The 56765-nt window shown below is 63.1% G+C and carries 50 protein-coding genes and 1 riboswitch (2 of these 51 only partly in view); of the genes, 19 read left to right on the top strand and 31 right to left on the bottom strand.

Annotation, left to right across the window (positions count from 1 at the left end; genetic code table 11):
* Positions 1–255: the start of a fumarylacetoacetate hydrolase family protein gene (locus tag FHX14_RS25475; protein ID WP_184379512.1), read on the bottom strand. The gene continues 906 nt to the left of window position 1, outside the view; 255 of the gene's 1161 nt are visible here — the first part of the coding sequence; it begins with the start codon at positions 253–255; the stop codon falls past the left edge of the window.
* Between the two features lie 368 nt (positions 256–623).
* Between FHX14_RS25475 and FHX14_RS25480 the strand changes: the two genes are divergently transcribed.
* From FHX14_RS25480 to FHX14_RS25490, 3 genes are read left to right on the top strand one after another with little or no spacing between them, the layout of a single operon-like run.
* Positions 624–1634 carry a Gfo/Idh/MocA family oxidoreductase gene (locus tag FHX14_RS25480; protein WP_184379514.1) on the top strand — a complete coding sequence of 337 codons (1011 nt, stop codon included), beginning with the start codon at positions 624–626 and terminating at the stop codon, positions 1632–1634.
* Positions 1635–1644: 10 nt separating this feature from the next.
* Positions 1645–2739: a Gfo/Idh/MocA family oxidoreductase gene (locus FHX14_RS25485; protein WP_184379516.1), complete on the top strand. Its 1095-nt coding sequence runs from the start codon at positions 1645–1647 to the stop codon at positions 2737–2739.
* Positions 2740–2755: 16 nt separating this feature from the next.
* A complete protein-coding gene (locus FHX14_RS25490) occupies positions 2756–3151 on the top strand; it encodes a VOC family protein (RefSeq protein WP_184379518.1) in 396 nt (131 codons plus the stop codon).
* A 110-nt stretch (positions 3152–3261) separates the two neighbouring features.
* Here FHX14_RS25490 and atzF read toward each other — a convergent pair whose 3' ends face one another.
* The 8 genes from atzF to FHX14_RS25530 form a co-directional block, all read right to left on the bottom strand.
* Entirely contained in the window at positions 3262–5067 is a 1806-nt protein-coding gene (atzF, locus tag FHX14_RS25495; protein ID WP_184379520.1) for an allophanate hydrolase, read from the bottom strand.
* Position 5068: 1 nt separating this feature from the next.
* Complete coding sequence (uca, locus tag FHX14_RS25500) at positions 5069–8608, bottom strand: urea carboxylase (RefSeq protein ID WP_184379521.1); 3540 nt, start codon at positions 8606–8608, stop codon at positions 5069–5071.
* Between the two features lie 3 nt (positions 8609–8611).
* Positions 8612–9262, bottom strand: a complete 651-nt coding sequence (locus FHX14_RS25505; protein ID WP_012560124.1) for an urea amidolyase associated protein UAAP2 — start codon at positions 9260–9262, stop codon at positions 8612–8614.
* A gap of 12 nt (positions 9263–9274) precedes the next feature.
* The gene (locus tag FHX14_RS25510; RefSeq protein ID WP_184379523.1) at positions 9275–10096 is read right to left on the bottom strand and encodes an urea amidolyase associated protein UAAP1; all 822 of its coding nucleotides are present in this window, start codon (positions 10094–10096) and stop codon (positions 9275–9277) included.
* Positions 10093–10923, bottom strand: a complete 831-nt coding sequence (locus tag FHX14_RS25515; RefSeq protein ID WP_012560126.1) for an ABC transporter ATP-binding protein — start codon at positions 10921–10923, stop codon at positions 10093–10095. Before FHX14_RS25515 ends, FHX14_RS25510 begins: the two co-directional genes overlap by 4 nt.
* Entirely contained in the window at positions 10920–11738 is an 819-nt protein-coding gene (locus FHX14_RS25520; protein WP_184379525.1) for an ABC transporter permease subunit, read from the bottom strand. Before FHX14_RS25520 ends, FHX14_RS25515 begins: the two co-directional genes overlap by 4 nt.
* Before the next feature lie 66 nt (positions 11739–11804).
* A complete protein-coding gene (locus FHX14_RS25525) occupies positions 11805–12878 on the bottom strand; it encodes a putative urea ABC transporter substrate-binding protein (protein ID WP_184379526.1) in 1074 nt (357 codons plus the stop codon).
* Positions 12879–12951: 73 nt separating this feature from the next.
* A riboswitch (guanidine-I (ykkC/yxkD leader) is annotated at positions 12952–13060 on the bottom strand.
* Positions 13061–13269: 209 nt separating this feature from the next.
* Positions 13270–14190, bottom strand: coding sequence for a helix-turn-helix domain-containing protein (locus FHX14_RS25530; RefSeq protein ID WP_184379528.1), 921 nt, complete (start codon positions 14188–14190; stop codon positions 13270–13272).
* An 84-nt stretch (positions 14191–14274) separates the two neighbouring features.
* Here FHX14_RS25530 and FHX14_RS25535 point away from each other — a divergent pair, with 84 nt between their 5' ends.
* The 5 genes from FHX14_RS25535 to FHX14_RS25555 all read left to right on the top strand — a co-directional run bounded on the left by FHX14_RS25535 (position 14275) and on the right by FHX14_RS25555 (position 20462).
* On the top strand, positions 14275–15549 hold the full coding sequence (locus FHX14_RS25535; RefSeq protein WP_184379529.1) for an extracellular solute-binding protein: 1275 nt from the start codon (positions 14275–14277) through the stop codon (positions 15547–15549).
* A gap of 82 nt (positions 15550–15631) precedes the next feature.
* Entirely contained in the window at positions 15632–16492 is an 861-nt protein-coding gene (locus FHX14_RS25540; protein ID WP_012560130.1) for a sugar ABC transporter permease, read from the top strand.
* Positions 16489–17325 carry a carbohydrate ABC transporter permease gene (locus FHX14_RS25545; RefSeq protein WP_003595713.1) on the top strand — a complete coding sequence of 279 codons (837 nt, stop codon included), beginning with the start codon at positions 16489–16491 and terminating at the stop codon, positions 17323–17325. The genes FHX14_RS25540 and FHX14_RS25545 overlap by 4 nt, the downstream gene beginning before the upstream one ends.
* A gap of 12 nt (positions 17326–17337) precedes the next feature.
* A complete protein-coding gene (ugpC, locus tag FHX14_RS25550) occupies positions 17338–18420 on the top strand; it encodes a sn-glycerol-3-phosphate ABC transporter ATP-binding protein UgpC (RefSeq protein WP_184379531.1) in 1083 nt (360 codons plus the stop codon).
* A gap of 38 nt (positions 18421–18458) precedes the next feature.
* Positions 18459–20462 carry an aldo/keto reductase gene (locus FHX14_RS25555; RefSeq protein WP_184379533.1) on the top strand — a complete coding sequence of 668 codons (2004 nt, stop codon included), beginning with the start codon at positions 18459–18461 and terminating at the stop codon, positions 20460–20462.
* Positions 20463–20560: 98 nt separating this feature from the next.
* Here FHX14_RS25555 and FHX14_RS25560 read toward each other — a convergent pair whose 3' ends face one another.
* Complete coding sequence (locus FHX14_RS25560; protein WP_184379535.1) at positions 20561–21427, bottom strand: methyltransferase domain-containing protein; 867 nt, start codon at positions 21425–21427, stop codon at positions 20561–20563.
* 25 nt (positions 21428–21452) lie between these two features.
* Positions 21453–22112, bottom strand: coding sequence for a TetR/AcrR family transcriptional regulator (locus tag FHX14_RS25565; protein ID WP_184379537.1), 660 nt, complete (start codon positions 22110–22112; stop codon positions 21453–21455).
* A 125-nt stretch (positions 22113–22237) separates the two neighbouring features.
* On the opposite strand from FHX14_RS25565, the gene FHX14_RS25570 reads away from it, so the two are divergent.
* Positions 22238–23131, top strand: coding sequence for an NAD(P)/FAD-dependent oxidoreductase (locus tag FHX14_RS25570; RefSeq protein WP_184379539.1), 894 nt, complete (start codon positions 22238–22240; stop codon positions 23129–23131).
* Between the two features lie 183 nt (positions 23132–23314).
* On the opposite strand, the gene cydX is transcribed toward FHX14_RS25570, so the two are convergent.
* The 7 genes from cydX to FHX14_RS25605 all read right to left on the bottom strand — a co-directional run bounded on the left by cydX (position 23315) and on the right by FHX14_RS25605 (position 31148).
* Entirely contained in the window at positions 23315–23437 is a 123-nt protein-coding gene (gene cydX, locus FHX14_RS25575; RefSeq protein ID WP_184379541.1) for a cytochrome bd-I oxidase subunit CydX, read from the bottom strand.
* Positions 23438–23450: 13 nt separating this feature from the next.
* A complete protein-coding gene (gene cydB, locus FHX14_RS25580) occupies positions 23451–24605 on the bottom strand; it encodes a cytochrome d ubiquinol oxidase subunit II (protein ID WP_184379543.1) in 1155 nt (384 codons plus the stop codon).
* Between the two features lie 6 nt (positions 24606–24611).
* Complete coding sequence (locus FHX14_RS25585) at positions 24612–26192, bottom strand: cytochrome ubiquinol oxidase subunit I (RefSeq protein ID WP_184379545.1); 1581 nt, start codon at positions 26190–26192, stop codon at positions 24612–24614.
* Positions 26193–26268: 76 nt separating this feature from the next.
* Positions 26269–27957 carry an ATP-binding cassette domain-containing protein gene (locus FHX14_RS25590; protein WP_184379547.1) on the bottom strand — a complete coding sequence of 563 codons (1689 nt, stop codon included), beginning with the start codon at positions 27955–27957 and terminating at the stop codon, positions 26269–26271.
* Positions 27954–29678: a thiol reductant ABC exporter subunit CydD gene (gene cydD, locus FHX14_RS25595; RefSeq protein ID WP_184379549.1), complete on the bottom strand. Its 1725-nt coding sequence runs from the start codon at positions 29676–29678 to the stop codon at positions 27954–27956. The genes FHX14_RS25590 and cydD overlap by 4 nt, the downstream gene beginning before the upstream one ends.
* Positions 29679–29682: 4 nt before the next feature.
* Complete coding sequence (locus FHX14_RS25600) at positions 29683–30261, bottom strand: GbsR/MarR family transcriptional regulator (protein ID WP_184379551.1); 579 nt, start codon at positions 30259–30261, stop codon at positions 29683–29685.
* 287 nt (positions 30262–30548) lie between these two features.
* A complete protein-coding gene (locus FHX14_RS25605; protein ID WP_184379553.1) occupies positions 30549–31148 on the bottom strand; it encodes a HupE/UreJ family protein in 600 nt (199 codons plus the stop codon).
* Between the two features lie 269 nt (positions 31149–31417).
* Between FHX14_RS25605 and FHX14_RS25610 the strand changes: the two genes are divergently transcribed.
* Positions 31418–32449: a hydroxyacid dehydrogenase gene (locus FHX14_RS25610; protein ID WP_184379555.1), complete on the top strand. Its 1032-nt coding sequence runs from the start codon at positions 31418–31420 to the stop codon at positions 32447–32449.
* Between the two features lie 20 nt (positions 32450–32469).
* On the opposite strand, the gene FHX14_RS25615 is transcribed toward FHX14_RS25610, so the two are convergent.
* Both FHX14_RS25615 and FHX14_RS25620 read right to left on the bottom strand, forming a co-directional pair.
* Positions 32470–33477 (bottom strand): Tim44 domain-containing protein, encoded by a 1008-nt coding sequence (locus FHX14_RS25615; protein ID WP_003595698.1) that lies wholly within the window; start codon positions 33475–33477, stop codon positions 32470–32472.
* A gap of 82 nt (positions 33478–33559) precedes the next feature.
* A complete protein-coding gene (locus tag FHX14_RS25620; RefSeq protein ID WP_003595696.1) occupies positions 33560–34018 on the bottom strand; it encodes a YbaK/EbsC family protein in 459 nt (152 codons plus the stop codon).
* Positions 34019–34365: 347 nt separating this feature from the next.
* Here FHX14_RS25620 and FHX14_RS25625 point away from each other — a divergent pair, with 347 nt between their 5' ends.
* The 7 genes from FHX14_RS25625 to FHX14_RS25655 are packed head-to-tail and all read left to right on the top strand — an operon-like array spanning position 34366 to position 41549.
* Complete coding sequence (locus FHX14_RS25625; RefSeq protein ID WP_184379557.1) at positions 34366–35712, top strand: extracellular solute-binding protein; 1347 nt, start codon at positions 34366–34368, stop codon at positions 35710–35712.
* A gap of 59 nt (positions 35713–35771) precedes the next feature.
* Positions 35772–37073, top strand: a complete 1302-nt coding sequence (locus FHX14_RS25630; RefSeq protein WP_184379559.1) for an ABC transporter permease subunit — start codon at positions 35772–35774, stop codon at positions 37071–37073.
* Between the two features lie 2 nt (positions 37074–37075).
* Positions 37076–37918: a carbohydrate ABC transporter permease gene (locus FHX14_RS25635; RefSeq protein ID WP_003595691.1), complete on the top strand. Its 843-nt coding sequence runs from the start codon at positions 37076–37078 to the stop codon at positions 37916–37918.
* Positions 37918–38973, top strand: a complete 1056-nt coding sequence (locus FHX14_RS25640) for an ABC transporter ATP-binding protein (protein WP_184379561.1) — start codon at positions 37918–37920, stop codon at positions 38971–38973. The genes FHX14_RS25635 and FHX14_RS25640 overlap by 1 nt, the downstream gene beginning before the upstream one ends.
* Complete coding sequence (locus FHX14_RS25645; protein WP_183694877.1) at positions 38973–39752, top strand: glycerophosphodiester phosphodiesterase; 780 nt, start codon at positions 38973–38975, stop codon at positions 39750–39752. Before FHX14_RS25640 ends, FHX14_RS25645 begins: the two co-directional genes overlap by 1 nt.
* Positions 39736–40740 (top strand): LacI family DNA-binding transcriptional regulator, encoded by a 1005-nt coding sequence (locus FHX14_RS25650; protein ID WP_184379563.1) that lies wholly within the window; start codon positions 39736–39738, stop codon positions 40738–40740. Before FHX14_RS25645 ends, FHX14_RS25650 begins: the two co-directional genes overlap by 17 nt.
* Positions 40740–41549: an inositol monophosphatase family protein gene (locus FHX14_RS25655; RefSeq protein WP_184379565.1), complete on the top strand. Its 810-nt coding sequence runs from the start codon at positions 40740–40742 to the stop codon at positions 41547–41549. Before FHX14_RS25650 ends, FHX14_RS25655 begins: the two co-directional genes overlap by 1 nt.
* Before the next feature lie 27 nt (positions 41550–41576).
* On the opposite strand, the gene FHX14_RS25660 is transcribed toward FHX14_RS25655, so the two are convergent.
* From FHX14_RS25660 to FHX14_RS25710, 11 genes are all read right to left on the bottom strand, one after another.
* A complete protein-coding gene (locus FHX14_RS25660) occupies positions 41577–43232 on the bottom strand; it encodes a GGDEF domain-containing protein (RefSeq protein ID WP_184379567.1) in 1656 nt (551 codons plus the stop codon).
* Positions 43233–43407: 175 nt separating this feature from the next.
* Positions 43408–44271: a glycerophosphodiester phosphodiesterase family protein gene (locus FHX14_RS25665; RefSeq protein WP_184379569.1), complete on the bottom strand. Its 864-nt coding sequence runs from the start codon at positions 44269–44271 to the stop codon at positions 43408–43410.
* Positions 44272–44342: 71 nt separating this feature from the next.
* Positions 44343–45437, bottom strand: coding sequence for an aminotransferase class V-fold PLP-dependent enzyme (locus FHX14_RS25670; RefSeq protein WP_184379571.1), 1095 nt, complete (start codon positions 45435–45437; stop codon positions 44343–44345).
* Positions 45438–45448: 11 nt separating this feature from the next.
* Positions 45449–46228, bottom strand: a complete 780-nt coding sequence (locus FHX14_RS25675; protein ID WP_184379573.1) for a dipeptide/oligopeptide/nickel ABC transporter ATP-binding protein — start codon at positions 46226–46228, stop codon at positions 45449–45451.
* The gene (locus FHX14_RS25680; protein WP_184379575.1) at positions 46225–47019 is read right to left on the bottom strand and encodes an ABC transporter ATP-binding protein; all 795 of its coding nucleotides are present in this window, start codon (positions 47017–47019) and stop codon (positions 46225–46227) included. Before FHX14_RS25680 ends, FHX14_RS25675 begins: the two co-directional genes overlap by 4 nt.
* Positions 47016–47849 (bottom strand): ABC transporter permease, encoded by an 834-nt coding sequence (locus FHX14_RS25685; RefSeq protein WP_184379577.1) that lies wholly within the window; start codon positions 47847–47849, stop codon positions 47016–47018. Before FHX14_RS25685 ends, FHX14_RS25680 begins: the two co-directional genes overlap by 4 nt.
* Positions 47846–48835: an ABC transporter permease gene (locus FHX14_RS25690; RefSeq protein ID WP_184379579.1), complete on the bottom strand. Its 990-nt coding sequence runs from the start codon at positions 48833–48835 to the stop codon at positions 47846–47848. The genes FHX14_RS25685 and FHX14_RS25690 overlap by 4 nt, the downstream gene beginning before the upstream one ends.
* Before the next feature lie 40 nt (positions 48836–48875).
* Positions 48876–50486, bottom strand: a complete 1611-nt coding sequence (locus FHX14_RS25695; RefSeq protein ID WP_184379581.1) for an ABC transporter substrate-binding protein — start codon at positions 50484–50486, stop codon at positions 48876–48878.
* A 124-nt stretch (positions 50487–50610) separates the two neighbouring features.
* Positions 50611–52008, bottom strand: coding sequence for an LLM class flavin-dependent oxidoreductase (locus tag FHX14_RS25700; RefSeq protein ID WP_184379583.1), 1398 nt, complete (start codon positions 52006–52008; stop codon positions 50611–50613).
* 18 nt (positions 52009–52026) lie between these two features.
* Positions 52027–53085, bottom strand: coding sequence for an ABC transporter permease (locus FHX14_RS25705; protein WP_003595660.1), 1059 nt, complete (start codon positions 53083–53085; stop codon positions 52027–52029).
* Positions 53082–54566: a sugar ABC transporter ATP-binding protein gene (locus tag FHX14_RS25710; RefSeq protein ID WP_003595659.1), complete on the bottom strand. Its 1485-nt coding sequence runs from the start codon at positions 54564–54566 to the stop codon at positions 53082–53084. The genes FHX14_RS25705 and FHX14_RS25710 overlap by 4 nt, the downstream gene beginning before the upstream one ends.
* A 229-nt stretch (positions 54567–54795) precedes the next feature.
* Between FHX14_RS25710 and FHX14_RS25715 the strand changes: the two genes are divergently transcribed.
* Both FHX14_RS25715 and FHX14_RS25720 read left to right on the top strand, forming a co-directional pair.
* Positions 54796–55842, top strand: coding sequence for a substrate-binding domain-containing protein (locus tag FHX14_RS25715; RefSeq protein WP_003595657.1), 1047 nt, complete (start codon positions 54796–54798; stop codon positions 55840–55842).
* A 78-nt stretch (positions 55843–55920) separates the two neighbouring features.
* Positions 55921–56765 carry the 5' portion of an acyl-CoA dehydrogenase family protein gene (locus tag FHX14_RS25720; protein ID WP_003595656.1) on the top strand. 364 nt of this gene lie beyond the right edge of the window, so the window shows 845 of its 1209 coding nt (coding positions 1–845); it begins with the start codon at positions 55921–55923; its stop codon lies beyond the right edge, outside the window.

Raw genomic sequence — 56765 nt, forward strand, 5'->3', positions numbered from 1 at the left:
TTCATCAGGCGTTCCGGTGCTGTTGGCAGCGATCTCCTCCAGGGAGCCGATCGCCTTACCATCTGCGGCGCGGGCGAAGCCTGCAGCATCGTCTTTTTCGAGCAGGGCGCTCAGCGTCGGCGCCTCGCGCGAGGTGATGTCGAACAGCGAGCCCTCCCGCAGCGTCACGACACTCGGCCCGGCAACCTCGGGGGACCAGACGCGGCCGACAAAAAGACCATCCGAAGCGGCGGCATCGAGAAGAGGATGAGACATGGTGATCTTCCGTCACAGCGAGCGGGGAGCGCTCTTTGAAATTTTTGGGGTCATTGCCGCCCTCCAGCCCGACGGCGGCCGAAATCGATCACATCCATGGAGATCGGGCAAGATAGGCTGAGGAAAAAGACTTTCGTCCGAAAGGATCGAACGGGCCCGATCTGGGGAAATCCCACTCGCAAAAGCTCGCAAAATAACTATTTAGATACAAATTAATCGTTATATTTCATATATTTAATTCGTGGGATAGGCATTTTAATCGTTGATCTTGCCTTGACAGGCGCCGGCTTTCGTTATCTGTTTTGCCCGACATGGAGGATGCCGGCCGCAGCCGGTGCTCAGAAAAGTCCCAGGAGGATATTGCAGCGATGTTGAGATTTGCCGTCGTCGGAATCGACCATGGGCATACGTTCGATCACGTGAAGGGATTGCTTGCCTCGGGCGGCGAGTTCGTCGGCTATTGCCCGCAGACTTCAGTGCCGGCATTGCGCGAGGCATTCGAGAAGACCTATCACGATGCGCCACAGATCGACCGAGAAAAGTTGTTCGACGATCCGTCGATCGATGTCATCTGCATTGCCGCGATCCCGCGCGACCGCGCCGGGCTTGCCGTCCGGGCGATGAAAGCGGGCAAGGATGTGATGACCGACAAGCCCGGCGTGACGACCTTCGCCCAATTGGAAGAGATCAGGCGGACCGTCGCCGAGACCGGCAAGATCTTCTCGATCTGCTTTTCCGAGCGTCATTGCGTGCGCTCCGCCGTCAAGGCCGGCAAACTCGTCGCCGAAGGCGCGATCGGCAAGGTGATCCAGACGCTCGGCGTCGGCCCTCATCGGTTGCAGCTGCCGACCCGGCCGGACTGGTTCTTCGATCCCGAAGCCTTCGGCGGCATCATCGTCGATATCGCCTCGCATCAGGTCGACCAGTTCCTGTTCTATACCGGTTCGACCACAGGCGAAGTCATCGCAAGTTCGATCGGCAATTTCGGCATGCCCGACAAGCCTGATTTCCAGGATTTCGGCGAGGTGCTGCTGCGCTCCGACAGGGCGGCGGGTTATGTTCGCGTCGACTGGTTTACGCCGGAGGCGTTGCCGACTTGGGGCGACGGCCGCCTCACCATCCTCGGCACCGAAGGTTATATCGAACTTCGCAAATATATCGATGTTGCCGGCCGGCCGGGCAAGGATCACCTGTTCCTGGTCAACGGCAAGGAAATGACCCACATCGATTGCAGCGATGAAAAGCTCGACTATTTCGATGCTTTCACCGCCGATGTCGGCAACCGAACGCAGACGGCGATGACGCAGGATCACGTTTTCGAAGTCTGCCGCCTTTCGCTCGAAGCCCAGACGAAAGCCGCGCGGATCGGCGCTCGCTGAGGAGGATATCATGACCAGGAAATTGCGCGTCGGTGTCATCGGCGCAGGCATTGCCGCGCGGCATCTGGCCGGCTTCGGCTGGAACAAGGATCTCTTCGAGGTTCCCGTGCTCTGCTCGCTCGATGAGGAGCGCGGCAGGGCGCTGTGCGAGGAATACGGTATTGGCGAATATACCCAGGATACGGATGGGCTGTTTGCTCGCGACGATCTCGACATCATCGACATTTCTACGCCGCCGAGTTCGCATTTCGAACTCTGCCGCAAGGGCATCGAATCCGGCAAACATGTGATCTGCGAGAAGCCGCTGTTCGGCTCGATCGCCGAGGTCGACGAGATGGGCCGCATCCTCGCCCGTTTCGCCGGCAGGAAGCTGATGCCGATCTTCCAGTATCGCTACGGCTCCGGCCTGCAGAAGCTGAAGCTGCTGATTGAAAACGGCCTTGCCGGCAAGCCGTTCCTGACGACGATCGAGACCCATTGGTGGCGCGGGCCGGATTATTACGCCGTGCCGTGGCGCGGCAAATGGGCGACCGAACTCGGCGGTGGCCTTCTCGGCCACGCGATCCATGCCCATGACATGCTGAATTATGTGCATGGCCCCTGCGCCGAGGTGTTTTCCTATGGCGCGACGCTGGTCAACCCGATCCAGGTCGAGGATACGGCGGCCCTTTCAGTAAAGATGCAGAACGGCTCGCTGGCGACGCTGTCGATGACACTCGGCTCGCGCAAGGAGATCTCGCGGCTGCGCTTCTGCTTCAGCGATCTCGTCGCCGAAAGCATCCTCGAACCCTATACGATGGGCCGCGATCCCTGGGTCTTCACGGCGGGAACCGAGGAGCATCAGGCGAAAATCGACGCGGCGCTCGCCGCCTATGTGCCCGGCGAGGACGGTTACACCCGTCAGTTCGAACTTTTCCATAAGGCGGTTGTCGACGACAAGGAGCCGCCGGTGACGCTGCAGGATGCCCGCAATTCGCTGGAACTGGTGACGGCCGCTTATTTCTCGCAGCGCACCGGCCAGCCGACGCCGATGCCGATCGCCGCCGATCATCCGCTCTACCGATCGTGGCTTCCGGACGAAGAACGGCGCCCGGCCACAGGCTGAGCGGGGAGGGCGCTCTATGCTGAAATCCTTCGAGCATGTCGGCATGACGGTCAGCGACATGGACCGCACGGTCGATTTCTACTGCGGCCTGCTCGGCTTGCGCCTGCATCTGCGCAAAGTCATGGCCGACGGCGGAGAGATCGCCTTTCTCGATGCCGGCGGCGGCATGCTCGAAATCGTCGCACCGGCGGGCGGTGCGGCAAGGGCGGTGGATGTGCCTGATGGTACAGCCGGCCTGCGCCATCTGACCTTCCTGTTCGACAGTGTCGATGAGACCTTCGCCCGACTGGAAAAGGCCGGCGTCCAGATCAAGGAGCGGCCGCGCCTGGCTATCAATGCCGAGGTGCTGCACAAGGTCGCCTTCCTGCGTGATCCCGACGGCATTCAGATCGAGCTCGCCGAAAAAAAGTAGGCCGTCAGCGCTGACCCGGCCTGCCGATCGCCCTGGTTCGTGCGATCAGCCCTGTCAGGAGAAGCGCGACAAGCCGGTTGAACATCGTCGTCATTCTTCGCTCCCGTCGCTCAGCTCGCCAATTTGGCGCGGATATAGGTACGCCAGCCGCCGAGCGCGGTGATATCCTCAGCGTCCTTCACCGCATGTGCTTCGCAAAGAAAACCGGAAATGCTCTTGCCGTCGCTGAGCGCCACTTTTCCGATTCCGAGCGGCGCCGGGATCTTTTGGACGAAGCACCCGAAAGCATCGGCGGGCAGCGCCCAGACCTCAACCTCCAGACCGCGACCCGTGTGGCCGGGTTCGCGAACGAGGCCTGGCTTCGGCGGCACCGTATCCGGCAGCACGAAGAGACGGTATTCGCCAGTTGTGTTGCAGGTCCTGATCAGCCGCCCGCCGGCGCCGGTCAGCTCATGATTGAGCGGCATGCCGGTCAGATGCGCACCGACGACGACGATCTCAACGAGGCCGTCATCGACAGCCGCAACGCGGCTGGCTTCGGGGATGGCCGCCTGCCTGTCGATGCCCACGCCAGAGCTTGCTGCGCGATGCAGCGCATCGGCCAGCGGCGCCAGCGCATCGTCGGTGAAAGCAGGCGCAATCACGGTAACGCCGCCCGGCAAGCCATCTTTTCCGAAGCCAGCCGGAACGGCGATCGCCGCGCAATCGAGCAGGTTGACGAAATTGGTATAACGGCCGAGACGACCGTTCAGCACCACAGGATTGGCGAGCATGTCAGAGACCGTGTAAGTGGTCGGTGCGGTCGGCAGCAGAAGCACGTCGGCCTTTTCCCATTCGGCTTCGGTCTTGCGGCGCAACTCTTCCAGGCGGTAGCGGCCGTTGAAGGCCTCGACCGCGGTCTTGCCCCTGGCACCCTCGATAATCCCCCGCACCGTCGGGTCGAAATCGGCCGCGTTCGTGGCGAGGAAGGTCTGGACCGCCGCCAGACGTTCGGCAACCCACGGCCCGTCATAAAGGAGAGCGGCGGCCTCGCGGAACGGCGCGTAATCGAAAGGCACGATGGTCGCGCCGAGCGCTTTTGCCCGCTCGATGGCCTGATCGTAAAGCGCCTCCACTTCCTTATCGCCAAAGAATTCCCGCTCGGCGCCGGCCAAAACGCCGATGCGCAAGCCCGATACCGGCAAGTTCATCGGCTTGGCGCGGCGCGAGAAGGGATCGGCGGCGTCGAAACCCTCCGCAACCTTGCGGATGGCAACGCCGTCACCGACGGTCGTGGCAAAGATCGTAATGCAGTCGACACTCTTGCAGGCCGGAACGACGCCGGTGTTCGGCAGAAGACCTGGAGTCGGCTTGATGCCGACCAGATTGTTGAAGGCGGCCGGCACGCGGCCGGAGCCCGCCGTATCCGTACCGAGCGCGAAGGCGGCTAGGCCGGATGCTACCGTGACGGCCGATCCGGAACTCGAACCGCCGGAGATATAAGCCGCATCGAAAACCGAACGCGGCGCGCCATAGGGCGAGCGCGTGCCGTTGAGGCCGGTGGCGAACTGGTCGAGATTGGTCTTGCCGATGATGATGGCACCGGCTGCTTTCAGCCGCGCAACGACGGTCGAATCCGCCTCCGGCCGATACGTGTAGGCCGGGCAGGCGGCGGTCGTCGGCAAGCCGGCGGCATCGATATTGTCTTTCACGGCGAAGGGCACGCCCCAGAGCGGCAGACTGTTTGCCTCAGGCGCGCGTGCCATCAGCGCCCGGGCGGCAGCGCGCAGCTCCTCGTCCGGCACCGGGGTGATGAAGATCGCCGGATCTTTCGACGCGGCGCGGCGGGCGATCACCTCTTCTATGGCATCGAGCGGCGTCAGGCCGGATTGATAGGCGGCGCGAAGGCTTGAGAGATCGAGAATGGTCGGCAGCATGTCAGCATTCCTCCAGGACGACGATGATGTCGCCGGCTTTGACGTTTCTTCCCGGCCCGGCCCGCAGCTCACGGACGTGGCCTGCCGCATGGGCGGTGACGTTGATTTCCATTTTCATCGATTCGATGATGGCAAGTGTATCGCCGGCCGCAACCGCGGCGCCCGGCTCGACCAGCAGTTTCCAGATATTGCCGGGCACGGCGCTGGCAACACCGAAGCAGCCGTCGGGAATATCCCCGTCCGGACTTTCGCCCGCTCCTTCGTCGGTGACGAAGCTGTCGAGCCCGGCCTCCTTCCAGCGCTGGCGTTCGGCATCGAATGCAGCCTGCTGCATCGTCTTGAAGCGACCGATCGATTCCGAGTTCGCCTGCAATTCCTTCTCATAAGCCGCATAGGAGAATTCCGTCTCCTCGATCCTGATGGGGTAGCCGCCATGCGGGAAGGCGGCGCGCGCCTCCGTCAATTCCCCGTTGCTCACCGGGAAAAAGCGGATCTGGTCGAAGAAGTTGAGCAGCCATGGCTTGCCCCTGGCAAAGGCCGGCGTCTCCCGCCAAGTGTTCCACACCTGGATGGTTCGGCCGAAGAGCTGGTAACCGCCCGGTCCCTCCATGCCGTAAATGCACATATAGGCGCCGCCGATCCCGACGGCATTTTCCGGCGTCCAGGTGCGGGCCGGATTGTATTTGGTCGTGACGAGCCGATGGCGCGGATCGGTCGGTGTTGCAACCGGTGCCCCGAGGTAGACGTCGCCGAGACCGAGCACGAGGTAACTTGCATCGAAGACGATGTCGCGCACCGCCTGCTCGTCGGGAAGACCGTTGATGCGGCGGATGAACTCGATATTCGACGGGCACCACGGCGCGTTCGGGCGCACGAGCTCCTGATACTTCCGCATCGCAAGTTCCGCATCCGGATCGTTCCAGGAGAGCGGCAGATGCACGATGCGGCTCGGCACCGTGACATCCTGCGCCGCCGGCAGCGTCGCTTCGATTTCGAAGAGCAACCCCAGTAGCCGCTTTCGTGTCAGCTGCGTGCCGTCGTAATGGATCTGCAGAGAACGGATGCCGGGGGTCAGATCAACGACGCCGGGAAGACGCGCCTCGACGACCGCCTGCATCAATAGATGCACCCGCAGCCGGAGCGCGATATCGAGCGTCATCGGCCCATATTCGACAAGCAGATTGTCGTCCCCCTGGCGGCGGTAGACGACAGAAACCGGGCCATCCTCGCTGGTACCAACGATCGGCGAACCCGTCTCTTCCACGCCCCGACGCACACCCGGGCCGGCGATCGGGTCTTGCGGGCGCGCCACCGCGTGAAAACTGATGCGGTCGCCGGGCTTGAACTGACCCATCTTCCACTGCTCATCGCGGGCGATCACCGCGGGGCAGACGAAGCCGCCGAGGCTCGGACCGTCAGGGCCGAGAATGATCGGCATATCGCCGGTGAAATCGATCGCTCCGATCGCATAGGCATTGTCGTGGAGGTTGGAGGGGTGCAGCCCCGCCTCGCCGCCATCGCGGCGCGCCCAAACCGGCGCCGGACCGATAAGGCGCACACCGGTGCGGGCGCTGTTGAAATGCACCTCGTAAGCCGTCGAGAACAGCGTCTCGATATCGCTATCCTCGAAAAAGTCGGGCGCACCGTGCGGGCCATAGACGACGCCGACATCCCATTCACGCGTCAAGGCGGCAGGCTCCGTCGCCGGTCTCACCAGTTCGGCTGGCGCCTGCCGGGCAAAACGCAGCACATGCCCTGTCTTCAGCGTACCGGTGGCATTGCCGCCGAACTGGCCGAGGCCGAACGTCGCCCGCGAACCGAGCACGACGGGTGCAGCAAAACCGCCGGCGACGGCGAGATAGGCGCGCTGCCCCGGTCCTTCGATCGTACCGATCGACAGAACCTGGCCGGCCCGGATCATGACCGGCTCGTCATGCGGCAGCCTTATGCCATCGCATGTCATTGGCATGCAGGCACCGGCCAGCGCGATCGTCTGGTCGGCATAAAACCGCACCGTCGGGCCGGAAACCGTCAATTCGAGCGCAGCCGTCACATCGCTATTGCCGACCAGCCGGTTGGCATGGCGGAACGAGCGCTCGTCCATCGGACCGCTCGGCGGTACGCCGACATGCCAGAGGCCAAGCCGGCCCGGCAGTTCCTGAATGCTCGATTGCGCGCCCGGCGCCAATACTTCGACGACATCAGGAACGAAGGCGAAATCGCGCAGCGCCATCGTTGCCACCTTGGCGCCGGCAAGCAGTTCGGAAGCGGCAATGGCCTTGAGATAATCGAGATTGGTCTCGATGCCCGATATCGATGTCGCAGCAAGTGCTGCCTTCAGTTTCTCGATCGCCGCCGGCCGGTCTTCCGCCGCCACGATCAGCTTGGCAAGCATCGGGTCGTAAAAGGGGGTCACCTCGGTTCCCGTCTCGATCCCGCCGTCGACGCGGGCATTGTCGGGGAAGATGACTTCGGTCAGCAAGCCGGCGCTCGGGCGGAAATCGGCATGCGGCATTTCGGCATAGATCCGCATTTCGATCGCCGCGCCCTTCGGCGTCAGGTCCCTAGCGCCGGAGAGCACGTCCTCGCCTGCCGCCTGCCGGATCATCCATTCGACGAGATCGATGCCGAAGACGGCTTCCGTGACAGGATGCTCGACCTGCAGGCGGGTGTTGACCTCGAGGAAATAGAATTCTTCGCGCTGGGGATCATAGATAAATTCGACAGTGCCGGCCGATTCATAGGAGACCGAGCTTCCCAAATCGACCGCCGCCTTGTGCAGCCGCGCCCGAGTTTCGGCGGAAAGGCCGGGAGCAGGGGTTTCTTCGACGACCTTCTGGTTCCGCCGCTGCAGCGAGCAGTCGCGTTCGCCGAGCGCGATCACTCTGCCCTTGCCGTCGCCGAAGATCTGCACCTCGACATGGCGCGCTTGCGCAACGAAGCGCTCGATGTAGACGCGCGCATCGCCGAAGCTGGCACGGGCGGTCCGCTGCACGCTTTCGAAGGAGGCGGTAAGGCTTGCCGCATCGGCGCAAAGCTGCATGCCGATGCCGCCGCCGCCGGCTGTGCTTTTCAGCATGACGGGGTAACCAACGGTCTCGGCCGCCGAAAGCGCCGCTTCGACGCTCTGCAACAGATCGGTGCCGGGCAGCAGCGGCACGCCGCTCGCTTTCGCCAGTTGGCGCGCCGTATGCTTCAGGCCGAAGGCCGACAGATGTTGCGGCCGCGGACCAATGAAGGCGATGCCTTCGGCGGCGAGCCGTTCGGCAAAGCCGATATTCTCCGAGAGGAAACCATAGCCCGGGTGAACGGCCTCAGCACCGGTCGCCTTGCAGGCGGCGATGACGGCATCGACATCAAGATAGCTTTCGGCAGCAGGCGCCGGGCCGAGGCGCACGGCCTGGTCGGCGATCAGCGCCGGCTTTGAGAACCGATCAGCATCGGAATAGACGGCAACCGAGGCGATGCCCATCCTCTTCAATGTCCGGATGACTCGGACGGCGATTTCGCCACGATTGGCGATAAGGACCTTGGTGAACATCGATCAGTCCTCGCCGTCCCAGATCAGCACCCGGATTGGCGTCGGATCGAAGCCGTTGCAGGGATTGTTGATCTGCGGGCAGTTGGAGATGACGCAGAGCACGTCCATTTCCGCCACCAGCTCGACGTAATCACCCGGTGCGGAAATGCCGTCGACGATGGTCATCTCGCCATTCGGTTTGATCGGCACGTTCATGAAGAAGTTGATGTTCGGCACGATGTCGCGCTTGCTCATGCCGTGCCTGGTCACCTCGAGCACAAAATTGTCGCGGCAGGCATGCAGATATTTCGTGCCGTGGCCGAAGCGCACGGTATTGCTCTCGCAGGAGCAGGCGCCGGCTGACGTATCATGACGGCCGCAGCTGTCGGCTGTCATGACAAGCATGACGTTGCCTTCGTTTGAGATGATCCTCGTACCGGTGCCGATATAGGCGCCTGCCTGCGCCCGCATCGTATCCTGGTTGGAATAACGCTCGGCAAAGTCATCGGCACGGTAGAACAGCGTGTCGATTGCCTGCTGGCCGTAGCTGTCCTCGATGCGGATCGTCTGGCCCTTGCGGACGATACCGGACCACGGCGCCTCGGCTGCGATGAAATGGTCCTGCACGGCGTTGTCGAGGCTGCGCGAAGCTGAAGTCTTGATGAAATCGGTCATTGTCATCCTCCCTCAGGCCAGCATCGAAGCGTTGTTTTTGAAGCCGCGAAGAGCTTCGGCGGTCGCCGTGCGGGACAGGTCGTCGACTGCAGGCGCTGCTGCTCGAAAGCGCGTGACGATAACAGGCTTCGGCTGATAGACCGGGTCGGGATCGAGCGGATGCGGGCAATTCGAAAAGCCGACGATCATGTCCATCTCAGCGCGCAGCTCGGCATAATCGCCGCTGTTGGAGCGCTTGCCGTGCCAGTGGAAGCCGCCGTCATCATCGACGCGGACGGGGGCGAAGAGATTGAGAATCGCAGGAATGTCGCGCCTGGCGAGGCCAAGCTTGCCGGCGGCGAGCACGAGATTGTCGCGGGTGTTGCGCGTGTTGGCGCCCGGATATTTCGCAGCATTCGAAGCTGCCGTCGAGCCGCCCATCAGGCAATCATGGGCGCCCGAACTGTCCTCGATCAGCGAAAACATCACCCGGCCCATATCCGAGAAGATAACGCGCCCCTTTCCGAGGGCAGTCGTCCACTGCACCTTGACCGTGTCGACGAGATTGAGCCGCTCGCTGGTTTCGGTAGCGTTCCAGGCGACGAGCGCCACGGTCGATCCGCCTTCGCCCTGATCGATGCGGAGCGCCTCGCCGCGCTTCAGCGCGGTTGACCAGTACCAGCCGCCGGGGATGGTTTCCTGATGGATGATCGCAGCAGCTTCGATTGCAGGAGCGGGCAGGGGGCTCGGCGCCGGCAGGGCTTTCGGTGCGAATTCCAGCCCCTTCTTCTGATGTTCCTCGTAACGCTGCCGGTTAGCGGCAATCTCTTCGGGCGAACGCCTGACATGCATCATGGTTTTTCTCCTGACGGACTGGAAGCCGGGTCGTCCCGGCGAAGGCCCAGAGAAATGACCGGGCCGTCCCGGTCGGGGCTGAAGACGGGGGGCGCGCCGGCAAGTCTCGGCGGCCAAATCGAAATATCCTTGGTGATCGTCGCGCCGTAGCGCTGCTTCTCCTCCGGGCGGTCACGCCGGCGCTCGAAGGCGACGACGCGTGTTGCCAGCGTGAAGGCCTCGCGCATGTCATGCGTCACCATGACGACGGTCATCTGCGTTTCGTGCCAGAGCCGCTTCATCAAGGTGTGAATCTCGGCGCGGATGCCGGGATCGAGCGCGCCGAAAGGCTCGTCGAGCAGCAGCACTTTCGGCTTCATGATCAGCGCCTGCGCCAGCGCCAGGCGCTGCTGCATGCCGCCGGAAAGCTGTGCCGGATATTTGTCCTCGGCGCCGGAAAGGCCGACTTCGGCAATCAACCGCCGTGCCTCGTCGACGGCGCTGCGTCGGGCAGCACCGAAGAGCTTTGCCTTGTAGCGCGAAGTGGAAAGCTCGCGGCCGAGCAGCACGTTACCGAGCACGGTCAGATGCGGAAAGACCGAATAACGCTGGAAGACGACGCCGCGGTCCGGCCCCGGCTCTTGCGGCAGCGCTTCGCCGTCAAGCCGGATTGCGCCCCGTGTCGGCCGTTCCTGGCCGAGCAGCATGCGCAGAAACGTCGTCTTGCCGCAGCCGGACGGGCCGACAAGGGCGACGAAGGCACGCGAGGCGACGGTCAGCGACACGTCTTCGAGTACGATCTGGTCGCCATACTCCTTCCAGACCTTCTCGATCACCAGTTCGCTCATGCCTGCTTCTCCAGTTCCGACCAGGGGAAGACGGCGATGCGGATGCGATCGAGGATGTAGTTCATGACCACGGCGAGCAGCGTAATCCAGACGACATAGGGAAAGATGATGTCCATCGAGAGGTAGCGGCGCACGAGGAAGATGCGGTAGCCGAGGCCGGAATCCGACGAGATCGCCTCGGCCGCGATCAGGAACAGCCAGGCCGGACCGAGCTGAAGTCTGAGGCAAGTGATCAGCCGGGGCAGGACCTGCGGCAGCACAACGCGAAGGCCGATCTGCCAGGAGGAGCCGCCGAGCGTTTCAGCCTTGACGATCTGTTCGCGCGGCAGTTCCAGCGCCTTCAGCGCAAGGTCGCGGATCATCGTCGGCGCGACGCCGATGACGATCAGCGCGATCTTCGAAGCTTCGCCGAGCCCCATGGCGATGAAGAGGATCGGCAGCAGCGCCAGTGGCGGCACCATCGAGATGACGGCGACGAAGGGGGAGAGCAGCGCCCTGAGATACGGCAGCATGCCGATCAGCATGCCGATGACGAGCGCAGTGATCGTCGAGATGCCGAGGCCGGCAAACAGCCGGATCAGGCTCGCACCGCTATCGGACCACAGCAGATATTGGCCGGTACGCGGATCAGCGATGAAGGCAAGACGGTCGATCGCGTCGGCAAAACCGGCAAGACCGGGCAACAGCTTGTCGTTGGCGTTTTCCGCCAGTCGTGCCGCCGAGCCGAAAGTGTAGGCAACGATCAGCAGCACGAAGGGCAGCAGCGTCAAGGCAAGCTGCGCGCCCCGGCTCGGCCTCGTGTTGATCCAGCGCATGGGGAAAGCTCCGCTGATGAAAGGTTGGGCGGCGCGGTCAGGACCGCACCGCTGCTTGGACATTGCTCAGAGCGAACTGTCGGCGGCCGCCTTCATGTAGGTCTCGGTGAAGCGCAGCTTGATGTTGCCGCTGTCGCCCAGAACCTTGCCGTCGGGCATTTCGATGCCGATAACGTCGGCCGACGGCGCGCCGCTGCCGAGCAGACCCTTTTCGAACAGGAAGCTGCGGACGAGATCCATGGTCTTCGGCAGGCTGCCCGAGGCGGTAAAAGCCACGGCATCGGCCGGCTTGGCGAACAGCTTGGTGGCTGCAAGCTGGGATTCGAAACCCTTGAGATCGGTGCCTGATGCCTGGCCCATCGCCTCACGCGCAGCCTTGCCGTCGGCGCTGTCGGCGGTCAGGAGCGCTGCGGTTTCATACCAGATGCCGGCGAGCGCCTTGCCGAAATTCGGGTTGTCCTTCAGCACGCCGGTGTTGGCGACCATCAAGTCGATGATTTCACCCGGCACCTGCGAGCTGTCGAACACCTTCTTCGCCGTGGGGTCCTCGAGTATGGTCGAGACCAGCGGGTTCCAGGTGACGACCGCCGTCACGTCAGCCGTCTTGTAAGCGGCGACCATGTCTGCATCGGAGGTGTTGACCACTTTCACATCGCGCTCGGTCATCTTGATGCTCTCCAGCGCGCGGGCCAGCAGATAATGCGAGACGGAGAATTCGACGAGATTGACGCTCTGGCCTTTGATGTCGGCAAGGCTCGCCTTGTCCTTGAGGATGACGGCATCATTGCCGTTCGAGAAGTCGCCGACGATCACAGCTGTGGTATCGACGCCGCCGGCCGCCGGGATCGACAGGCCGTCCATATTGGTAAGGGTCACGGCGTCGAAGGCGCCGGCGGTATACTGGTTCATCGATTCGACGTAGTCGTTGAACTGGGTGACCTCGATCTTGATGCCGTATTTGTCTGCCCATTTCTTGACGATGCCGTGATCGGCCGCGTAACCCCACGGCATCCAGCCGACATAGATCGACCAGGCGACCTTGAAATCTGTCTTCTGTTCGGCCTTCGCGATGGCGCTGTGCCCGAGCGTCAGGGATGCCGTCAGCGCGGCTATCGATAGGATTTTCGAAAAAGTCTGCATTGAAATTCCCCTTTGCTTTTCTTCAAAAGGGATCGGCAATGACCATCGTGCCGCCAATCCCTTGGCTTACGAGGTCTCCCGGGCTTTTATCCCGCCGTGCACCCGACGGGATGTCTCCCCCGCCGGTGGCAGCTCTCGGACCAGCCGCGCCTTGCGACGCCGGAACCCTAGCCACCAACTCTGCAACTATCGAAGCAAAGGCTGTGCCAAACTGTAAATCATTGATTTCATTAATATATCTCTGGCATTATCTCTCGCAGCAAATACATAGTGCATGCACTTGCACAGAAAATGTGCGCATTCTGCCGCCGCCTTAGGCGTTGACGTCTTTCCGCTCACAAGAAAGGCAAGCAGCAAGCAGAACTCGTAGAATGCCGAATTGCGACACGCCCTAGTTTCGGAAGGCGCCGGCGGGAATCGTCGTCACCAGTCGGATATCGCGACGGAAGTCCGATGGCGACATGCCGGCGATATGGCGGAAGGATTTGTTGAAGGCGCTGATCGAGCCGAAGCCGCTGTCCATGGCCACCTGCAGCACGTTGGCGCCCTCGCTCATCAGCATCGCCTGGGCACGTGACAGCCGCAGCAGCGTCACATATTTGCTGAGGGTCATACCGGTCGTTCGCTTAAACAGGTTCATCGCATATTTCGGATGCAGGTCGGCGGCGCGGGCGATATCGACCGAATCGATATCCTGCAGGAAATTGGCGGCGATGAAATCGCACATGCGCGCGACGCTGCGCGAGGAATGCGGATGCGGCTGATCACTTTCGAGACTGACAGCCGTTTTCGACGTCGTCATCGAATAAGGTTCGAGCGCGATGCGCTCGATACGCAGCAGCAACTCGTCGACGGCGTGCTGGGCCTTGGCGGGATTGCCTGAGTTGGCATAGCGGAACCAGCGAGCGAAATTGTCGATGTCGGCCGCATCGGTTGCCGACGTCAGCAATGTCTCGCCCTTCATCAGTCGGCTGGAAATGCTGATCGGCAGGCGCAGCCGGAAGAAATAGACGAGCGGCAGGTGCGCCCCCGCATAGAGCGAATCGTCCGAGGATTCGTCCATCTGATGCGGCTGCCCACCCCAGAAGAGGCACATTTCGCCGGCGTTAAGCCGGAATTCGTGGTCGCTCATGCGATAGTGCACGCTTCCGCGAATCACGTAGTTGACCTCGACCTGCGCGTGCCAGTGCGGCATGGCCATGATCGGCGGATGGGCATGAAACATCTGCAGCGCTGTCGGCGAACCCTCGATGCTGCTCGCTCCGGGCTGATAGATTGCACGCACTCCGACCTTACTTTCCGCCAAATCCATATTCCCTTTTTAGGAGACAGCCGCTCCCTGACAGTTAGTTTAACCGGGTTCGTAAGATCGGCAATTGAAAAGGGAGGATTTTCAATGCGCTTCAAACTTCTGGCTGCCACCACAGCCGTTGCACTGCTAGCTTCCGGCTCCGCATTCGCTGAGTCGGCCAATCTGACTATCTGGAGCTGGAATGTCGCCGCGTCGGCATTGAAGTCCACGCTTCCGGGCTTCAACAAACAGTTCCCCGATATCAAGATCACCGTCGAGGACCTCGGCAACAGCCAGGTCTTCGACAAGACGCTGGCTGCCTGCGCTGCCGGCGGCGACGGCCTTCCCGATATTGTCAGCATCGAGAATTTCGAAGCTGAAATCTTCTGGAGCCGTTTCCCGGATTGCTTCGCCAATCTGAAGGAGCTCGGCTATACGTCCGAGATCCAGGCGAAATTTCCTGACTTCAAGCGCACCGAGCTCGAAGTCGGCGATGTCGCCTACGCCATGCCGTGGGATTCCGGTCCTGTCGCCGTCTTTTACCGCCGCGACATGTACGAAAAGGCCGGTGTCGATCCGAGCACGATCAGCACCTGGGACGATTTCATCGCCGCCGGCAAAAAGATTTCCGCCGCCAATCCCGGCGTCGTCATGGCCCAGGCCGATTTCAACGGCGACAGCGAATGGTTTCGCATGATCGCCAACGAACAGGGCTGCGGCTATTATTCGACCGACGGCCAGAATATCACCATCAACCAGCCGGCCTGCGTCGCCTCGCTGCAAAAGGTGAAGGAAATGAAGGACGCCGGCACGCTGACGGCGGCCAACTGGGACGAAAAGATCCAGGCCAATACCGCCGGCAAGGCCGCGAGCCAGCTGTATGGCGGCTGGTACGAGGGCACCGTGCGCTCGACCTCTCCCGATCTCAAGGGCAAGTGGGGCGTTTACAGGATGCCGAGCCTGACGGCCGACGGCCCGCATGCGGCCAATCTCGGTGGTTCGTCGCTCGCCATTTCGGCGACTTCGGCCAACAAGGAAGCCGCCTGGAAATTCGTCAACTACGCGCTGGGCACCAATGAGGGCCAGATTACCATGCTGAAGGAATTCGGCCTGGTGCCGTCGCTGCTTTCGGCCGAGAAGGACCCCTTCATCAGCGAACCGCAGCCCTATTGGGGCGGCCAGAAGGTCTGGGCCGATATCCTGGCGACGCTGCCGAAGATCGTGCCGAGCCGCGGCACCGCTTTCCAGAGCGATGCTGAAGCCATCTTCAAGGCAACACAGACGAAGTTCTTCGCCGGCGGTTATCCCGACGCGAAGGCAGCCCTCGACGATGCTGCCAAGCAGATCGCTTCGGCGACCGGGCTTCCAGTGGCGCAATGACTGACGACGCCGGGCGCTTCGGCGCCCGGCTTTCTCCCGCCTTGCAAGGCGGCCGGTCATTCGTTCGTGAGGAGGAGGCTCGATGCCGTTCAGAACCCGGAGCGCCTATGCGTTCCTTGCCCCTTATTTGCTGGTCTTTGCCACTTTCTGGGTCTGGCCCATCATCAATTCGTTCCTGATTTCCTTTCAGAACACCCGCATCAACCCGTGGAAATATAGTTTCCAGGCCAATTGGGGTCGGCTCTTCTACGATCCGGCCTTCTATAATGCTCTTTACAATACGCTCATCATCCTGGTGATCCAGGTCCCGGTGATGATCGCGCTTGCGACCGTCATGGCCGTGATGCTCAATTCGCCGCTCTTGAAAGCGCGCCCGCTTTTCCGCTTCGCCTTCTTTGCGCCCGTCGTCGTCGGCGAGGTCGCCTATGCCGCGGTGTTCCGGCTTATGTTCAGCCTCGATTTCGGCATCATCAACAAGCTGATCTCCGCCGTCGGCCTCAGCCCGGTTTCCTGGTTCGACAACGCCAATGCCGCCATGGCGCTGATCATCCTCGCCGTCACCTGGCGCTGGGCGGGCTATAACGCCATCATCATCCTGGCCGGCCTGCAGTCGATTCCGGACGATGTCTACGAGGCTGCCACACTCGACCGGGTGAGCAAGGTACAGCAGTTCTTTCACATCACTCTGCCGCTCCTGAAACCGATCATCCTCTTCTGCGTGGTGCTCTCGGTGATCGGCACCATGCAGCTCTTCACCGAGCCCTTCCTCATTACCAATCGCGGCGGCCCCGGCGGCGGTACCGAGACGCTCGGCCTGCTGCTTTACCGCCAGGGCTTCACCTCGCTGAACTTCGGCTATGCCTCGGCGATCGCCTACACGATGGCGTCCCTTGCCGTGGTGATCTCGCTTCTCAATCTCTGGGTCGGGAGGGATCCGAAATGAAATCCAGGTCGCGATCCCTACTCATGCGCCAGATCGTACTGCACGCCGCACTGGCGCCGCTTGCGCTGATCTGGCTGTTTCCGCTCTGGATGATGTTCGTCTTCTCGACGATGCCCGACAACGGCATTTTCAGCCCCGACATCGTGCTCTGGCCGTCCACAAACTTCATCGCGAATTTCAAGAACCTGCAGGCCGATACCGATTTCATCGGCGCGATGACGATCTCCGTCGGCGTCGCGATCATCTATACTTTCCTGTCGGTGATGCTGACCTCGATGGCGGGCTGGGCGCTGGCGCGTTACCGTTTCGTCGGTCGCTCCATCGTCATCGCCATCATCCTTGGAACGATCACGCTGCCCTTCTCCGTGGTCGTCATCCCGCAATTCATCATGGTGGCCCGCGAGTTCCGGCTGGCGAACACCTGGGTGGCGCTGATCGTGCCGCCGCTGTTCAATTCGCTCGGCGTACTGTTCATGCGCCAGTCCTTCTCGATGATGCCGGGCGAGCTTTTCGATGCGGCCCGTGTCGAGGGCGTCAAAGAATGGCAGATCTTCCTGCGCATCGCCTTGCCGCTGGCGCGCCCGACCATGGCGGCATTGGCGATCATCCTCTTCCTCGCCTCCTGGAACAACTATCTCTGGCCGCTGCTCATCAACTCCAAACCGGGAATGATGACCGCGCCGGTGGCATTGGGAACGCTGATCGGTCTCACCAAGGTTTCCTGGGGCGGCATCATGGCCGGCGCGGTGCTGCTGACGGCGCCGATCCTCGTCGTCTTCGTGGCTCTCCAGCGCCATTTCATCGCCGGCATCGCCGCCGGCGCAATCAAGTAATCAGGAGGCCGCATGGCAGAGCTTTCACTCAGCAATATCGTCAAGCGCTTCGGCGGCTTCGAGATCATCCATGGCGCCGATCTGGAGGTGAAAGACGGCGAATTCGTCGTCTTCGTCGGCCCCTCCGGCTGCGGCAAATCCACGCTGTTGCGGATGATCGCCGGCCTTGAGGACATCACCTCCGGTGAGCTTCGGATCGGCGGCAGGGTCGTCAACGACGTCGAGCCGGCCGATCGCGGCATTGCCATGGTCTTCCAGTCCTATGCGCTCTACCCGCATCTCACCGTCGAGGAAAATTTGAGCTTCGGCCTGCGGATGAACGGCAATCCGAAGGCCGATACCGAGCGGCGCGTGCGCCACGTCGCCGAGATCCTGCAGATCACCGAGCTGATGAAACGGCGGCCGAAGCAGCTGTCCGGCGGTCAGCGACAGCGCGTCGCAATCGGCCGCGCCATCGTCCGCGAACCGGAGGTGTTCCTGTTCGACGAGCCCTTGTCGAACCTCGATGCGGAACTGCGCGTGCAGATGCGCGTCGAAATCTCCAGGCTGCACAAGCAGCTCGGCACGACGATGATCTATGTCACCCACGACCAGACCGAAGCAATGACGCTCGCCGACCGGATCGTCGTGCTGCGCGCCGGCAATATCGAGCAGATCGGCGCGCCGCTCGATCTTTACGACGATCCCGCCAACCAGTTCGTCGCCGGTTTCGTCGGTTCGCCGAAGATGAATTTCCTCAAAGCCATGGTGGTCGAGGCGCAGCCGGGCAGGGTGGTGATCGCGCTCGAAAGCGATGCCAATATGCGTCTGCCGCTGCCCGTCACCGAACCCATCGAAGCCGGCACGAAGGTGACGCTCGGCATCCGTCCCGAACATTTCGTCGATGCCGGCATGGGCGATGCCGATCTCACCGTCGCCATCGACGTCGCCGAGCATCTCGGCAACACCAGCTACATCTATGCCGCCATCGGCAGTGAGCAGCTGATCATCGAGCGGCCGGAATCGCGCACCGCCGGCAATCGCGAGACGCTGACCGTCGGCCTTCCCGCAAGCCACACATTCCTTTTCGACGGCGCCGGAAAACGGCTTCGCTAAACCACAAATCCCAAGGCAGAAAGACGAAAGAGGTTTCCATGACTTCCGATCAACCGATCCGCTGGGGCATCATCGGCCCCGGCACCATCGCTCGCACCTTTGCAGATGGCGTCGCCCATTCGCGAACCGGTAAATTGGTGGCGATCGCTACCCGCAATCCTTCCAAGCCGGGACTTTCAAAAAACTTCCCCGGCGCCCGCATCGTCGAGGGTTACGAGGCGCTGCTTTCCGACCCCGAGGTCGATGCGGTCTATATCTCCGTGCCTCATACCGGCCATGCCGAATGGGCGATCAAGGCCGCGCGCGCCGGCAAGCACATCCTTGTGGAAAAGCCGATCGCGCTTTCGGCCTATGATGCCGAAGCCGTTTATTACGAGGCCAAGAAGGCCGGCGTCTTTGCCGGCGAAGCCTTCATGTACCGCGTGCATCCGCAGACGGAAAAACTGGTCGAACTCATCAAGAGTGGCGTCATCGGCACCGTCCGCATCATCCGCTCGAGCTTCGGCTTCAATATGGGCAGCTACAAGCCGGAGCACAGGCTGTTCGCCAATGATACCGCCGGCGGCGGCATTCTCGATGTCGGCGGCTACCCGGTCTCGATGGCAAGGCTGATCGCCGGCGCCGCGGAAGGCAAGGCCTTCCTCGACCCGGAGAAAGTTTCAGGCGTCGCTCATCTCGGCGAGAGCGGCGTCGATGAATGGGCCTCCGCAGTGCTCAAATTCCCGAACGAGATCATTGCTGAAGTCTCCTGCTCGATCATGGCGCAGCAGGACAATGTGCTGCGTATCATCGGCTCCGAGGGCCGGATCGAAGTCGCCGACTTCTGGTTCGCCTCCGGCCATAAGGGCGGCGTCGGCAAGATCGAAATCTTCAAGGGCGGCAAACAGGAGACGGTCGAGGTAAAGGAAGATCGCTGGCTCTATTCCTTCGAGGCGGACGCGGCGGGCGATGCGATCCGCGCCGGCAAAACCGAGTTCAGCTCTCCCGGCATGAGCTGGGCGGATTCGATCGCCAACCTGCGCGTGCTCGACCAGTGGCGCGCCTCGGTCGGCCTGGAATACGGCGTCGAGAAAGCGGCAAAGCGCACGACCAACATTGCCGGCGGCGCAGTCACGCACGGCAGCAGCATTCCGCGGCGTGAGATACCCGGCATTTCCAAGCCGGCCTCGGTGGTGACGCTCGGCTTCGAATTCTTCCCGAACTTTGCCGCCGCCTCGCTGACGCTCGACGCCTTTTACGAGGCCGGCGGCAATGCCTTCGACACGGCCTATGTCTATGGCGCCGGCAAGACGGAATCGATCTTCGGCGACTGGCACACGAGCCGCCAGGTGCCGCGCGAGGAGATCGTGCTGATCGGCAAGGGCGCACATTCGCCGCTCTGCTATCCCGACATGATCGCCAAGCAGCTCGACCAGTCTCTCGCCCGGCTGAAGACCGACTATGTCGACATCTACTTCATGCATCGCGACAATACCGACGTGCCGGTCGGCGAGTTCGTCGATGCCATGGATGCCGAGGTCAAGCGCGGCCGTATCCGCGGCATCTTCGGCGGCTCGAACTGGACGCGGGCGCGCTTCGACGAGGCGATCGCCTATGCCGAAAAGACCGGCAAGGCAGCGCCGGCGGCTCTCTCCAACAACTTCTCGCTCGCCGAGATGCTGGATCCGATCTGGGCCGGCTGCGTCGCCGCCTCCGACGACGACTGGAAGACGTGGCTGAACGAGAAGCAGATCCCGAACTTTGCCTGGTCGAGCCAGGGCCGCGGCTTCTTCACCGACCGCGCCGGCCGCGACAAGCGGGACGACGAGGAGATCGTTCGGGTCTGGTATTCCGAACGCAATTTCGGACGCCGCGACCGCGCCATCGAGCTTGCCAACAAGCTTGGCCGCAACCCGATCCACATCGCGCTCGCCTATGTGATCGCCCAGCCTTTCCCGGTCATTCCGTTGATCGGACCGCGTACTGTCGCCGAGTTGGAAGACAGTCTTTCGGCGCTCGACATCCGACTGACACCCGATCAGGTGAAATGGCTGGAAGGCTGACCCAATAAAAGGGCGCGGTTCGAGCCGCGCCCTTTTTCGATCGCGTCACGGCCGACGCCGAGCCATCGAGACGGGGCGTATACCCCTATTAATCCCGGTCAGCTTGCCGGATTGCGCGCGGTGACGATCCACGCCGCGCCGTCGATCATCACCGACCGCTCACCGGGGCAGCCCGCGAAGGCGGCACGAACCGCGACCGAGGCGCGGGCCCGGATGTCGTCGGGTTGACCAGCGAGAGCGCGCGACAGCGGGCCGACCTCGAGTGTCATCTCCACCGCGTCGTCGATCGCCGCGTCCCGCGTCCCCCCCTCGCCGAACGGGATGGAGGCATCGAATGGCGCGATAGCAATATCGGTGAAGCCGGCCGCCGTCAGGATACGCGCCACGCGCCCCTGGTCGCCAAACGAGAACGGGCCGGGCGCTTCGGGATCAGGTGGTGCCATCGGCGGGACGATGCCCTTGATCGCGCCCATCGGCAAGCGCACCCAATCGTTCTCGGCCATGCCGCGCCAGCAGACGAAAGCGACCCGCGCGCCCGGCTTGAGCGCACGGCGCATATGAGCGAACGCCGCTGTAGGATCGTCAAAGAACATCACTCCGAAGCGCGAGAACAGGATGTCGAACGCGCCCTCGGGCAATTCGGTACTACTACTGGCGTCGGCCACTTGGAACACGGCCGGCGTATTCGGCGACGCTAGCGCGCGCGCTCTGCCGATCAGCGATTCGGATATGTCTACGCCTAGCACATGGCCCTCCGCGCCGACGCGGGCGGCCAGAGCCAGACTCGACGCTCCCGCGCCGCAGCCGACGTCCAGTACGCGCTCGCCCGTGGCGGGCGCGGCGGCTTCGATCGCGGCCTGGCCGAACACCGCCATCATGGCATCGAGCCGGGCCTGGTAAGCGACCCAGCGCTCCCCGCTTTGGCCATTCCAGTCGGCTATCTGATAAAGATTTTTCTCTGCCATGCCATATCCTTGTTCTGATCCGTTCTTAACTAGGCTGCTCCCCCGCGTGGTCGCTGCCACCGTGCGCGGCGATGAACATCGCGACGGCCGACCGGCAATAGGATTCGATTTCGTTGTCGTCCTCTGCTCTCGCCTGATCGAAGCGCGCGATGATCAGGAGATCGGATCCTTTGAAAAGCGCGGCAAACAAGCGGGCGGACCGGAGAGGATCGGGCACGTTCAGAACCGCCTTGGCGTGCAGCTGACGCAACAGGGCCTCGATTTGGGCGATGACATAGGCGGGCCCGGCTTCGTAATGGAGCTTGCTTGACGAGTTTTGATTCGCCCTGTCGGCCATGACCATAGCTTCGACACTGCGGACGTCTGACCTCAACAGCGTGCGAAGCAGTAAAGATCCCACCGCCATGAGCTGATCTTCGACCGAACCGTCGACGCCTTCAAGGAGGGTTTGTGGTGAAAACAACTGATGGCAGCCGGCCGCGATGGCCGCGCTGAACAGCGCCTCCTTGTTCTCGAAGTGCCGATAGATGCTGAGCTTGGATATCTTCGCCCGCTGGGCGACCTTGTCCAATGTCGTCGCTTGAAAGCCCAATTCCACAAAGAGTTCGCGCGCGGCGTCGACGATTGTTTGGCCAAGCGCTTCGTTGGCGGGCCTGCCGCGCCGGCCCTGGCTGTTTTCGGTCACGACAATTCCGATCCTTGACAGTATCGTAATTCTTGCATTACGATACCATGTAGTATCTGAAATGTGCAAGCCAATGGGTAGGTTCAAACTTAAGGTTCCCCACCCACGACACGGAGCCCATCACCATGGAAGACGTCATCATCATCGGCGGCAGCTTTGCCGGTCTCGCCGGCGCCTTGCAGCTCGGCCGCGCCCGCCGCAAGGTCACCGTTCTCGATACCGGCCTGCCGCGCAACCGCCTCGCTGGCCACTCGCATGGCCTGCTCGGCCACGACCACAAGCCGCCGCTGGACATTCTGGCCGAGGCGCGGCAGCAGCTGGCGCGTTATCCCACGATCAAGCTGGTCAGTGCCCGGGCCGACAGCATCTCCGGCGCCATCGATGATTTCTCCGTCCTCACTGGCGATGGCGAAAGCCTTGGGGCGCGCCGCCTGATCCTGAGCTATGGCGTCGCCGACCAGATGCCTGATGTTCCGGGCTTTGCCGAAAGCTGGGGCACCTCAATCGTGCCTTGCCCCTATTGCGACGGCTTTGAAGTCGCCGGCCAGCATTGGGGCCTCGTCTGGTCCGGCCGGCAGTCGCACAATCAGGCCAGGCTTTTCCACGATTGGACCGACAGGTTGACGCTGTTCGCCGATGGTCACGACATTCCGCCCGATATCCGGGCCGATCTGGCGCGCCGCAGCATACCTGTCGTCGAAGGCCGGATCACCGGGATCGCCCATCACGGGGGCCATAGCGCCACCATCAAACTCGATACCAGCCCCAATGTCGCGGTCGACATCCTGTTCGCTCATCCGCGCAACAAGCCGTCCGCCAGCCTGCATGAATCACTGGACCTCGCCACAGTCGATACGCCCAGCGGCATCGCCCTCAAGGTCGATGAGCGCCGCGAGACCAGCATGCCCGGCATCTACGCCGCCGGCGACCTCGCCAACCCCGGAATGCCCTCGGTCACCACGGCATCATGGCAAGGCGCAATGGCAGGCATCTTCGCCCAGCAGTCGATGCTGGTTTGAGAGCAGAGAAGCTCTTCCCCGGGTGCGCGGGCGATCATATTCTGGAGGTTGCGGGCAGCGGACGGACCGGGCGCTCTACTCGCTAAGACCTCCGGCCCGCCAATCCGCGCGAACCGCTTCAATCCAAACAACTTCGAATTCCCTTAGCGGGTATTGTTGTAGAAATGCCCACGGTGCCCCTTTCTACTTACGCGTCTCGGACGCCTTCTTTCCGGCGGCGTCGTCCATCAACTCGTACCACATGGCGTTGAGGACGGCGAAAGCGGCGGCCAGCGGCAGGCCGAGAATCCATGCAAAATACCACATCGTTTCGTCTCCCTCAGTAGGCGTGGCTGTTTTTGTCGGTGACGGATTTTTCATCGACCTTGCCCCACAGAACCTTGTAGACCCAGGCCGTGTAGGCAAAGATGATCGGCAGGAAGATCGCCGACACCACCAGCATGATGAACAGCGTCATATGGCTGGAGGACGCATCCCAGACCGTCAGGCTTGATCGCGGATCGAGCGAGGAGGGCAGGATGAAGGGGAACATCGACAGGCCGACCGTCGAGATGATGCCGAGGACGGCGACCGTGCTGAAGAGCAACGTCATCACCTCGCGCCGTGCCCGCATGGCAATGAACGCCAGTGCCGCCCCGGCAAAGCCGAGGACCGGTGCTGCGATCATCCACGAATGGGCGGTGTAATTGGCAAGCCAGGCGCTCTTTTCGATTACCACCGTTTTCAGCAGCGGATTGGAAGGTCCGATCGGGCTGATATCGCTGGTGATGCGGTAGCCGCCGACGCCGATCCACAGGAAGACGCCGCCGAGGGCAAACAGCGAGATGGCGGCCAGGGCGGCGATGCTGCCATAGCGTCTGGCCCGCTCCGCAACCGGACCGCTCGCCTTCAGCACCAGCCAGGCCGCACCATGCATCGTCAGCATGGCGACGGAGAGCAGGCCGCAAAGCAATGCAAAGGGATTGAGCAGGGCAAAGAACGAGCCTTCGTAGAAGATCCGCATATCGTCGGCAAAGCGGAAGGGCACGCCCTGCAGCACGTTGCCGACGGCGACGCCGAAGATCAGCGACGGTACAAAGCCGCCGACGAAGAGCGCCCAGTCCCAGCCATTGCGCCAGCGGGCACTCTCCCGCTTCGACCGGTATTTGAAGCCGACGGGGCGCAGGATGAGCGCGAAGAGGATCGCGAACATCGCCAGATAGAAGCCCGAGAAAGAGACCGCATAGAGCGGCGGCCAGGCGGCGAAGATGGCGCCGCCGCCGAGGATCAGCCAAACCTGATTGCCTTCCCAGGTGGCGCCGATGGTGTTGATCACCACGCGCCGTTCCGTATCGGTCCTGGCGACGAAGGGCAGAAGGGTGCCGACGCCGAGATCGAAGCCGCCTGTCGCCGCAAAGGCGATCAGCACTATGCCGAGCAGCAGCCACCAGATGATGCGCAGGGTTTCATAGTCGATGAGTTCGTGAAGGATCATGGCAGGTCACTCCGCGGCCGGGACGAGGGTTTCGGAAATCAGCACCGCTTCCGGCCCGTCGTCCGGTTCAGGGCCCTGGCGGATCGCCTTGATCATCAGGCCCATCTCGATGACGATCAGCACCGTGTAGAGCGCGGCAAAACCGATGATCGTCAAAAGCACGGTGCCGGCGCCGAGGCTGGAGACGGCTGCCGCCGTCGGCAGCACGCCTTCGATCACCCAGGGCTGGCGGCCGAACTCGGCGACGACCCAGCCAAGCTCGATGGCGACCCAGGGCAGGGGGATCGCCAGCACCGCAATCCTCAGCAGCAGCGGATATTTGTCGAGATGCCGGCGCGCCGACAGCCAGAAGAAGGTGGCGGTCAAGAGGATGAAGAAGATGCCGAGGCCGACCATGATGCGGAAGGACCAGAAGAGCGTCGGCACATGCGGGATGGTATCGCGTGCGGCCTGGACGATCTGCTCATTGGTTGCCTGGCGGGGATCGTCGACATAGCGCTTCAGAAGAAGAGCGTAACCCAAATCATGGCCTAGATCCTCGAAGGAGCTGCGCACCTCCTGCGCCACCTGATCCTGCGCCGGCGCTGCACGGATCTGCATCAGCGCGTCATAGGCCTTGATGCCGTGGCGGATGCGGGTTTCGGCCTGCTGTTCGAGCTTATCGATGCCGGGGATCTCTGTCGTCAGCGACCGTGTGCCGATCAGGCCCATGACCCAGGGGATATGCACGGCGAAATGTGTTTCACGCGCTTCCTGGTCGGGGAAACCGAAGGCGGTGAAGGCGGCCGGAGCCGGCTCGGTCTTCCACATGCCCTCGATCGCGGCGAGCTTCATCTTCTGGTTCTCGGTGGCGAGATAACCGCTCTCATCGCCAAGCACGACTACCGACAGCGCCGAGGCGAGGCCGAAGGAGGCGGCAACCGTCATCGAGCGCTTGGCCAGCTCGATATGCCGGCCCTTGATCACATACCAGGCCGAAACACCAAGCACGAAGATCGAAGCGCAGACGTAACCCGCCGAGACCGTGTGGACGAATTTCGCCTGGGCGACTGGATTGAAGACCACGTCGAAGAAGCTTGTGATCTCCATGCGCATCGTCTGCGGATTGAGTGCAGATCCGACAGGGTTCTGCATCCAGCCATTGGCGATGAGGATCCAGAGGGCTGAGAAATTCGAACCCAGCGCCACAGCCCAGGTGGCGACGAGATGGCCGACCTTCGACAGCTTGTCCCAGCCGAAGAAGAACAGACCGACGAAGGTTGCCTCCAGGAAGAAGGCCATCAGGCCTTCGATTGCCAGCGGCGCACCGAAAATGTCGCCGACATAATAGCTGTAATAGCTCCAGTTCATGCCGAACTGGAATTCCATGACGATGCCGGTGGCGACGCCGATCACGAAATTAATGCCGAACAGCGTGCCCCAGAATTTCGTCATCTGCCGCCAGATCTGGCGGCCGGTCATGACATAGACGGTTTCCATGATCGCCAGAAGCACGGACAGGCCGAGCGTCAGCGGTACGAACAGGAAGTGGTACAGCGCCGTCAGCGCGAATTGGAAGCGCGAAAGCGCTACGATATCTAGTTCCATTGTCTTTCTCCCACGGTCCCACGGGGCCGGAGCGTTCCTCGAGCGCCGGCCGGCGCTTGAGGGCATGCGATCTCGCTCAGTCCGGCCGAAGCCGGTCGAGCGCCTTTTCGAACGCCGCGTCTCCGCGGCGCGAAATCTCTGAAATGCGGCCGCCTTCGATGACGGCGATGCGGTCTGCGATGGCAGCCTCGCGGCGGATATGCGTGGCGATCACCAAAGAGCGGCCGTCGGCCATTGCCGACAGGCGACCGAGCACGTCGCGGGCGGTGGCGCCGTCGAGACCCTCTGTGGGTTCATCGAGCAGCCAGAGCGGCGTGTCGCGCAGGAAGAGCCGGGCAAGCGCCAGCCGGCGCGACTGGCCGCCGGAAAGGCCGAGCCCGCCTTCGCCGAGCGGCGTATCGATCCCGCGCGGCATGGCCTCGACATCGGCAAGCAGCCCGGCAGCGGCGAGCGCGCCGCGAAGACGGGCCTCGCTCGCATCGGGGTTGGCAAGAGCGAGATTGCCGCGCAGGCTGTCCTCGAAGAGTTCCGTCCGCTGTGTCAGCAAGGAGGGCGTTACCGCGGCGACTGTTCCTGTTCTTGCCGGCAGTTCGCCGGAAAGCAGAGCAAGCAGGCTCGACTTGCCGGCGCCGCTGCTGCCGATGACGGCCAGGCTTTCGCCCTGCTGGAGCGTGAGCGCGATGTCCCGGAGTGCCGGCACGGCGGAATTTTCATGGAAGGCGGATGCATCGGCCAGCGAAAAGGCAAATCCCGGCAGCGGCGGCGCCAATGCTTCGGATGCCTCCGCGATGGCAAGCCGCGGTCCGACGCGTTTTGCCGCAAGCAAGGTCCGGCCCAGTTCAAGGGCGCCGCGGCGCAGCGCCGCGAAGGGTTCGACGGCTGCAAAGGCGACGAGAAGGCCGAGGGCTGCGACCGGCGCGGTAATCGCCTTCGTTTCCGCAAGGGCAGCGACGGCAAGCAGCGATGCCGTCAACAGCAGGGTGGAGACGAGGCCGAAGCCGAATGTCAGGCCGGTTTCGACGCGGTTCAGCCGGTCGTCGGCGCGCCCGGCATAATGATCGGCGGCAGCGATCGCACCCCTCTGCGCGGCAAGCCGGCCGGCCATCAACAGGTCGGTCTGGCCAGCGACGAGATCGATCGTCCGCGACCGCAGCGCCTCGATGCCGTGGACGCGCCTGCGGGCATGTTTGCGCGCCACCCGAGCGGCGATCAAGGGCAGGCCGAGGCCGGCGCCGGCGAGAAAGAAGAAAGAGAGCAGGCCGAACGAGGGATGCATGAGCCCCAGCACGAGGCTGGCCGCAAGGGCAGCGCCGATCGCCACCGCGGCCGGCACGAGGATCCGGAGATAGAGCGAGTCGAGCGCATCGATATCGGCCGTCAACCGGAAGAGCAGCCTTGCCGGACGATGCAGCAGCGTGCGCGCCGCGCCCGGTTCGGCGAAGCCGCGAAACAATCTTTCGCGAAGAGCGGCGAGCACGCCGAGCGTCGCGTCATGGGTTGCAAGCCTTTCACCGTAGCGCGCCACTGTCCTGATGATGGCCAGCAGGCGGATGCCGGCCGACGGCGCAAAGACGTCGAACGTTATGGCGACCGCGGAAAGGCCGGCAAGCGAGGTGGCGGTGATGAACCAGCCGGACAGGCCGAGCAGGGCGATACCAGCCGCGACCGTCGCCGCCGAAAGTGCTGCGCCGAGCAGCAGCGCGCGCCGGCGCTCGGCAAAGAACAGACGCAGGATCGGCTTCAGATCTGCAGCGAATGTGCTCATTCGGCGGCCTCCCTCACAATGATGTCGGCGTCGATGCGGATGCTACGATGCATGCGCGCTGCCAGCAGCGGATCATGGGTCGCAACGATCAAAGTGCGCCCTCTGGAAAGCGAAAGCAGGCTCTCGGTGACTTCGGCGGCGGTGACGGCATCGAGATGCGCGGTCGGCTCGTCGGCCAGGATGATCCTCAGATGCGGATTGCAGGCCGCCCGCGCGATCGCAAGCCGCAGCGCCTCGCCGCCGGAAAGCCCGATGCCGCCCTCGCCGAGCGGCCGGCCGCCATAGGCCTCGGCCACCTTACCAAGTCTCGCGACGGCAAGCGCATCCGTGACATCGCCGCTTACGATGCCGGGCCTGCCAAGCGAAATATTGCCTGCGATGGTGCCGGCAAAGATATACGGCTTCTGGCCGATCCACGCCATGCCGCCGCGCAGGCTGGCGGCAGTCTTATCCGCAAGCTCGACGCCGCCGATGACGATGCGCCCGCCGGCGCAGGGCGCCAGCCCGGCGATCAAGGAAAGAAGCGTCGATTTGCCGGAGCCGCTTGCACCGAGAAGGGCCAGATGTTCGCCGGCGGCGATATCGAGGTTGAAACCGTCTAATATCAGCGGCTCGCCGGCGCCGTAGCGAAAGGCGAGATTTTCGAAGCGGACGGCCGGCGCCCCGGTGCCGGCAAGCACTGTTGTCTCGGCCGATCCCCGGATCGGCAACCCGCCTGCAGCCAGAGCATCCAGCGCTTTCAGCGCCGCTTCGCCTGCCGCTCGATCGTGCCAGACGGCCGAGAGTTCGCGCAGCGGCTCGAAGAAGGCCGGCGCCAGCAGCAGGATGAACAGTCCCTCGGTCAGGTCGAGTCGGCCTGTCCAGGTGCCGAAGCGGATCTCGCCGAGCAGGCTGAAACCGACATAGACGGCAATCATCGCCACGCCGAGCGCTGCGAAAAGCTCGAGCACGGCCGAGGAGAGAAAGGCGATCTTCAGCACCGCCATGGTGCGCACGCGCAGCGACTCCGCCTCGCGGCGCAGCCGCAGCGCGGTGGCATCCACCGCGTCGAGCCCCCGGATCGTCGCCAGTCCGCGCAGCCGATCGAGCAGGAAGCCGTTGAGGCCACCGGTCGCAACGAGCTGTTTTTCGCTGGCCGCCTGGGCGCGCCAGCCGATCAGCGCCATGAAGATCGGGATCAGCGGCGCGGCAAACAGCAAAACCAGCGCGGCGATCCAGGAGACCGGAAGGATGAAGGCGAGGATGACGAAGGGCACGAAGCTTGCCTTCATCCGCGCCGGCTGGAAACGGGCGAGATAGGGCACGATGAGTTCAGCCTGCTCGCCGATGACGCTTGCGGCTTTGCCGGAGGCCGGCCGGCCGCGATCGATCGGCGACGACAGGCAAAGGGCGGCGACGGCGGCCTGCCGCCTGCGGCTGAGCTCGGCGCGCGCGGCATGAAAGGCCAGGCGGCCGCCGGCTGCGTCGAGACAGCTTCTTGCCAATCCGAGGAGGAGAATGCCGAAGGCCGGCCAGAGCACGTCGTGCAATCCACCGCCATCGGCAATGCGGCCGACCGAGATGGCGAGCAAGCCGGCCTGCGGGATCCAGATGGCGGCGGCCAGCGCCTGCAGCATCGCCGCGCTGCGCAGCCCGCCCTTCGCCGCGTCACCGCGAGGCGAAACGCCTGCCGGCGGCCGCGTCTCTTGTTTATCTGTCGCGTCGAAGAAAGCAGTGCCCATGGCGCTAACTCTTGTTCGCAGGATTCGGCCGGCGGCTGCGGCCGAGCGAAACGACCCGGTCCTTGGCCTCCAGAAGCTTTGTCACTTTCGCGCCCAACGAGAGTAGCGTTGCGAGCCTTTCGGTTTCAAGTTGTTTTACGTCCTCATACCAATGGGTCAGCTGTTCGATCAGCGTGTGCATTTCGCTCATGCGCAGCTGCGCATGGCGCTCGGCCTCGCTGGCGGGGCGCTGCATCAGGATTTCGCGCAGAACCGACAGCGTCGGATCGACCTCACGCTTCTTCCGTTCCTCGGCAAGCGTCCGCAAGATGAGCCAGACATCATCGGGCGTGGTGAAGAAATCGCGGCGATCGTCCGGCCTGTGTTTGAGAAGGACGAGGTTCCAGGCCTGCAGTTCGCGCAGGCTCATCGACACGTTGGAGCGGGAGATGCCGAGCGACTCGGCGATCTCCTCGGCGCAGAGCGGTGCCGGCGAGACGAAGAGCAGGGCGTAGATCTGGCCGACCGTGCGGTTGATTCCCCAGCGCGATCCCATTTCGCCGAAGTGGAGAACGAAGGACTGGACGAGAGGCGGAAGGTTCATCGTTGTTTCCGTTGCGTCTGTGATTTCAGAAATTTCTGAAATCACTATACTGACTTTTGCACCTCGCCGCCAACCGGCAAGGCGGCCCTGCGTCAATTTGGATGTCCGTTCGTTGATCGTGGGTCGGATATAACCCGGCGCAGCATGGCTGGATTTGATTTGGATCAAGTCCGCCGCACTTTGCAGCGATGACGCGGAAACGCCCGGTTATGGCTTACCGGGCGTTCTGATCGGAATGCGATGATAGATAGGATGCAGCCTTCGCAGGCGGCTCAAATATTGTCGGCTCAGATCAAGCCGGCCAGGATCCCGACGCCTGCAATGGCGGCAACACTGCCCGCCGCGCGCGTTACGAAGGCGCCCTGACGTTCGCCGGCGCGGCCGATGATATAGCCGAGGGCGAGGCCGGCGGCATGGAGAAGCGCGGTCGCGACCAAGAAACCGAGGGCATAGGCGGCACCGCTCGCATCTTCCGGCATTTCGGCGCCGTGCGCATGACCATGAAAGACGGCGAAGAGGCCGATGAGGCCGAGCGCTGCGGCGAGCGGCGCCTTGACATTGAGGGCAATAACCGCGCCGAGGACGACGACGGAAAGCGCAATGCCGGTTTCAACGAAGAGAAGATTAATGCCGGCAACGCCGAGAGCACCGCCGAGCGCCATGACCAGAACGAAGGTCGCCGGCGCCAGCCAGGTGGCGCGACCGCCGAGCTGAAATGCAAAAACGCCGACCATCACCATTGCGAGGATATGATCGAGGCCGGACATCGGATGGGCAAAGCCATGGCTGAAGCCCGCGGCCTCGCCGATCGCGGGATGGGCGTAGGCTACGGCTGGAAGTGCTGTGGCAGCCAAAGCAAGCAGGCCGCTCTTGAGTGCTGATTTCATGGCTCATCCCTCGTAAGTTTTCGAACATCCTGCGGCCGCTGAAAACCGCGCGATTCCAAGTCGCGCGCATCACGCTAATTCAAGGAGCCCGTTCCGTCAACGACAACGCCACGAAATAACAAGGCAATTCAATTGCTTATCTGATAGGCAAATGCCGTTTTCGACAGCTTATCCCATTGCTCCGAGATCCGCCTGGAAACCTCCCGGCACAGGGGCTATCAATCATCCGGCGGAGCCAGCGCAAATCGCCCGCGACGAAGGAGACGCCCATGACGAACACCGAGCGGCCGCTGGCGATCAGCGCCCCCGAACCCCGCACGCTCGGGCTGATCTTCAGCGATCAGGCGCGCGCCGAGCTGCATGCGAAATACGAGATCGTCGAGGCCGATCCCGACAATATCGCCGGCCTCGGCGACGAGATCCTCGGCAGGACCCGTTACATTATCGGCCAGCCGCCGCTTTCGGCTGAAACGCTGGCGAAAATGCCGGCCCTGCGCTCGATCCTCAACGTCGAAAGCAATCTTCTCAACAATATGCCTTATGAGGTGCTGTTTGAGCGCGGCATTCATGTCGTGACCACGGGCCAAGTCTTTGCCGAGCCGGTCGCCGAAATCGGTCTCGGCTTCGCGCTGGCCTTGGCGCGCGGCATCGTCGATGCGGATGTCGCGTTCCGCGACGGCAACGAACTCTGGGGCGGGGAGGGCAATGCGGGTGCGCGGCTGATCGCCGGCTCCGAGATCGGTATTGTCGGCTTCGGCGATCTCGGCAAGGCGCTGCGCCGGCTGCTTTCCGGTTTCAGGGCCCGCATCAGGGTGTTCGATCCCTGGCTGCCCCGCTCGATCCTCGAGGAAAACGGCGTCGAACCCGCAAGCCTGGAGGAGGTGCTGAAAAAGAGCGATTTCATCTTCGTCGTCGCCGCCGTCACCAGTGAAAACAAGGGATTTCTCGGCGCAGAAGCCTTCGCCGGCATGCGCCGGGGTGCTGCCTTCATCCTGCTCAGCCGCGCCGACGTCGTCGATTTCGAAGCGCTGATGGCCGCCGTCTCGTCTGGTCATATTGTCGCGGCAAGCGACGTCTACCCAGAAGAGCCGCTGCCGCCCGATCACCCGGTGCGGAGCCTGAAAGGCTTCATCCGCTCGGCGCATCGGGCCGGCGCGCTCGACAGCGCCTTCAAGAAGATGGGCGACATGGTGCTCGAGGACATGGACCTGATGGACCGCGGCCTGCCGCCGATGCGCTGCAAGCGGGCGGAACGCGAAACGGTTTCGCGCATGCGTTCCAAGCCGGTCGCGGTGAATTAAGCCGGCAGACGGGGGCCACCTCAGGCGGCGCGCTGCCCGCTTCCCTGGATCGCGGCAAGCTTCCAGTCGGCGCCTGACTTGCGCACGAAGGTCCAGACCTCGGTGCTTTCGCTCGGGCGGCGATCGTCGCCGGAAACGACACGTCCGCTGTCGCGTTCGACCATGGCATCGATCGAGGAGTAACGCATGGCAAGCGTTGCATATTCCTGGCCGTCTTCGCGCCAGGCCTCGGCAATGTCGCCCTGCAGCAGCTTGACGTCGGAGACCCGGTTGCGCACGCCGTTGGTGGCGTTTTCGCCGAGTTCCTCGGCAAGATAAGACATCGCCTCAGGCGTCGTCAGCCGGCGCAGCGTGGCGTAATCCTCGGCACCGTAAGCGGTCTGAACGTCGGTCAGCAATTCCTCGAACTGATCGAGATCGGCCTGCGCCAGCCCGATCTCGTCGCTCGGCCGGTTGCCGCGCGAGGACGATCCTGAGCCGGCACCCGAACCGATCGCCGGGATCTGGAAGGACGAATTGTTGGCGGGCGACATACCATAGGGCCGGCTGAAGGAGCCGCCTTGGCCGCCGGCGCCGTAGGAAGGCTGGCGACGGTTGGCGAAATAACGCATGGCGAGCATGACGGCACCGCCGATCAGCGCGATCTGCAGCAGCATGCCGAGGAAGCCGAAGCCGCCGCCGAAACCGTGACCGAGCAGCATGCCGAGGAGGCCGCCGGCAATCAGTCCGCCGATCATCGAACGGCCGAAGCCGCCGAAGAGACCAGGGCGCTGGGCGCCGAACGGCTGCTGCGCGGTCGCTGGTGCCGTGGTCTGCGGGCGCGGCGTCATCGACCGTTCGATCGGCGCGGCGGGTGCAGGCGCGGTGCTGGTGACAGGCGGAGCCTGGAAGGTGCGGGTACCGCGGCTTCCGAAACCGCTGCTGCCGGCCCGGCGCGCTTCTGCATCGTCAAGGGAAGCAAAAACTGTGGCGCCCGTCAGAGCGGCAATTGCCGCGAACTTGGCAAAACGCGAAATGGCACTCGGCATTCCTGATCTCCTGTCATGCACGATCACGGCATGTCGGGAGAGAATATAGGTACTCTTTTCCAGGTTTGAAGTTTTTCGCCGCTTACTGGCAGACATCGACCCAGCTGGCGCCGGTCAGCTCGGCCAGCCGTCCGGTTTCGATGCGCACGGCCGAATTCGTCGAGCCGGCCGCCGGCACGACTTCATCGAAGCGCTTCAGCGAGATATCGCAATAGATCGGCAACGGCGAGGGCAGGCCGAACGGGCAGACGCCGCCGACCGGATGGCTGGTGACCGCCACGACCTCCTCGGCGTCGAGCATGCGCCCCTTAGCGCCGAAGGTGTCCTTGAACTTGCGATTGTCGAGCCTTGCCGTGCCGCCGGCAACGACCAGCATCATCTGCTCGCCGACGCGCAGGCAGATCGTCTTGGCAATCTGGGCCGGCTCGACGCCATGGGCCTCGGCAGCAAGCGCCACCGTCGAGGAGCTCTCGGCGGTTTCGATGATGTCGATATCGGGTGCGTTCGCACGCAGGAAAGCGCGGACAGATTCAAGGCTCATGGCCGCATGCTAGCGCATCGGCCCGAAAATCGGAACCGGTTTTCGGAAGGCACGATACGAGGATTGAAGGCGCCGCAGCCTGCTTTGCGCGTCTCGAAAGACAGGCGGGCCTGCCGGAGGGCAGGCACAATTCGAAGCGTAAAATGCACTCCCGAAAACCGCCGCTTGCAAGTCTGACAGACATCGTCATAATAATTTTGCACACGTGCTCAATTTTGTCATTCGGCCGTTACATCAAACCCCTAGAGCGGACATTGTCACGTTTTCGTGGGGTTTCGGAGCGGCCATCATCAGCAGTGCTGACCCGCCAAGAGGCTTCACACTGCTCTTCTAGGGAGACGAAGAAGATGACCATTTTGCCGACACTGAAATCCCTCACTATTGCTGCCGCCATCCTGGCCTCGAGCTCTGCAATCGTGCTTGCCAAGGACGTTCACATCAGCGTCTGGGCCGGCGGCACCGGCCCGAACGACGTCTATCGCCTCGACGCCATCGAGATCGCAGCCCAGCAGCTGCAGCGCGAAGCCGCCCTCAAGGGCGAAGACCTGAAGATCACCGTCGAGAAGAAGCCTTATTCCGCCTGGGAAGACTTCAAGCAGGCGCTGACCCTTGCGGCGGAGGCCAAGACCGCCCCGAACATCGTCGTCAGCGGCCACGAAGACATCGCCCCCTGGTCGCAGGCCGGCCTCATCGTCCCGATCGAGGATTACGTCGATCTCGACTCCTGGCCGCTCAGCGACATCTATGAAAACCTGCTGAAGATCGCCTCCTACAACGGCACCGTCTACGGCATTCCGCAGGATGCCGAATCCCGCCCGATGTTCTTCTGGAAGCCTTATATGAAGGCGATCGGCTACAGCGACGCCGATCTGGATGCGCTGCCGCAGAGTGTCCAGGACGGCAAGTACACCATGAAAAACCTGCTCGAAGACGCCAAGAAGATGCAGGACAAGGGCCTCGTTCAGCCCGGTTACGGCTTCTATCCGCGCACCAGCAACGGTCCCGATTATTGGCAGTTCTACACCAGCTTCGGCGGGACGATGGAAGAAGGCGGCAAGCTCGTCTTCGACAAGGCGGCGATGACCCGCACCTATCAGTTCTTCGCCGACGCCGTGAAATCGGGCGTCACCAAGAAGAACCACATCGGCATGCCTGGTGATCAGTGGTGGAAGGAAGTCGCCACCGGCAAGGCAGGCATCTGGGACGGCGGCACCTGGCATTATGCCCGCCTCGTCAACCAGGAAGGCCTCAAGGACTTCTTCGGCAACGTGATCTTCACGCTGATCCCCGCCGGCGAAGGCGGCAAGGCCAACACGCTGACCCATCCGCTCGTCTACCTCTTGACCGCAGGCCACGACCAGGAAGACACCGAGATCGCCGCCCAGCTGGTCAAGATCGCCTCCGAGCCGCGCACCAACGCGCTGCATGCGGTCAAATCGGCCCATCTCGGCATCTCCAAGTCGGAAGCCACCGTCGACTTCTACTCTGCCGACCGCTGGACCCGCGAAGCCACCGAGCGCCTGCTGCCGCATGCCAATGCAATGCCGAACAATTCCGATTTCGGCACCTATTGGAACATCATGTGGAAGAACCTCGAAGCCTCCTGGACCGGCGCCAAGACCGTCGACGCCGCCATCGGTGATGCCGAGAGCGAGCTGAAGAGCACGCTCGGCGACAAGATCGTCATCCGCTGAAGCATCTCTCCGGGCGGCGGCAATCCCGCCGCCCGGTCGGTTCCGCGAGGAGACCTTCCATGAAATCGTCCAGAACGCTCGGACTGGTGATGATCGCGCCTGCGGCGGTCATGATCGTCCTGTTCTTCCTGATGCCGGTGGTTCTGACGGCGGTCTTCTCGATGACCAACATGACGACGGCGACCGGCATTTCCGGCGGCGTCTACCAGATCGCGCCGAACTCCCTGATCGCGCTGAAATCGGCGCTGCCCGAAATCGCCGTGGAGATGGCCGAACCGCGCTACACCATCGACGAGGCGGGCCTTAAGGCCGTCGAAGGCCTCGGGCTTGCGCCGGGGATTGCCGCCGAATTGCGCGCCAAACATGCAGGTGAGGTCTTCCCGGCACGCCGCGACGTCGAGCGCATGATCAAGGATCTTGCCGAGCGACCTTCGACACGTGAGGTCAAGCAGATCTCCGAACAGTTCAACCGCTCCGTCCTCAACACCCGCTTCGACAGCAAGGAGCAGCTGTTTTCGGCACTGGACGATCTCGGTTTCAAGCTGACGCCGGAGCAGAAGGAAACCGTCGCCAAGATAACCTATACCGGCTGGACCTGGACGACCGACAATTTCTCGCGCATGGCCAGTTCGCCCGACATGGCGCGGGTGCTTTTCAATACGGTGCTCTATGTCGCGCTGGTGCTGACGCTCTTCAACGTCGGTTATGCCCTGCTGCTTGCCATCTGGACGCATTACATGCCGCCGACGCCCGCCTCGATCTTTCGCGGCATCTGGCTGCTGCCGCGCATCACGCCCGTCGTCATCTACGTCCTGCTGTGGAAGTGGCTCGCCTGGGACAGCGGCTTCATCTCTATCCTGATGGGCAAGTTCGGCTACCCCCCGAAGAACTACCTGCTCGATACCGCCTATAATGCCTGGTTCTTCGTCGTGCTGATCAACGGCTTCATCGGCGCTTCAATGGGCATGCTGGTGTTCTCCTCGGCGATGAAGGCCATTCCGAAGAGCCAGTTCTATGCAAGCGAGGTCGACGGCGCTTCGCGCTGGCAGCAGATCCGCTACATCATCCTGCCGCAGATGCGTTGGCCGATCCTCTTCGTCACCTGCTACCAGACGCTGTCGCTGCTCGCCTCCTTCAATGAGATACTGCTCGCCACCAATGGCGGCCCGGGCAACGCCACCGAGGTCTGGGCGCTCGCCGCCTACCACACCGCGCTCAGGAACTATGCCGGCAATCTCGAATACGGGCTGGGCGCCGCCATGGCGCTGGTGCTCGTTGTCATCGGCGTGGCGCTGTCACTCGTCTATCTGCGCGTCTTCAACTACGGCACGCTCGTCGCCAAGCCCCTGATCGAGGATTGACCATGGCCGAACGCTCGCAGCCCTCGGCAAACTACCGCAGCTGGCCTGTCATAACGGCACTGACCATCGTCAGCCTGCCGCTGCTGCTGATGTATGTCTATCTCTTCCTCGACACGGTGACGGTGAAGCAGCCGGATGCACTGCTGCCCTCCGGCTTGACGATCAATCACTGGCGCTTCCTGTGGCAGACGACGGCAGGCAAGGCGAATATCTGGCACGTGACGCTGAATACGCTGCTATTTTCGGCCTGCACCACCAGCCTGGTGCTGATCGTCTCGTCGATGGCCGGTTACGTGCTGTCGCGGCTGAACGTGCCGGCGCGCGGTTTCTTCCTGGCCGGCGTCATGGTGCTGCACGCCTTCCCGTCGGTGACGCTGATCATCGCCATTTTTATCGTGCTGCAGATGATCGGCCTCTATAATTCGCTGATCGGCGTCATCCTGGTGAAGGCGGCGATCGATCTGCCGCTCGGCATCTGGCTGATGAAGGGTTTCTACGACACCGTGCCCTGGGAAATCGAAATGGCCGGCGTCGTCGACGGCGCCTCGCGTTTCCGCGTCTGGCGCAGCCTCGTGCTGCCGCAGGTCAAGCCGGGCATCATGGCGCTCGGCCTGTTCTCCTTCCTCGCCGGCTGGGGTGAGTTCATCCTGCCGCAGGTGCTGGCGCCGGGCAATCAGGTGCAGGTGCTGTCGGTCTATCTGGCGGGCTTCCTCGCCGACGACAACAATTACGATTTCAATATGTTCAAGGCGGTCGGCCTCTTCTACCTCATCCCGGTGCTGATTGCTTACGCGCTCTTCAACAAATATCTCATGAACATCTACGGCGGCGGGAGCAAAGGCTGATGCGCATACTCCTCGACAATTTCTCGAAGAGCTTCGGCTCCACCAAGGTTATCGAAAACATGCAGCTCGAAGTCGGCGACGGCGAGATGCTGGCACTGCTCGGCCCTTCCGGCTGCGGCAAATCGACGACGCTTTTTGCGGTCTGCGGCATTCACCGGCCGACCAGCGGGCGCATCCTCTTCGGCGACCGCGACGTCACGGATCTGCCGAGCCAGGCCCGCAATGTCGGTGTGGTCTTCCAGTCCTATGCGCTCTACCCGCACATGACGGTTGCCGAAAACATCGGTTTTCCCCTGAAGGTGAAGGGCGTGCCTGCCGCCGACATCCGCAAGGAGGTCGAGCGCATTTCCGAGCTTGTTCATATCAGCAATCTCATGGAGCGCCGTCCGGCGCAGCTTTCCGGCGGCCAGCAGCAGCGCGTGGCGCTGGCGCGCGCGCTGATCCGCAAGCCCGATGTGCTGCTGCTCGACGAGCCGCTCGCCAATCTCGACGCCAAGCTGCGCCTGGAAATGCGCTCGGAAATCCGCCGCCTGCAGCGCGAGACCGGCATCACCGCCATTCTCGTCACCCATGACCAGGTTGAGGCGATGAGCATGTGCGACCGCATCGCCATCATGAAGGAAGGCGAGATCGTCCAGATCGCCACGCCGGCCGAAATGTACAATGATCCGAAGACCGCCTTCGTCGCCGGCTTCCTTGGCAACCCACCGATCACCTTCCTGCGCGGCATCGTCGACAAGGGCGCCTTCACCGTCCCGGAAAGCGAAATCCGCGTGCCGCTGCCTGATACCGTCGGCGCCGCCGAGGGCACGAAGCTGATGCTTGGCGTCCGGCCGGAGCATTTTACGCCTGCAGGCGATACACCCGTCTCCGGCAAGGTCACCTTCGCCGAAACGCAAGGGCGGGAAAACCTTTACGACGTCCGTCTTGCCGGCGGCCCGCTGCTGCGCTCGATCCAGCCGGTGCGCAACGATATTCACGTCGGCGATGATGTCCGCTGGGCGATCGACAGCTCCGGTGTGTTCGTCTTCGACGAGAACGGAACGAGGCTCTGATGAACCGCAATTTTTCGGCATTTTTCGAGCGTTACGGCTGGCCATCGGCCAAGGGCCGGCTTCCCTTCTGCATCGGCCATCGCGGCGCCAGCGGCCATGAGCGCGAGAACACGATATCGGCTTTCCGCCGCGCTGCCGAACTCGGCGCCGAGATGTGGGAACTCGATACGCAGCTGACCCGCGACGGCGTGGTCGTCGTCTCGCATGACGACCATCTCGAGCGCGTCTTCGGCATCGACCGCCGCATTTCGGAAATGACGGCCACCGAGCTCGCCACCCTCGACGGCGTCGATGTCCCGAGTTTTTCGGAGGTCGCCGCCCTCGGCCGCGAGACCGGCACCGGTCTCTATGTCGAGCTCAAGGCTCCCGGAACCGGCATGCTCTGCTGGCGCCATCTTGCCGAGATGAACCAGCGTTTTGCCTGCCTCGGCTCCTTCGATACGGCCCAGGTGCGCGAACTCCGCGACGCCGGCTGCGACTTCCCGCTTTCGGTGCTGGTCCGCGTCGGCCATGATCCACATGCGCAGGGCGACGAGGCCGGCGCCGATATCCTGCATCTCTGCTGGGAGAGGGCAGGCGAGCGGCCGCAGGATCTGGTGACCGAGGCACTGATGCACCGCGCCTTCGAGGCCGGTCGCGAGATCGTGCTCTGGCACGAGGAGCGGCGGAGCATTCTCGATGACATCATGAAGCTTCCGGTTCTCGGCATCTGCACGGATTTGCCCGATCTGATGCGGCCGTCGGCAGAGGGGGAAAAAGCAGTTGGCAGACAGGGATAAGGGACCGCACAAGGTAACCTCATTCGACGTGGCGCGCGTCGCCGGTGTTTCGCGCGCCGCCGTGTCGCGCGCCTTCACGCCGGATGCCAGCGTCTCGCCGAAAACGCGCGAGAAGGTCTTCCAGGCCGCCAAGGATCTCGGCTATCGGGTGAACTATCTTGCCAGAAGCCTCACCAACAAACGTTCCGATCTCGTTGGGGTCGTTGCCGCCGGCCTCGACAATCCGTTCCGGACGCTGCAGATCGAGAACCTGGCAAGAGTGCTGATCGCCCGCAATTTCCGCCCAATCCTGCTGCCGACCTCGCAGGAGGCGGATACCTCGACGGTCATCGGCCAGCTGCTGCACTACGCCGTCTCCGGCGTCATCGTCACCTCGGACGCGCCGCCGACCGAAATTTGCGAGCAATGTGCGGCCGAAGGCGTGCCGATCGTGCTGATCAACAAGGGCAACGATATCCCCTTCGTCGACCGCATCATCTCCGATGACCGCATGGCCGGCTATCTCGCCGCCGCCCATCTGATCGACAGCGGTGCGCGAAAGCTCGCCGTCATGGCGGCTCCCGCCATATCCTATACGGCGCGGCGGCGAAGCGAGGCCTTCATCGCGCGCTGCAAGCAGCTCGGCGTCGAGGCACAGCTGCTGCAGGTCAGGATCAACGACTACAAGAGCGGCTATGATGCGGCTGCCGACCTTGCCGCATCCGGCATCGACGGCTTGTTCTGCGCCAACGACTACATGGCCTGCGGCGTTGTCGACCGGGTCATGCAGGGCCGCAGCCGCGACGATGCGGCGCCGCTCTCCATCATCGGCCATGACGACATCCCCCAGGCGAGCTGGACCGCCTACGACCTTACGACCATCCGCCAACCCTGCGATCTCCAGGCCGAACAGACAGTCGACCTGCTGATGAGCCGGATGGCTGAACCGGACCTGACGGCTCGCGTCGAATTCACGCCAGTAACGCTGATAAGAAGAAGGACTGCCTGATGAATCCCGCATTCGATGCCGCCGCCATCCGCGCACGGGCGGAGGTCGCGATCACAGTCGCCCTCGAGGCCGGACGGGAAGCGGCCCGGTTTCGGCGCGACTCCAATCCCGGCACGCTGGCCGTCGAAAACAAGGGATTGCAGGATTTCGTCACCATCGCCGACAGGAAGACCGAACAGGCGATCCGCGACGGGCTGCTCTTACGCTTTCCGGGCGATACGTTCATGGGCGAAGAGAGTGGCGGGCGATCAGGCGAGGGCGGCACCTGGGTCGTCGATCCGATCGACGGCACGACCAACTATATCAGGGGCTTCCGACATTGGGCCGTGTCGATCGCCTTCGTCGCCGGCGGCAGGGTCGAGATCGGCGTGGTCTACGATGCCACCGAAGACAAGGTCTTTCACGCAATCCGCGGCGGCGGCGCCTTCAAGGACGGGCTGCCGATCCATGCGGCCGCAACCACCGATCCGGCCAATGCGCTCGTCATTCTCGGCCATTCCCGCAAGACCAGTTTCGACGACCATCTGGCGCTCTCCAAGCGGCTCCACGAACGCGGCATGGACTATCGCCGTACAGGCGCGGCGGCGATCGACCTCGTTCGCGTCGCGGAAGGTGCTGCCGATCTCTATTACGAGCGCCATCTCAATGCCTGGGATATGCTTGCCGGCGCACTGATCGCCGAAGAGGCCGGCGCCATTGTGGCGATGCCTGGTGTCGACAGGCTGCTTACCGATGGCGGACCGGTTATCGCCCACTCCCCGGGACTTACAGGCGAATTCGCCTTCATCCTCGACATCGAGGGGCTATAGAGCATGTCGCGCCAAGGCGGGCAGCGGTTAAGCAACAACGCGATTGCGACCGGTCTTTTTCGCCGTGTAGAGATTCTGGTCGGCGATCGCCAAGATCTCGTTCGGAGCGCTGGCAGACAGCGTATTGGCCACACCGATGCTGATCGTGACGCGCAGTCCGTTGCAGATCTCCGACCAGTTCCATTGTTCAACGGCCGCGCGCAGCCTCTCGCAGACATCGGCGGCCCCTCGGGGAGGGCCGGCCAGCAGGACGACGAACTCCTCGCCGCCAAAGCGGATCGCCTGATCGGTAATCCTGAGCTGGTTGCGCAATATGGTTCCGATGGCGCTCAGAACCTGGTCGCCGATCATATGAGAGAAATTGTCATTGACCGACTTGAAGTGATCGACATCCAGCATCGCGATGGAATAGGGACGTTTCTCTGACGTCAGCTCCTTGAAGCGGCTGTCGAGATATTTGCGGTTATAAAGTCCAGTCAGTGCGTCCAGATAGACGGCATTGGCAAGAATATCGGTCTCTTCCTGCAGTTTCTGATAGGAAGCCTCCAGCGTATCGGCGCGCTTCGCCTCGGTTTCGGCAACTTCCTTCAGCCGCTTGGTTTCATAGTAGATTTCGGCCAGGCGTGCGCGCTGCTGGGTCCTCTCGGCGCTGTTCTGCAGGTAGGCCTGGTGGTATTTTTTGTGGGCCTCCAGCGCCAGATCGAACTGCCCCAGCCCTTCATGAGCCTGCGACAGATAAAAATAGATCTGAATATAAGAATCGAAACTGCCGCCCTCGCCGATCAATGCCATCGCTTCGAGCAGCAGCGACCGGGCTTCCTCGAATTTTCCGTGATTATTGTAGATTTGGCCGAGCGTGTAGAGATATTGCTGCCTGTCCCTGACATAGCTGTTTTCCTGAAACAGCTGATAACGCTCCATGCACCGGACGGCCTTCTCGTGCTCGCCGAGGTGACTGTAATAATCGGCGTTGTTGCCGAGACAGATGCGCGCAGCCCAGCTGTCGCCGATCTCGATGGCCAGGTCGAGTGCCTGATCGGTCAGCTCAAGCGCTCGCGTCAGCATCCGGCGTCCTTCTTCCGGCTGGCCGAGCGCTTGCGCAATATAACCGCTTTCAGAATGAGCGCCGCCGAGATTGACGAGCCACCAGCATTCATAGGTCTTGTCGCCGATCGATCTGGCGAGCTCGACGGACCGCTCGCTCATCAGGATGGCCCGGTCGGGCTGTTTGTTGTACCAGAAGATAATTCCAATGACGTTGGTGGCGAGGCTTTGCGCTTTCGGGTCCGCGGTCCTGTCGGCCAGATCCAGCGCGCGCGTGGCCTCTTCGATCGCCTCCTCAGGCAGGCCCATTTCCAGCAGCAACCATCCGAAATAGGCCCGGGCATAGGATTCCTGGGCCAGCTCCCCGGTCGATTTCCAGAAGTCCACCGCCCGGCGGACATGCGTCAGCCCGAGTTCGGCCTTGCCGGTTTGAAAACAGTACCAGGCAATGTCCGTATCGCATCGAGCGGCGAGCCGGTCGTCGCCCCGCGCCCTGGCATCGGCAAGAATTTCGCCGGCCAGCGTGAGTGCCTCGAGCGAACGGCCGGTACACCCAAAATGCCACGCTTTCTGTAAGCTGAAATTTTCTCGTTGAGTAAATGCTAAAGTATCAACAACTTGCATATCGCACACCAACATTGTCTGTTGGAGATGAATAACATCAGAAGTTTAAAATGATGCAAATTGTGCAAAACATGCGACAAGCCCTGAAAGAATGCATGTCGCCGGCAGTGTGCCGCGGTTCCGAGATAGCGACATGCATAAAACAAAGAGCTAAAGCCGCTCATGCCTTTCTGCATCAAGCGCCAAAACGTCACTCCGCCATGCGGTGGCTCCAGGCGCTTTCGGTCGCCGGCGCCTCGTCGGTGGTGACCTGATCCGGCTTCAGCGCCATCAGCGCCTGGAAATTCCCCCATTCCTCGTCGCTGAAACCGACCTCGGGATGCTTCAGGGTAAAGGTCCAGGCATCGACGCGTTTGCCTTCGTCCTGGCAGAGCGCGATCATATCGAGACCTTCCCTGGCGGCATCAAGGATCAGCCGCCAGTGGAGATAGATCGTGTCCGGTTCGGTCGGGCCGCGCAGGTCGGCGCGCAGCTCCGTCTCGACGGCCTTCCAGCCACTGGCCGTCCTGATGCCGTAGAGCTTGTCTGTGGGATCGATGCCGCGCAGGAGATGCGGAAGCTTCTCCTTGACCGCCACAATGAGGTCGAGGCTGCCGGCGCTGACGATCACCGAGGCGGCAATATCGCGGAAATGCGCGGCAAGGTGCTCGATGCCTCTGGGGCCGATCGCCTCATAATCATCCTTCATGTCGAACTGCAGCAATGCGGCCGGATGCGTCGATTGCATCATGGCGGCGAGATCCTCGCTGAGGATCAGCGGCCGGTCGCCCTCTTTCATCCTGATATCGCCGAGATCGCCGATGCTCTTTCTGGCAATCGGTCCATGCCCGCTCGTTTCACCGTCGAGCTCTTCATCGTGCAGCACGACGAAGCCGCCATCGGCGCGCACCCGCAGATCGAGTTCCATCGAGGCGCCGGCTGCAAAACCCTCCGCCATCACTTCGGCGGAGAACAGCGGATCGGCAAACCGCTTGCGCAGCCGATGCCATTTCAGCCGGGTGCGATGTCCCTCATGCGAAATCTCCAGGCCCTGCGCATCCAGCAATATCGTCATCTGCATCAAATCTCCGCGATGCTACTCTCCTGCCTTGACGAGCTGGATTTATCAAGAGCGCGATACGGCTTTCAGCGGCTGTAGGCCTCGCATATCGCTTCCGCAGCGGCGGCGATATCCGCGGGACAACCGGCCCGCCGGAGGGCTGTGCCATAGGCCACCACATTCGACAGCACCGCCTGAAATGTAGCGCGCGGACCTGTGTGGTTTAGCCGCATCAGCCGGGCCGGCGCGGTTCCCACACCCTCGGTCAACTCCACCCCCAGCCGCCCGGCAGCGGCGATCAGCGCATCGGGCGCCAAGCCCGCCGGCGCCGGCACCGCGGTCACCAGGTTCGAGGCCTTGGCTGGCGGCACCCAGGCCGAAGCGCCGAGCGCGGTTAGCCCCGCCCGTGTCGCCGATGCCGCCAGCGCATGGCGGGCGACGACATTCTCCAGGCCTTCGGCCTCGATGCGGTCGAGTGCGGCGTCCAGCGCAAAGAACTCCAAGGGCGCCGGCGTTCCCGGCAGAGCGCGCCGGCCACCGTCGATCCATGCCTTCAGATCCGCCAGCGACAGGATCGAATCGCGCGGCGCGCCGTCGCTCAGAATAAGCTCCCAGGCGCGGCGGCTGACCGAGAGTGCGGATAGGCCGGCCGGGCCGCCCAGCGCCTTCTGCGGGCCGATCACCGCGATGTCGATGCCGAGATGATCGACATCGAGCCTATGACCGCCAACGGAAGCGACCGCATCGACGACGGTGACGATGCCGCGGGCGCGCGCAAGCGCCAATATCTCGGGCAGCGGGTTCAGAATACCGCTCGCCGATTCCGCATGAACCACAGCAAGCACATCGATATGAGGACCGCCGTCGAGCGCCCGGGCGACGGCCTCGATCTCGATCGGCAAGCCCGGTTCGGCGACGATATCCTGAACGACGGCACCACGCCGCCGCAGCCATTGCCCGAACCAGCCGCCATAGAGGCTGGTGACGATGTTGAGGGCGGAAAGGCCGGGACGCGCAAGGCTGACCGCCACCGCCTCCAGCGCCACCACCGCCTCGGCTTGCACCAGCAGGATGTCATTGCGGCTCATCAATATGCCGCCGATCCTGTCGGCGAGGACGCCGTAGCGTTCGGCGGGATAGGAGGGGACGCCGTGCAAGGGATTCCAACCGGGATCGAACATGGACATCTCCTTCAGGACGGATCGGTCACGAGACGAGGAACGGCTGCAACAAGGGCGCGGGCGGCCTCGGATTGCGGCGCAGTGACGACTGCCGCTGCCGGGCCGGTCTCGACGATCCGCCCGCCATCCATGACGGCGATGCGGTGGGAGACGGCGCGGACGACGGCAAGATCGTGCGAAATGAACAGACAGGCAATGCCCTGTTGTTTCTGCAGATCGACCAGAAGTTCGAGGATGCGGCCGCGCACGGTGACGTCGAGCGCCGAGACCGCCTCGTCGAGCACCAGCAGCGACGGCCGCGTGGCGATCGCCCGGGCAATCGCCACGCGCTGGCGCTGACCGCCGGAGAGAGCACGCACCGGCCGTCGGGCATGATCGGCGGTGAGCCCGACACGTTGGAGGAGCATCACGATTTCGCCGGCACGCCGGTCTTTCGACACGACGGCGTGGATGCGCAAGGGATCATCGAGCACCGAACCGACAGTCGCCAGCGGGTTGAAGGCGGCCAGCGGATCCTGGAACACCATCTGCATGCGCGCCCGCCTGAGGCGCAGGGCAGCCCCCGTCAGCGTCAGCCAATCCTCTCCTTCGAAGCGGATCGCACCGGCATCACAGGAGAGAAGCCGCAGCAGGATGCGCGACAGCGTCGATTTTCCACTGCCGGAGGCGCCGACCAGACCGAGCGTTTCCCCGGCTGCGATCGTCAGAGAGATATTGTCGAGGGCCGCGACCCGTCGGCCTGCCGACGAAAAGCCCTTGGAGATACCTTCGATGGAAAGCAGCGGGCTCATGAGGACAGCTCCGCGATCAGCGGCGGCGTCGCAAGGTCGCGATGGCTGGCGATGAGAGCCGCGGTATAGCCGCTTTCGGGCGCCGAAAGCACCGAATGGACCGGGCCCGCCTCGACGAGGCGCGCATCGCGAAAGACGGCGATGCGGTCGACGAAGCCGGAGGCGAGCGCGATGTCGTGGGTGATGAAGAGCAGCGTCATGCCATCCTCGCGCACCAACCCGTCGAGCAGGCGGATGATCTCGGCCTGGACCACGACGTCAAGGGCGCTCGTCGCTTCGTCGGCGATCAGCAGCGCAGGCCTTGCCGCGATTGCCGCGGCGATCGCCACGCGTTGGCGCTGGCCGCCGGAAAGCTGGTGCGGATAGGCCCGCATCGCCTTGTCGGGCTCGGGCATCCGCACACGCCCGAGCAGTTCCTCGGCTCTGAGAGAGGCCTGTTTCCAGCTGAGCCCGAGATGGCGCCTGGCGCCTTCGGCGATCTGCTCACCGATCGTGAGGACGGGATTGAGGCTTGTGCCCGGATCTTGGAAGACGAAGCCGAAATCGCGGCCCGGGCGGGGCGGGTGGCCGAGGGCGGGCCACAGCATCTCGCCGCCGACCTTGGTCCCATCGGGCAGCAGACCGGCGAGCGCCCGGGCGAGCGTACTTTTGCCGGAGCCGCTTTCGCCGATGATCGCCAGCCTTTCGCCGGTAGCAATATCGAGATCGATATGGTCGAGCGCGACGGCACTGCTCCTGCCGCGCCCGTAGGTGACCGAAAACTGCTGCAGGCTGCAGAAGGTGCCGCTCATGACGCCCTCCCGCCGGCATCGCCAAGCACCTTGCCGAGACCCTCGCTGAACAGATGGACGCCCAGCACGGTGACGGCGAGTGCCGCGCCCGGTATGACCGAGAGATAGGCGGCCGAACGCAGCACGCTGCGGCCCTCGGCGATCATCGAGCCCCAGGTGGCGATATTGGGATTGCCAAGACCAAGGAAGGAAAGTGCTGCCTCGGTGAGAATTGCGCCGGCAACGATAGTGGCCGAGAGCGCCAGCACCGGCGGCAAAGCGTTCGGCAGGATTTCCCGGAAGGCGATCTCGGCCGGATGCATGCCGATCACCCTTGCAGAGGCGACGTAATCCTGCTCGCGGATCGCCAGCACCTGCGCCCGCGTCAGCCGCGCCGGATCGGCCCAGGCGCCGAGCGCGATGGCAAGCACGACGACCGGTGTCGAAACGCCGATGGTGCTGACGAAGGCAAGCGCGAGCAGGAAGCCCGGCACGATCTGGAAGGCGTCGACCACGCGCATCAGCGCCTCGTCGACGATCCCGCCGGCAAAACCGGCGGCCATGCCGACACAGACGCCGAGGATCATCGCCGAAAAAGCCGCAGCAAGGCCGACGGCAAGCGAGGTGCGTGCGCCGTAAATGAGGCCGGCAAGCACGTCGCGGCCCAGGCGATCCGTGCCGAGCGGAAAGCCCGGATCGGTGAAGGGCAGCAACAGCGCCCGGCCGGCAATTCTCAGCGGATCACCCGGCGAGATGATGGGAGCAGCGAACCCGGCTAAAAGCAGGACGATAAGGATCGCAAGCCCGATCATGCCTTCCGGCGTGTTGAGGAGGCGGCGGAGACGGCTCATGCGCCGCACTCCGAAGCGCCGATGCGCGGGTCGAGCGCCGCATAGACTAGATCGACGAGGAAGTTGACCGAAATGACGAGGACGGCGCTGGTGACGATAATGCCCATCAACAAGGGCGCGTCGCGGCCGTTGACCGCCTCCTGCGCCAAGCGCCCGAAACCCGGAATCGCAAAGACGCTCTCGATGACGACGCTGCCGCCGAGCATGGCCGCCGATTGCAGCCCGAGCATGGTGACAAGCGGCAGCAGCGCGTTGCGCGCGACATGGCGCAGCACGATGCGGCTGCGCGACAGGCCTTTGGCGCGGGCGAAAAGGACGAAATCCAATTTCCAGGCCTCGGCCATGCAGGCGCGCATTACCCGCAGAAACAAGGCGAGATAGATCAGGGCAAGGGCGCCAACCGGCAGAACCAGATGATCTGATATGTCGAGCGCACGGGAAAACCCTGTCTTGCCCGAAGCGATCGTCTCGATGCCGGCAATCGGAAACCAGCGCAGTTTCACCGAAAAGGCAATGCTAAGGACGAGACCGAGCCAGAAGCTCGGAATGGCATAGACGATCAGCGAGCCGATCGACAGCAGCCGGTCGCGCGAGGTTCCCGGTCGTGCCCCGGCAAGAATGCCGAGCGCCGAACCGAGGCCGAAGGAAAGCGCGGTCGCACTGCCCATCAACAGCAGCGTATTGGGCAGCCGTTCGGCGATGAGTTCGGCGACCGGCCGGCCGAAGGCGACCGACCAGCCGAGATCGAGCCGCGCCAGCGAGGAAAGATAGAGCCAGAGCCGGGCGAACATGGAGTGGTCGAGACCGTAGCTCTCACGCAGCGACTGCCTGAGTGCCGCATCGCCGCCGCCGATTGCGCCGAGATAGGCGTCGACAGCATCGCCCGAGGCGGATTCCAGCAGGAAAAAGGTGAAGACCACCACGATCAGCAGCACCGGAATGCTGCTGATCGCCCTGCGCCTCAGGAGGATGATTGCACGTTTCACGCCGGACAGGGCCTCTGGAAGAGCATTGCCGCCGATCCTATCACGACTGCAGCGCGGTATCGCCCCAGTTCGAGACGGCCCAGCGCGGATTGTCGGAGACGTTGAGCACGGTGTCGCGGGCAACGGTGATGAAGCCCCATTCCGCCACGTTGATCAGCGGCAAGTCGGCGGCGACGAGCTGCTGGAACTTGCGGTAGAGATCGGTGCGCGCCGCCGTGTCGACGGTCTCGGAGGCCTGCTTGATGATCTTGTCGAGCTCCGGATTGACGTAGCCGCCCTGGTTGGAGAAGGGCACACCAGCAGGCGTGCCGGATTGGACGAGAATGGTGGTGGAGATTGCCGGATCGCCGCGGAAGACCGGCGGGCCGATGGCGAGGTCGAAATCGTGGTCGGTATAAACAGCCTTCTGATGGGCGGCCGCGTCGGCGTTGACGATCTCCGCATCGATGCCGATCACCGCAAGCGCCTGGCGAAGGTAATCGCCGAATTGGCGGGTCTCGTTGAAATAGGGCGCGGGGCGAAGCTTCAGCTTGAAACGGTTGCCGTCCGCTCCCTGTTTGTACCCGGCCTTGTCGAGAATATCGTTGGCGGCGGCAGGATTGAAATCATAACTCGCGACATCGGAGGTATAGAATTCCGGCGCATTCTTCGGCACGGGGCCTGTGGCGGCGGCGGCATAACCGAGGAAGATCGTGTCGACCACGAATTTCTTGTCGATCGCCTGCGCGATCGCCTGACGGACCCTGAGGTCGGCGAGTTCCTTGCGGCGGTGATTGATCTCGACGACGAGCTGGTAGGTCAAGGCCTCATACCCCTTCGAGATCACCTTGATGCCCTCGACTTTGGAGATGCGGTCGAGATCGGCCAGCGGCACCGCCGAGAAGGCAGCCAGCTGGATTTCGTCGGCTTCGAGCGCCGCCCCGGCCGACGCGCGGTCGGGCAGCACCCGGAAGACGATCTCGTCGAGCTTCGGCTGATCGTTGTCCCAGTAGTTCTCGTTGCGCGTCAGGCGGTAATATTCGCCGGGCTTGTATTCGGCGAATTTGAACGGACCGGTGCCGACGAGCGTGTTGTTGGCCGGATTGGCGGCGATATCGCTGCCGTCGAAGATGTGCTTGGCAACGACGCTGGTGACGACGGGCAGGGCGTTGCGGATGAGCTGGAACGGCGTCGGCTTGGAGAAGCGGAACACGGCGGTGTAATCGTCAGGAGTATCGACGGCTTCGAGATTGGCAAAGACCAGGCGGCCGAGATTCTGCAGCGGCTTCCAGATGTTGAGGGCGGAGAAGGCGACATCGAGTGAGGTGAACGGCTTGCCGTCGTGCCAAGTAACGCCGTCGCGCAGCTTGAAGGTAACGGAGAGACCGTCCGCCGAACCCTCCCAGGAGGTGGCAAGCCGCGGCGCAAGCCCGCCCTTGCCCTCGAACGAGGCTTCGGCCAATGGTTCGATCACCTTGCTGGCGATGAAGAAGACGCCGTTCGAGGCGACGATGGCAGGATTGAGATTCTTCGGTTCGGAATCGGCCGCAACAATCAGCCGGCCGCCGGCGGGCGCGGCCTGCGCCAGCACCTGTCGGGTGAGCGCCGTCGAGGCAAGCAGAAGGGCGGTGCCCTTCATCAGCGTACGCCGCGAGATTTCTGGAATGGTCATGAGCCCTCCTGATCGATCAAAATCCAAGCGCCCATATTCAGGGCGAAACGCCAATAGTCATAGAGGTTAAATTCGAAATGGCCGGGCTCTGCGAGACATTTTTTGTCACCCAGTCATTATTCGATTAACCGCTGGCAGCGATGCGTGCGGGCTCAGCGAAAAGATTGCGATAGGCGGCACCTGGATGCGGCGCAGCAAGCCGCGGCCCCGCTCCCCCAAGTTTTTCCCGCAGCGTTCCCTTGGCATAGTCTGTCTTGTAGACGCCGCGCTTCTGCAGTTCCGGCACCAGCAAATCCACAGCATCCTCGAAACTCTCAGGCGTCACGGCATAGGCAAGGTTGAAGCCGTCGACATCGGTGTCCTCGATCCATTCCTGCATCAGATCGGCGACCGTCTGCGGCGAGCCGACGAAAACCGGGCCGAAACCGCCGACGCCGACCCAGTCGGCCATTTCGCGCACCGTCCATTCCTTGGTCGGATCGATAGTGGTGAAGGTCTCGACGGCCGATTGCACCGCATTGGTATGGCGGTGGCGCAGCACCTCATCCGGCCCGAACTGGCCGAAATCGATGCCGGTCCAGCCGGAAATCAGTGTCAGCGCCCCCTCGAAGGAGGCATATTTGCGGTATTCGTTGAACTTCCGCTGCGCCTCGGCGTCCGTCTCGCCGAGGACGACGGTCTGCAGGTTGAAGGCGAGGATGTCGCGCGGGTTGCGGCCGGCGCGTTCGGCCGCCTCGCGGACATTGGCGACGTAGCGCTTCAGCACGGGTTTCGAGGGCGACGCTACGAAGATGCATTCGGCGTGGGCGCCGGCGAAATCCTTGCCGCGGCTGGAGGCGCCGGCCTGGTATAGCACCGGCGTGCGCTGCGGCGAGGGCTCGCTCAGGTGAATGCCGGGCACGTTGAAATGCCGGCCGGAATGGCGGATCGGGTGGACCTTGTCGGGATGGGTGAAGATGCCTGCTTCCCGGTCGCGGACGACGGCGCCATCCTCCCAGCTGCCCTCCCAGAGCTTGTAGCAGACCTCGAGATATTCCTCGGCAAGATCGTAACGGTCGTCATGCCGGGTCTGCGCCGGTTGCCCGATATTGAGCGCGCCGCTGTTGAGATAGGAGGTGACGATATTCCAGCCGACGCGTCCCTTGGTCAAATGATCGAGCGTCGAGATCCGGCGGGCGAAAGTGTAGGGATGCTCGAAGGAAAGCGAGGCCGTCAGGCCGAAGCCGAGGTGCTCGGTGGCGTAGGCCATGGTTGGGATAAGCTGCAGTGGATCGTTGACCGGCACCTGCGCCGAATGGCGAAGGGCCGCATCGACATTGCCGTTCAGCACATCATAGACGCCGAGCACGTCGGCGATGAACAGCCCGTCGAACTTGCCGCGCTCCAGCGTCTTTGCCAGATGCACCCAGTAATCGAGATCCTTGTAGGTCCAGGATTTGTCGCGCGGATGGCGCCAGAGCCCCGGCGACTGATGTCCAACGCAATTCATGTCGAAGGCGTTCAGCCTGATTTGACGGGTCATGTCTTTCTTCCTCGGAATTTAAGGATTGCTGCGGCCAAGGCCGTAGGTCAGCGCCAGGGCGCCGACGAGCACGGCGCCCTTGACGAAATCCTGGGTGTAATAGGGGGCGTTCAGCATGGTGAGACCGTTCAACAGCACGCCGACGAAGACGGCACCGGCGATGGTGCCAAGCACGTTCGGACGCCGCAGGTTGAGAACCGCGAAACCGATCAGAGCGGCGGCAACCGAATCCATCAGCAGCGAGCCGCCGGAGGAGATGTCGCCACGCCCGACGCGGGCGGCAATCACGATGCCGCCGAGCGAGGCAAGCGTGCCCGACAACACATAGGCGAGCGTCTTCAGCCTGACGGTCGACGCCCCGGCGAGCCGGGTGGCAACCTCGTTGCCCCCGGTCGCAAACAGCAGCCGGCCGATGCGGGTGCGTTCGGTGAGAACGAAAAGCAGGACGGCGACCGTCGCCATCAGCACGACGGAAACGGGCAGGGTGCCGAGGATGCTGTAGCGGCCGATCAGTAGAAAGGTCGGATCGTAGGCGCCGGTCGCCTTCGAACCATCGGGCAAAGTGAGACCTGATGAAATCGACCGGCCGGCTGTGGGGATCAGTTGCAGGCCGGAGAGCAGGAACATCATCGCCAGCGTCGCCAGCAGATCCGGCACCTTCAGGCGCACGATCAGGAAGGCGTTGACGAGCCCGACCAGAGCGCCGAAGGCAAGCACCAGCGCCACCGTCGCATAGGCGTCGAGGCCCCAGACGATCATCGCGTAGCTCGCCGCCATCACGCTCGATGCGGCGACCGCGCCGATCGACAGGTCGAAACCGCCGACGGCAAGCGTGACGGTGACGCCGGCGCCGAGAATGGCGACCACCGACACCGCCTGCAGGATGCTCATCAGATTGGCGATATTGATGAAGGCAGGCTCGGCGATGGTAAAACCGACGATGAGCAGCGCAAGCAGGATGAACACCGCGCCGGCCCGCAGAAACGCGCCGAGAGCGGCAAGATGGCCGCCAGCGGTTTGCGGCGACGCCCGTGGCCGGGCGGTCTTTGAAAGAGCGTCGTCGTCGATCGTCGTCATGCGGATATTCCCTGAATGGCGAAAGGAGCGGCTAGTCCGCCTGCGGCGGGGCTAAGCAGATGGCGATCGATGACGAGGATGCGGTCGGCCACCTCATAGGCCTCCTCCGGATCGGAGGTCGCGATCAGCGTCGCCCGGTCGGTGCGGGCGCGGATTGCCTGAATGATGTCGCGGCGGGCGCCGACATCGACGCCCTGGAAAGGTTCGTCGAGCAGCAGAAGCCGGCTTGGCTCCGCCTCCCAGCGGGCAATCACCGCCTTCTGCTGGTTGCCGCCGGAGAGCGACCAGACCGAGGCCAGCGGGCCGGCGGCCTTGATGCCGAAACGGGAAATCGCCTGTTCGGCCTCGCGTCGTTCGCGCCCGCCGACAAGGAAACCGCGCGGATACCATTTGGAGAGATGCGGCAGGCTGATCGTCGCCGCCAGTGAATGGCCGGGCCACGCCGGCGGCATCAGCGAGGAACGATGACGGTCTTCAGCGGCCATCGCAACGCCTGCGGCAATCGCTTCGGCCGGGCTTCTCGGCCGGTAAGGCCGGCCGTCGAGAAACATTGCGCCGCCCTCAAGCGCCGTCACGCCGAAAATCGCCTGAAGCAGCCGGCTCTTGCCGGCGCCGAGCACGCCGGCCACCGCCACGACCTCGCCCTCATGGAGCGACAGGTCGAAGGACGCACCCTCGGCGAGCAGGCGGGCACTGCGCATCTCGAAGATTGCCGGGCCGGTCGCGGCGCGCGCATCCGGCCGCGCCGCATCCAGCCTGCGGCCGATCATCGTCTCGATGGCGCTGGAAAAATCGATCGGGCGCGAGAAGGTGCCGACGACGCGGCCGCCGCGCATGACGAGCGCGCGGTCGGCGATCGCTTCGAGATCGGCGGTGCGATGCGATATATAGAGGATCGCCAGGCCCCGTTCGCGAAGCCTCAGGAGAATATCGAAGAGGCGGCGGCTCTCTTCCCCGGCAAGGCTTGCCGTCGGCTCGTCGAGAATAAGGAGATCGGCGCGGTTGGCGAGCGCCCGGGCAATCGCCACGAGTTGGCGGTCGGCGCTAGCGAGTTCGCCGAAATCACGGTCGAGCGGCAGGCTGAAGCCGGCTGCATCGAGTATTGCCTGTGCGGCGCGGCGGATGCCGGCGCGCGAGACGAAGAACGGCGTGCTGCGATCGGCGAAACGGTTGAGAAGCAGGGCGTCGGCAACGGTCAGGCCGGCGGCGCCGACCAGATCCGTCGATTGATGCACCGTAACGACACCGGCCCTTGCCGCTTCGGCCGGGCTCTGCGGCGCGAAATGGCGGCCCTTAAGACGGATCGCGCCGCCATCGGCCGGAAGCACGCCGGACAGGATCTTCACCAGCGTCGATTTGCCCGCGCCGTTTGCGCCCATGAGCGCCACGATCTCGCCGCGCTCGATCGAAAGATCGGCGCCGGCGAGCGCTCGCGTCGAGCCGAAGCTGCGGCTTATGTTTTCAACGTGTAGAAGCGGCATCGACCAGATCCGGGACTGCATTTGTCCCGGGAGTGTGCCCCGTTCGGACGGTCGAATTCCAGGCAAGCCTTTCCCCGATGGACAGCGCCGGGGAAACAAAGAATCTCCCGCAGACGGCAAAATCGGATCATTTAATCTACTAAAAACATAGAGATTATATCTAATAACTTGACGCGTCGCGGGGGCTGCCTGTCAGACGACGCCGCTTGTTGTTAAAAGGAACGCGACGATGAAATCCCTCGCACGGCTTGCACTGTCTGCCGCCGTCATTCCGTTCATTTTCATTCACGGTGCAAAGGCCGACGGCCTGTCCGGTGCTCCGGCGCCCTTCGACAAGGGCGGCGTCAAGGTGGCGCTGATCAGCTACATCTCGGCCGGCGATTTCTTCCAGGCATATCAGGCGGGCGCCGAGGCCCAGGCCAAGGCGCTTGATATCGACCTGCGCATCTTCCCCGGGCGCCAGGATGCAGCCGAGCAGCGCGAACAGATCCTGCAGGCGATCAATCTCGGCGTCTCCGGCATCGTCATCGACCATGGCCTGCCGGAATCGCTTGGCGATGTCGTGCAGCAGGCGCTCGACAAGGGCATCAAGGTCGTCGCCTTCGACGTCAACCTCAACAATCCCAAAATCCCGCAGGTGGAGCAGAGCGACCACGAGCTTGCCTCGCTGGCGCTCGAACAGGTGGTGAAGGACAACGGCAAGAGTTTTAACGCCGGTTACGTCTATGTCGCGGGCTTTGCGCCACTCGATCGCCGCAACGAGGTTTGGGACAAATTCAAGTCGGAGAATGCGGGCGTCGTCGAAAAGGCCCGCTTCGGCAATGTCAGCGACACCACCGCGACCTCGACTGCCGACCAGGCGAAGGCCGCGCTCACTGCCAATCCGGATATTTCGGTGGTCTTCGCCCCCTATGACGAATTCGCCCGCGGCGTAAAACTCGCCGCCAACGATCTCGGCATATCGAAGAAACTCAAGATCTATTCGGCCGACGTCTCCACAGCCGATATCCAGGAGATCACCGAGGAAGGCAGCCCGTGGGTTGCGACCGTCGCCACCAATCCGGCCGTCGTCGGCGCCGTCTCCATCCGCGCCGCCGCCCTCGAAATCGCCGGCCAGACGGTTCCTCACCAGATCACCGTCAAACCGACGCTGCTGACCCAGGAGAGCCTGCGCGCGGCCGGCGTCAAGACGATCGAGGATCTGGCGCAGAAGATCCCGGCCTTCAGCACCAGCGATGCGGCGACCGCGACCTGGATCCCGGACAAGCTGTTCTAAGGCTTTTCACCTCGATCCTTCCGGCGGGGGCGTACGGCTCGCGCCGGATCATCTTTTTGCAGAATTGGAGTTCCGCCCATGAGCCAGTCCAATGTCGTCTACGCGGCGAGCCGCAACCCAACGCGGCAAGATCTGTTTGCCCGCGCCGAGGAGATCTCGGCCGACCTTTCCCAGCGCGCGGCCGAACTCGACCGCGACGGTCGCCCGCCGCTTGCAGAAATCGTCAAGCTGAAGAATGCCGGACTGCTCAATGCGCTGCATCCGATAGAGATCGGCGGCGGCGGCCTCGATTGGGTCGACGGGCTGAGGCTGGTACGCATTCTCGCCCGTGGCGAGAGCTCGATCGGCCAGTTGCTCGGCTACCATTACGTCAACAGCCAGTATGTCTACTGGGCGCTCGATGCAGCGCGCGCCCATGCGCTGGGCAGCGAAACGGTGGCGAAAAACCTCTATTGGGGTGCAGCCGTCAATCCCCGCGATCCCGGACTGGTGCTGACTCGCCGCGGCAACGGCTATGTGCTGAACGGCCGCAAATCCTTCTCCACGGCGGCGCGGGTCTCCGACTATATCAATGCCAATGCGGCGCTCGACGACAAGATCGCCGGCTTTGCCGTGCCGACCAATCGCCCGGGCTACGTCGCCAATGACGACTGGGACAATATCGGCCAGCGCCTGTCCGACAGCGGCAGCGTCGAGTTCCACGATTTCCCCGTCTACGAGGAGGATTTCGTCGGCGCACCCACAGCGCCCGACGTGGCGCCGCCGGTGCTGTCGACCTTCAACACGCCTTTCATCCAGCTCGTCTTCGTCAATTTTTATCTCGGCACCGCCGAAGGCGCGTTGCAGGCGGCCGTCGATTATGTCCGCACCACGACCCGGCCGTGGATTACGTCAGGCGTCGAGCGCGCAGCCGACGACCCCTA

Origin of the sequence: Rhizobium sp. BK619, assembly GCF_014195245.1 — a bacterium.
Taxonomy (GTDB): domain Bacteria; phylum Pseudomonadota; class Alphaproteobacteria; order Rhizobiales; family Rhizobiaceae; genus Rhizobium; species Rhizobium acidisoli.

What these genes read in the sequence shown, in the direction of transcription:
- FHX14_RS25715 (WP_003595657.1), top strand. Translation starts at nt 54,796, where the DNA reads ATGAAATCCCTCGCACGGCTTGCACTGTCTGCCGCCGTCATTCCGTTC.
- FHX14_RS25670 (WP_184379571.1), bottom strand. Translation starts at nt 45,437, where the DNA reads ATGTTCGATCCCGGTTGGAATCCCTTGCACGGCGTCCCCTCCTATCCC.
- FHX14_RS25675 (WP_184379573.1), bottom strand. Translation starts at nt 46,228, where the DNA reads ATGAGCCCGCTGCTTTCCATCGAAGGTATCTCCAAGGGCTTTTCGTCG.
- FHX14_RS25695 (WP_184379581.1), bottom strand. Translation starts at nt 50,486, where the DNA reads ATGACCATTCCAGAAATCTCGCGGCGTACGCTGATGAAGGGCACCGCC.
- FHX14_RS25645 (WP_183694877.1), top strand. Translation starts at nt 38,973, where the DNA reads ATGAACCGCAATTTTTCGGCATTTTTCGAGCGTTACGGCTGGCCATCG.
- FHX14_RS25530 (WP_184379528.1), bottom strand. Translation starts at nt 14,190, where the DNA reads ATGGATTTGGCGGAAAGTAAGGTCGGAGTGCGTGCAATCTATCAGCCC.
- FHX14_RS25615 (WP_003595698.1), bottom strand. Translation starts at nt 33,477, where the DNA reads ATGCCGAGTGCCATTTCGCGTTTTGCCAAGTTCGCGGCAATTGCCGCT.
- FHX14_RS25640 (WP_184379561.1), top strand. Translation starts at nt 37,918, where the DNA reads ATGCGCATACTCCTCGACAATTTCTCGAAGAGCTTCGGCTCCACCAAG.
- FHX14_RS25555 (WP_184379533.1), top strand. Translation starts at nt 18,459, where the DNA reads ATGACTTCCGATCAACCGATCCGCTGGGGCATCATCGGCCCCGGCACC.
- FHX14_RS25585 (WP_184379545.1), bottom strand. Translation starts at nt 26,192, where the DNA reads ATGGAACTAGATATCGTAGCGCTTTCGCGCTTCCAATTCGCGCTGACG.
- FHX14_RS25485 (WP_184379516.1), top strand. Translation starts at nt 1,645, where the DNA reads ATGACCAGGAAATTGCGCGTCGGTGTCATCGGCGCAGGCATTGCCGCG.
- FHX14_RS25660 (WP_184379567.1), bottom strand. Translation starts at nt 43,232, where the DNA reads ATGTTGGTGTGCGATATGCAAGTTGTTGATACTTTAGCATTTACTCAA.
- FHX14_RS25570 (WP_184379539.1), top strand. Translation starts at nt 22,238, where the DNA reads ATGGAAGACGTCATCATCATCGGCGGCAGCTTTGCCGGTCTCGCCGGC.
- FHX14_RS25665 (WP_184379569.1), bottom strand. Translation starts at nt 44,271, where the DNA reads ATGACGATATTGCTGGATGCGCAGGGCCTGGAGATTTCGCATGAGGGA.
- FHX14_RS25505 (WP_012560124.1), bottom strand. Translation starts at nt 9,262, where the DNA reads ATGACCGATTTCATCAAGACTTCAGCTTCGCGCAGCCTCGACAACGCC.
- cydX (WP_184379541.1), bottom strand. Translation starts at nt 23,437, where the DNA reads ATGTGGTATTTTGCATGGATTCTCGGCCTGCCGCTGGCCGCCGCTTTC.
- FHX14_RS25625 (WP_184379557.1), top strand. Translation starts at nt 34,366, where the DNA reads ATGACCATTTTGCCGACACTGAAATCCCTCACTATTGCTGCCGCCATC.
- ugpC (WP_184379531.1), top strand. Translation starts at nt 17,338, where the DNA reads ATGGCAGAGCTTTCACTCAGCAATATCGTCAAGCGCTTCGGCGGCTTC.
- FHX14_RS25545 (WP_003595713.1), top strand. Translation starts at nt 16,489, where the DNA reads ATGAAATCCAGGTCGCGATCCCTACTCATGCGCCAGATCGTACTGCAC.
- cydD (WP_184379549.1), bottom strand. Translation starts at nt 29,678, where the DNA reads ATGGGCACTGCTTTCTTCGACGCGACAGATAAACAAGAGACGCGGCCG.
- FHX14_RS25540 (WP_012560130.1), top strand. Translation starts at nt 15,632, where the DNA reads ATGCCGTTCAGAACCCGGAGCGCCTATGCGTTCCTTGCCCCTTATTTG.
- FHX14_RS25525 (WP_184379526.1), bottom strand. Translation starts at nt 12,878, where the DNA reads ATGCAGACTTTTTCGAAAATCCTATCGATAGCCGCGCTGACGGCATCC.
- FHX14_RS25605 (WP_184379553.1), bottom strand. Translation starts at nt 31,148, where the DNA reads ATGAAATCAGCACTCAAGAGCGGCCTGCTTGCTTTGGCTGCCACAGCA.
- FHX14_RS25630 (WP_184379559.1), top strand. Translation starts at nt 35,772, where the DNA reads ATGAAATCGTCCAGAACGCTCGGACTGGTGATGATCGCGCCTGCGGCG.
- FHX14_RS25710 (WP_003595659.1), bottom strand. Translation starts at nt 54,566, where the DNA reads ATGCCGCTTCTACACGTTGAAAACATAAGCCGCAGCTTCGGCTCGACG.
- FHX14_RS25610 (WP_184379555.1), top strand. Translation starts at nt 31,418, where the DNA reads ATGACGAACACCGAGCGGCCGCTGGCGATCAGCGCCCCCGAACCCCGC.
- FHX14_RS25560 (WP_184379535.1), bottom strand. Translation starts at nt 21,427, where the DNA reads ATGGCAGAGAAAAATCTTTATCAGATAGCCGACTGGAATGGCCAAAGC.
- FHX14_RS25620 (WP_003595696.1), bottom strand. Translation starts at nt 34,018, where the DNA reads ATGAGCCTTGAATCTGTCCGCGCTTTCCTGCGTGCGAACGCACCCGAT.
- FHX14_RS25705 (WP_003595660.1), bottom strand. Translation starts at nt 53,085, where the DNA reads ATGACGACGATCGACGACGACGCTCTTTCAAAGACCGCCCGGCCACGG.
- FHX14_RS25700 (WP_184379583.1), bottom strand. Translation starts at nt 52,008, where the DNA reads ATGACCCGTCAAATCAGGCTGAACGCCTTCGACATGAATTGCGTTGGA.
- FHX14_RS25535 (WP_184379529.1), top strand. Translation starts at nt 14,275, where the DNA reads ATGCGCTTCAAACTTCTGGCTGCCACCACAGCCGTTGCACTGCTAGCT.
- FHX14_RS25515 (WP_012560126.1), bottom strand. Translation starts at nt 10,923, where the DNA reads ATGAGCGAACTGGTGATCGAGAAGGTCTGGAAGGAGTATGGCGACCAG.
- FHX14_RS25685 (WP_184379577.1), bottom strand. Translation starts at nt 47,849, where the DNA reads ATGAGCCGTCTCCGCCGCCTCCTCAACACGCCGGAAGGCATGATCGGG.
- cydB (WP_184379543.1), bottom strand. Translation starts at nt 24,605, where the DNA reads ATGATCCTTCACGAACTCATCGACTATGAAACCCTGCGCATCATCTGG.
- FHX14_RS25590 (WP_184379547.1), bottom strand. Translation starts at nt 27,957, where the DNA reads ATGAGCACATTCGCTGCAGATCTGAAGCCGATCCTGCGTCTGTTCTTT.
- uca (WP_184379521.1), bottom strand. Translation starts at nt 8,608, where the DNA reads ATGTTCACCAAGGTCCTTATCGCCAATCGTGGCGAAATCGCCGTCCGA.
- FHX14_RS25655 (WP_184379565.1), top strand. Translation starts at nt 40,740, where the DNA reads ATGAATCCCGCATTCGATGCCGCCGCCATCCGCGCACGGGCGGAGGTC.
- FHX14_RS25520 (WP_184379525.1), bottom strand. Translation starts at nt 11,738, where the DNA reads ATGCGCTGGATCAACACGAGGCCGAGCCGGGGCGCGCAGCTTGCCTTG.
- FHX14_RS25480 (WP_184379514.1), top strand. Translation starts at nt 624, where the DNA reads ATGTTGAGATTTGCCGTCGTCGGAATCGACCATGGGCATACGTTCGAT.
- FHX14_RS25490 (WP_184379518.1), top strand. Translation starts at nt 2,756, where the DNA reads ATGCTGAAATCCTTCGAGCATGTCGGCATGACGGTCAGCGACATGGAC.
- FHX14_RS25600 (WP_184379551.1), bottom strand. Translation starts at nt 30,261, where the DNA reads ATGAACCTTCCGCCTCTCGTCCAGTCCTTCGTTCTCCACTTCGGCGAA.
- FHX14_RS25680 (WP_184379575.1), bottom strand. Translation starts at nt 47,019, where the DNA reads ATGAGCGGCACCTTCTGCAGCCTGCAGCAGTTTTCGGTCACCTACGGG.
- FHX14_RS25510 (WP_184379523.1), bottom strand. Translation starts at nt 10,096, where the DNA reads ATGATGCATGTCAGGCGTTCGCCCGAAGAGATTGCCGCTAACCGGCAG.
- atzF (WP_184379520.1), bottom strand. Translation starts at nt 5,067, where the DNA reads ATGCTGCCGACCATTCTCGATCTCTCAAGCCTTCGCGCCGCCTATCAA.
- FHX14_RS25635 (WP_003595691.1), top strand. Translation starts at nt 37,076, where the DNA reads ATGGCCGAACGCTCGCAGCCCTCGGCAAACTACCGCAGCTGGCCTGTC.